This is a genomic window from Rhizobium sp. NLR8a (assembly GCF_019685235.1).
Taxonomy (GTDB): domain Bacteria; phylum Pseudomonadota; class Alphaproteobacteria; order Rhizobiales; family Rhizobiaceae; genus Rhizobium.
The window spans coordinates 1-56416 of the sequence record NZ_JABDWI010000019.1; the positions used below are offsets into that span (position 1 = coordinate 1).

The following is a 56416-nucleotide window of genomic DNA, read 5'->3' on the forward strand; positions in this document are numbered from 1 at the left end:
TCATGGTCTCGACCAGGCTGAAGGTCGTCATCCTTGCTCCCAACGTTGGCGTTGACCAGAACGTCGAGAGGCGAGACTGTCGCATCTCTAACTGGCCCAACTGTCGCATTACTAAATAGCCGCTACACACCAAAATTGCATAAGGTAGATTATGGAACCGAATGATGTATGCGAACAGAACCGCTCCCTCGCATGAGGCGGAACTAAAATGATCTTAAACGGTTGATTGGTAACTCAAACCGTCATTTCGGCGCATTCTTCGCACGGAGCGCATCTTGGCCCAGATTTTCCCGGCGCGCACCTCCTCTACTCGCGACAGACGAGCACCGAAATCTCGCGACGTCGCACTGCCCGGCGATACGGCACATGCAGGCCAAGGTCACGTTCGCATCGCTCCAGGAAGAACATTGAAACGAAGTTCGCGGTGGTCGAATAGAGCGTTGTCTACGGTTCTATTGCTGTCACTCGTCTCCTGTTCGAACGAGGATGAGCAGTCTCGCAGGCAAGTGCAGGAAATCCTCATGTGGAGCGCCAGCGCCGAGATGATCCTCGATGCCCGCCTTGGCGGACGTGTTCCAGAAGGCTTCACCGATCTTGCCGTGCAACGATGCCACAGGGAAATATCGCATCTTTCATCGCAACTGCCGCAAACCCCGAGATATGACCAAGCGAGAGCGGCTGTCGTCAGGCTCAATGGATTGATCGCCGCGGCGCACGACGAGATCGGACATGGGCGTTTCGAGCAGGCCCATCAAAATCTTGTTGAGCTTCATCGCTACGAGGTCGACCAGCGTAAACTCCCTGGTGCCGGCGGATGAAAAAGCTGCTTCAGATTTCGCTGGGGATAGTCACCAGCGTCGGGGGATTTATCGAAACAGGCCAGATCGCAACATCGAGCCAGGCGGGAGCGGCCTATGGGTTCAGCCTGCTTTGGCCCATTGTCGTCGGCACTGTCTGTCTGATTTTCCTGATTGAAATGTCGGGTCGATTTGCCATTGCAAGCCATCACACCGTTGCCGATGGTATGAGGGAACGTTTTGGAGCGAATTACTTCCTGGTCACTTTGTTGATAATCTCGATCGTCAATCTGCTCGTCCTCGCCTCAGAACTTGGTGGGATTGCGCTGGCACTGCAGTTTGTTAGCGGTGCCGGCTTTCAGTGGTGGGCATTGCCGGTCGCCCTGACCGTATGGCTTCTGCTCTGGAAGGGCACATTCGGCATGATCGAAGATGGTGTTGCCGTCATGGGCTTGGTGGCAGTATGCTTCGTGGTGGGTGTGTTTGTCATGGATCCGCCCTGGCTGGAGGTGGCAAAAGGGCTGGTGCCGACGCTGCCCGAAAAAGAGCCGCTGCACTATGGTTTCATTGCTGTCAGCATTCTCGGAGCCGTGATAGCCCCGTTTCTGTTCTTGTTTTACTCGTCAGGCGCGATCGAGGAAAAGTGGGATAAGAGCTTCCTTGGCGTTAATCGGGTGATCGCGACGGTTGGGATGAGCTTTGGCGCCGTCATTGCAGCGTCAATCCTGATCGTGGCGGCACTCGTCTTTCCGCCGCGCGGCATCACCGACATCCAAGGATATGACCAGATTGCGCCGATATTGACCCCAGCGTTGGGAAAATGGGGTTTTTACCTTTTCGCCGCATCGCTCGGAATCAGCTGCTTTGGCGCCGCGCTCGAAGCAAGCCTTGGCCAGGCGTACCTGGTTGCCCAGGGTTTTGGTTGGAATTGGTCGGAAGATGCCAAGCCCCGCACCGATCCGGCATTCGCGCTTGTCTATACAGGCTTCATCGGCATCGCAGTCCTGCCGATCGCGGTTGGCGTCGATCCCCTGCAACTGACGATTTTTTCAATGGCGATCACTGCGTTGGCATTGCCCTTCGGCGTGATTCCGTTTCTGTTTTTGATGAACGATCGCAATTTTGTTGGAAAGCACCGTAATGGATGGATCAGCAATACCGCCGTGTTGGTCATTATCGGCTTGTCGTTCATCGTCGCCCTGATAACCCTTCCCCTGCAGATCTTAGGAGGATAATATGCTTTTGATCCGCGACGTCCTTGACAAGCAAATGGTCGACAAGGAACAAAATCGTATCGGTAAGGCAGACGGCGTCGTCCTCAGCCTTTCTGACGGCGACGCTCCCAAAGTCGCGTTCATCGAAATGGGCGGTGTGACGCTGTCGCGACGGATGGGCCGCCGGCCGCATCGCTTCCTACTTTGGCTTTACCGAGCGGCTGGCAAAGATGATAACATCACGGCTTTCCGCGTGCCCTGGGCAAAAGTGAGAGACGTTGGGATCGACATCGAAGTGAATGTGGATCGTCGCGAGACGCCATTGGAGCAGTGTCAGGATTGGCTGAAGCGCCACATTATTATGTGGATCCCGGGAGGGCAATCATGAACGAGGTTCGACTCGAACTGCTGCTGGGAAAACAGGTCTACGACGTTGACGGCAAGGCCGTTGGCCGTGTGGAAGAGGTCAAGGCTGAAGCGCGCGGCGCGGACCTCTATGTCGTCGAATATCACCTCGGCGCCTACAGTTTCTTTGAGCGGCTGTCGGCGCTTGCCATCGGTCGCGCGGTACTGACCGCGATAGGGGCGGAAAAATCCGGCAGCAAAAAAGCGGTTCCATGGGACAAGCTCGATATGCGAGATCTCGGGCACTTGCGAGTGACGTGCAGGGAGACCACCCTGCAGACGCTCAACTGAAGCCACCTATCCAGCTGCCGCACCCCTCACCCCGTTACGGCTCCTCGGACTAACACCACCGTGCCTCCACCGGAATCGCTTCGTCGCTGGGAGATGCCGACGGATTCCCTCGATCAGGTCCGCCGCCGCGACGGCGGCGTCGAACATGATCTTGAGAAGGCGCCTCGGGCCAAGGTCGGGAGCCGACATCTGGCGAAGATGTGGCGATGTAATTTCGCGTTACTCGACACCGTACATCCCCAGGAGATGCCGCCGACAGCGCCCAGCCGGACGGCTGCGCTGCAATGCGTCGGCGGGTTTTCAGAACGTCGCGGGCGATGGTCAGCTCGTGGGTCGGGGTGCGAGTATCTTTGGTGGCGCCGTGCAACCCGCTCGTCGAGACGGGCCAGCGCGATGCCGGCGTCCGAGATTGGTCGCAGAAGGTTCTGGATGGCAGTTCGTCACTACCTATGATGCTCCAGGTTGCTCCTGGCTTTCCGATAAGCAGTACTTATCGGAAGTGACTGATTTCAGCGCGCAAATCAGCGAAAACGAGCGAGTGGACGGCCAAGACAGCCGTTTCGCCAACCCGCTTTCGCCTTCAGGAGGCACTTTTGGACATCCTTGCCCGAAAACGCTGCCTCAGATGCTATCGCCCGCCGCGCCGAAACGCTCGACACCATTGCCGCTTGAGGACGTAGCTGAATGTAGACGTGACTGTCAGCATCCGATTGTCAGCGTCCAAGTTGCTCCGGTGCCAATTGGGATCGCCAGGGGCAGACCTTCTCGACATATTCAATCAGCAATATAGCGCCGTCGGTCAAGGGGATGGAGCCCAATTGCGGGTTGTCACTCCTCAATCGGCAAGACGGGTTTTGGTGGTCTCTGCAGCTCCGACGCGGCAGCGGATGACGCTGCATCGGCCGTTCCGCCGGAGACATGTACCGTCGGTGTTGCAAACTGGATGCCCTTTTCGGCGAAGGTCTTCTTCAGCATGGCAAGCGCCTTTCGGCGGACGCCAAACTGCTCGCCCGGTTTTGCCATGAATTTCAGCCTTATCTGCACGCCATAGTCCGCCATCTGCTCGATGCCCTGCATTTTCAAGGGCTCGATGATGTGGGGCCCGAGCTCAGCATCGTCCAGAAGCTCGACGCCAATGCGCTTGATGGTCTTGCGAACCTCCTCGAGGTCGCTGTCGTAGTTCAGTGTAAGCGTGATGATGTCGATGACCCAGTCGCGGCTCAGATTTTGCACCGCGCCGAGTTCGCCGAATGGAACGATGGTGACAGGACCGCGGTGGTGTCGCAAGCGGATCGATCGCAACGAAAATCCTTCGACAGTACCTTTGTATTTTGCCGCCTGGATATATTCTCCAATCCGAAAGGCATCGTCGAACAGATAAAAGACACCGGAGATAATGTCCTTGACGAGCGTTTGCGCACCGAAGCCGACGGCTATGCCGACGACACCGGCGCCCGCAAGCAGCGGCCCGATCTGAATGCCGACAGCATCCAGGATCATCAGAAAGCCGACAGCGCCGATCGCGAGGAACAGCACGTTGCGAAGAATGGGAAGAAGCGTATTCAACCGCTGACGACGGCGCGCCTCTGGCCCCTCCTGGTGGCCTGCATTCACGCTTCTCGACGCCACTTCCATCTGCGTGTCGATCAGAGTGCTGACGAGCTTCCAGATGACGTCGGTCACCAGCAAGACGATCACGATTCGGATTCCCGCGCGGATCAGACGTGTGGTCATCGTTTCGGCTGCGGCAAGATCACCGAGATTGACATCCCACGAGCGGGCGATGAGCAGCGCGGCAACCACGATAAGGCCGTTGCGCAACGTCTGCATGATAACGACCGACCATCCCAAGATGGCCGGATCCTCCACCGCACGCTCATCCTGCGAATTCATAATGATGCGCCGAGTGATATCGCGCGTTACCGATACCGTCAGCGGCAGAAGCGCAATGACGATCACCGTCCAGAATGCAGCACGCAGTCCCGACACCCATAACAGCCACGAGAGAATGATGCCTGCGCTGAAGCCGACGCTGATCAGCCGGTTCACCGGCGGCCCGTCGGAACGAAACTGCCGCAGCCAGATCATCGCGATCAGCGCGATCGAGACGACCGCGAGCCATGCCGCGGTAAAAAGATCGACCAATATGGCTGAAGCCCCGATCGTCTGAATCACTTCGATGGTGGCCCAGCCGGTTGCTAACAGCGCGGCCGTTGCAAGGAGCCAGTAGTACCAGAACCACGCAAGCGACGTCACAAGGGTCACAAGCCGCATATGCGGCAGGCGGGCGCCCGGCGCGATCACAATGCGGCCCGCCAGCACGCCGAGGCGCACCATGAGCGCAGCTGACAGCAGAATAAGCGCAACATCGCGAAACACAGCGGGCCATGGAAAAAGAATAAAGGCGCCGAGGCTTCCGATGAGGTAGCCGATCAATGCGAGAAGCCCCATTGACAGCCGCCCGGCGTGCAGTTTGATCCGCTGCCGGACCGTGTCGGCAGGTGCGGTCAGTATAAAATGAAGAAGCCCTCGCCCCGACCACCAGGCGATGCGCTGCGCGAGAAATCCGCCAGCAACGAAGACTGTGACCGCCAGGATCAGACCGACAGGGTCGATACGATTGTCTGTCTGGAAGAGCCGGATCGCCGCCTGGATCTGTCCCGGAAGGGTTGGAACTGCGTTGACGAGCGAGAGCAAGCGCTGGCGCAAATCCTGCAGTGAGGTCGCGATCGACGGCGGTGCTGGCGCCGGTGAGACGGCGACTGGCCGCGTGGGCTCCTGATTGCCGGGAACGATCCGATCGACCAGAGCGCGACCGGAATCGTCATTTGGCAATTCGATGATGACGCGGATCGGCGCTGAGGATCCGGATGACTCGGCCGAGGAAGCAGGATTAATACCGATTGGCAGCAGCGTGGAAAACCCGACCGTCAGGACTGTGAATATCTTCCGCAAGCGGTGGCGGTCGTCGTTGCTGCGCATGTGATCGTGTTCCCCGGGACGGTGCCGCTTGTGCTGTAGAGGCTTGGCACTTTGTGAAGTGTCACGCCATCAACGTCAATCGACGAACCAGTCTGGCCGAGGCAGGCTGATCGTTGCCCAGCTACGATCATTGCCGATCCTTGTCTCGGTGACGTATCATCGGGGCGCCCTCCCCGGCCTGCAGACTCCCTGCGGCACAGTGCCGGCGACGGTTGGTAATGTCAGAAATGAATCTGGGGCAACAGCTGCGAAGTGCGGCCCGCAGTCGGATCGCGGGCCGCAAATCGCTCTCTCCGAGTTGTCGGATGACCGAGCGTATCGGATGGTCAGCCATTCACCACCGTCTCGTCTCGGAGAGCTGGCCGGCAAATCCGGCCAGCAAAACGCCGAACGGAAGGCTGCGAACGATTCTGGCGGCGATGAACGCCGCGCCCGTGGCCAAGGCGAGCTTTGCCCAGGGATAGCTGCCGAGCTGGACATGGGCGCTTGCGTCTATCAGGTTTGCCTGGGCTTTCAGCGCCGATTCCGCATCTTCGCGCAAAATGCCGAGCCGGGCGCGCAACAGCCTCACTTCGTGCTGCAGGAGGTCGAGATCGTGCTCGGCCTTCTCACGCGCGGTTGCGCTGGCGGCATCGGCAAAGGGCGGCTCGCCTTCCGCGACCAGCTCATCGGGATCCGGCGGAAAGAAACCGTCGCGATTGATGGAGGATTGCATGGACGTCTCCTTCGAATATGAGCTAGAGCGAACGTCGCCGGCTCTCATGCCTGGAACTGGACATCAGTGATCGCGTCGGAATCCCTGACTCTGGTTCGATCCGCCTTGCGTCTGCGTTTGCCGATCGGCATCGGTCGATGGCGAGCCGACCCCGGGAGAGGTATAGGCGCGGACCTTGGCGCTTCCATGCGTGGTGTCGCGCATCGCGACCGGTCGCGTTTCATCTTCGAACGCGCTTTCGGACACGGCCAGGTCGTCCGCGGCTCTGCCGCCACGGGCTGTGCCGGCAAAACCGGTATTGGATCCGCCTTCGCGGCCGCTTTCCGATAACCAGAGATCTGCCCGCTCATCAATGTCGATGCTGCCCTCATCGTCGAGAATATCGTGAACGGTCTCATAGAGCGCGTCGTCGATATCGTTGACTTGAACCAGGAAGCCGCCTCGCCGCAGCCCTTCTGCATACATCGCGCGATCTTCATCCGGGAAGAAGAAGTCGGCCAGCGCGTCGAAGAAGCCGCTGCGGTCGTCGCTTATGGCGCCGGCATTCCTTCCATCCGCTTCATAGCCCGGCATCAATCTGATCCTCGCGACCGGCACACCTGCGTCCTCGAGACGGGAGATCGCAGATTCGGCTTCGTTCCGGCTGTCGAAAAATGCGGTAAGACTGCCGCCGCCCATCGGGCCTGAAGAACCCGGGTTCGTATCGTGGTGAATGTTGCTCACGGAACGCTCCTCTCGATGTCTTGTTCCAGCCGTCGGACCCGACGCCTGGTTTCTGACTTGAAGAACCGGCAGCCGAGATGAATGTTCCACGGCAGTGGGACGGATCGGCGGCATTCCATGGCAGTTCCATAACGTTGCCGCCGGTCCTTTTTCAGATACACCAGGCGGTGAATCGCACCGTCTGTTGCAGCCTTCGGCGGTTGACGTCAAACCATCGAGACGCTAGCACGGCTTTCGACGCATTGGGGACATTTCATATGGACATCTTCACGGCAGCCGGTCTGACGGCTTTGCTGCAGGTCATTGCTATCGACCTTGTTCTCGCCGGCGACAACGCTGTGGTCATCGGTCTTGCCGCTGCCGGCCTCGAGGCCACGCAACGGCGCAAGGCGATCATCGTCGGCATTCTTGCCGCAACGGTCCTGCGTATTCTCTTTGCCAGTGTCGCCGTCTATCTGCTGGCGATCGTCGGCCTGCTGCTGGCCGGCGGTCTGCTGCTGCTTTGGGTCTGCTGGAAGATGTGGCGCGAGCTTCGCGACGGCCATAACGAGGATCGCGTAGCGGAAAGCGGCGAAGGCGCGCCGAAAAAGACCTTCTTCCAGGCGGCAACCCAGATCGTCATTGCCGACGTTTCGATGTCGCTCGACAACGTGCTCGCCGTTGCCGGTGCTGCGCGCGAACATCCGAGCGTCCTGGTCATCGGCCTCGCCCTGTCAATCGCACTGATGGGTATTGCCGCAAACCTGATCGCCCGGCTGCTCGGCCGCCATCGCTGGATCGCTTATATTGGTCTGCTGATCATCCTCTACGTCTCGCTCGACATGATCTACCGCGGCGCCGTCGAGGTCCTTCCCTATATGCAGTGACCTGTGCCAGGGTCGGGGCTCAGTCCCCGATCCTGCCGCGCGCGTGTAAGCACGCTGCAGCGCTGGGTTAAGCGAAAAACTCCGTCTCGAAGCTCATCTGATCAAACGCCGGCACCACGTGGTCCGGCGTCTGCGCCATCACCGCGGCATAATCCAGCGGCGTATGCATATGGGTGAGAATCGCCCGTTTCGGCTTCAGCCGGCCGATCCAGTCGAGCGACTGTTCCAGCGACAGATGGCTTGGATGATAGGTGTACTGCAGGGCGTCGATGATCAGCACATCGAGATTTTGCAGTTTCTCGACGGTCTGGGGCGGGAAATCGCTGATATCGCTACAATAGGCTACATCGCCGATGCGGAAGCCGAGCGAATTGATATCGCCATGCTGCTGGATATGCGGAAAAAAATCGATCTTGCCGCCGGGGCCGCGGATTTCGACGGGTTCGTTGAGATTTTCGATGACGACAGGCAGCACGATCGGCGGATAGTTGCTGCCCGGCGGCGTCTCCAGGCAATAACCGAAGGCTTCACGCAGCCTGTCCATCGTAAATTGGTCGGCGTAGATCGGCACTCGCCGGCGCGTATTGTGAAAATAGCCGCGCAGATCATCTATGCCATGGATATGATCGGCATGCGGATGGCTGTAGAGCACGGCATCGACATGGTCGGCTCCCGCCCTGATCATCTGCTCGCGAAAATCCGGCCCGGTGTCGATGACGACGGTCGTCACACCGCCATCAGGAGCGAATTGCTGCACCATGAACGAGGCGCGTGTGCGCCGATTCCTAGGGTTGTCGGGATTGCAGGCGCCCCAGTCGCCAGTGATACGCGGCACGCCCGGTGACGACGAACAGCCGAGAATGGTGAAGCGCCGCCGATAGAGCACCTGCTAAATCCTTGGCATTTTCGAGAACAGGCGCAAAGCGTTCTCCGTCGTGATCCGTGCGGTGTCCGCATAGGAAAGGCCGATCGTCTCGGCGAGCACTTCGGCCGTGTTGACGACATAGGACGGCTCATTGCGCTTGCCGCGCCAGCGCTTCGGCGCGAGATAGGGCGCGTCCGTTTCCACCAGCAGCCGCTCATGCGGGATCGTCTTGGCGATCTCACGCAGCTCTTCCGACTTCGGGAAGGTCAGAATGCCGGAGAAAGAGATGTAGCCGCCGAGTTCGACACCAGTGCGCGCCAGATCCGGTCCTGCCGAGAAGCAATGCAGGATGAAGGGAAAGCCCCCCTTCCCCGTTTCCTCGGTCAGGATGTCAGCCATGTCGGCATCGGCGCTGCGGCTGTGGATGACCAGCGGAAGCTGGGTTTCCCGAGCGGCGGCAATATGGCGGCGAAAGCCGGTCTGCTGGTCTTCAGGTGTCTGCGTGTCGTAGAAATAATCGAGGCCCGCCTCGCCGATCGCCACCACTTTCTCATGCGCCTTCGCCAGGCGCACCAGGTCTTCGGTCTGGATGTCCAGCTCGTCGCCGGCATTGTTCGGATGCGTGCCGACGGAGCAGAATACCGACGGATATTTCTCGGTGATGGCGAGCAGCCCGTCGAGCTTGCGCACGCGCGTCGAAATAGTCACCATCTGCTTGACGCCGGCTTGGTGGGCGCGCGTGACAATTTCGTCCCGCTCCGCTTCGAAGTCGGCAAAATCGAGATGGCAATGGGTATCGATCAGCACGGCCTCAGGCCTCCGGAGCCACATAGCGCGGGAAGACCGGCGTCGGCGCTTCGAGCGCCGTCCCGGCAACAAGACGGCCAGCCTCGCCAAGCGCGGCGAAATCGCGCTTGTCGCCAGGCGCGGCGACGAGATTGAGCAGCTTGCCCGACGATTCCGGCATGAAGGGCTGCAGCAGGATGGCGATCTGGCGCACCACCTCGGCCGTGACGTACAGCACCGTGCCCATCCGCGCCGGATCCGTCTTCTTCAACGCCCAGGGCGCCTGGCCGGCGAAATAGCGGTCGGCCTCCGAAACGACTGCAATGATCGAGGCGAGCGCGCGATGGATGAGCTGCTTGCTCATGTCCTCGCGCGTCGATGCATGCAGCGCGTCGGCCTGGGCCAGCATCGCCTTGTCCTCGTCGGTCAGCGCCCCGCATTCCGGGATCTTGCCGTCGCAATTCTTGACGATCATCGACAGCGACCGGCTGGCGAGGTTGCCGATGCCGTTGGCGAGATCGGAATTGATGCGCGTGCCGATCGCCTCTTCGCTATAGCTGCCGTCCTGACCGAAGGAGACTTCGCGCAGGAAGAAGTAGCGCACCTGATCGAGCCCGAAATGGTTCACCAGATTGACCGGATCGACGACGTTGCCGAGCGACTTCGACATCTTCTCGCCCTTGTTGAGCAGAAAGCCGTGGGCGAAAACGCGTTTCGGCAGCGGCAGCTTCGCCGACATCAGGAAGGCCGGCCAATAGACCGCGTGGAAGCGGATGATGTCCTTGCCGATGATGTGCACATCGGCCGGCCAGTACTTCGCCCTCGGACCATTCTTGTCCTCGATATAGCCCGTCGCCGTGATGTAGTTGGTCAGCGCGTCCACCCAGACATACATGACATGCGCAGGGTCGTTCGGCACCTTGATGCCCCAATCGAAGGTCGTGCGCGAGACCGACAGGTCCTTGAGGCCCGACTTGACGAAGGAGATCACCTCGTTGCGGCGTTCGGCCGGACCGATGAAATCGGGATTGGCCTCGTAGTGGGCAAGCAGCCTGTCTTGGTATTCGGAGAGCTTGAAGAAATAGCTTGCCTCTTCCACCCATTCGACGGGCGTGCCTTGCGGGCCGTAACGCACGCCGTCGGCGCGCAGATCCGTCTCGCTTTCCTGGTAATAGGCCTCGTCGCGCACCGAATACCAGCCGGCATAGCTGTCCTTGTAGATGTCGCCATTGTCGGCCATCAGCTTCCAGATATTCCGCGACGTCTCGTGATGACGCTCCTGCGTGGTGCGGATGAAGTCATCGTTGGAGGCGTTGAGCAGCTTCGCCATTGCCTCGAATTCGCCGGAGTTGCGGTCGGCGAGCGCCTGCGCGGAGATTCCCTCGGCGCGCGCCGTCTGCTGCATCTTCTGGCCGTGTTCGTCGGTGCCCGTCAGAAAGAAGACATCCCTGCCGTCCAGGCGCTGGTAGCGCGCCATTGCATCGGTCGCGATCAGTTCATAGGCGTGGCCGATATGCGGCTTGCCGTTCGGATAGGAAATCGCGGTGGTGATGTAGAAGGGTTTTTTGTCTGTCATGGCGGCCAAGGTCCGGCTTATTCTATCAATGGTCAGCCGCTCTTAGCGCATGTCACCGTCAAGCGAAACATCAAGTTTCGCTGCCGTCCATGATTTCCAGGACACGTGGTCGTGAGCTTGACTCCGTCCCGCACGCAATTTACCGGTCGTCACAAAGAGAGGCGGGACCGAACGAAGTGCCAGTTTTCACCTACCACAATCCCCGTGGCCAGGCGCCGTCGGAGGCGCTTGCTTGACATTCGAGCCTCTCTATTCAATTTCGGGACTGTTTGTAGGCGCCCTCGTCGGCATTACCGGCGTTGGCGGCGGCTCGTTGATGACACCCCTGCTGGTGCTGCTCTTCGGCGTCCATCCGGCAACTGCCGTCGGCACCGATCTTCTCTATGCGGCGATCACCAAGACGGCGGGCACCGCCGTTCACGGCATGCATGGGCGCGTCAACTGGAAGATCGTCGGCAGTCTCGCCGCCGGCAGCGTCCCGGCCGCCTTGCTGATGCTCTGGCTGCTGGCAGGTGTCGATCGCAAGAGCATCGGCGTGACCAACACCATTACATCAGCCCTCGGTTGGCTTCTCGTCATGACTGCGATCATGCTGATCTTTCGCGGCCCGATCCTTCAATTGGCGCGCCGCGCCATCGGCGGACGCAACCCGCCGCGGCCGACGACCATTCTTGCCCTCACCGTCATTCTCGGATTCTGTCTCGGCGTGCTTGTCACCTTGACTTCGGTTGGCGCCGGTGCGCTCGGTGTGACGATCCTGCTCGTGCTCTATCCGAGGCTTGATGTGCGCGAGATCGTTGGCTCCGATATCGTCCACGCCGTACCCCTGACCCTGATCGGCGGCACCGGCTATTGGCTGATTGGTGAGATCGACTGGGCGATGCTCCTTGCCCTGCTCGTCGGCTCGATTCCCGGCATCATTCTGGGAAGCCTTCTGGCGCCGAGGCTGCACGAACGCATCATTCGCATTGTCCTAGCCGTCACCCTTGCGCTCGTCGCGTGGAAGCTGCTGGCCGGCTGATCCGCTAGAATCTTGGCTGCTTGATATCGGCGAGGATACCGATGATCGTCTGCTTGCGGTCGAGATTATAGGCATCGGAGACGGTAAGTCGCTCGGTAACCTCCGAGTAGAGCCGTGCCAGCCGTTCGGCCGTGGCGATCTGTCCCTCGCCTGCCGCCGCGCGAGCGCGGCTCATGATGTCGTCGCCGACGTGGCTGACGAAGAAATCGAAAATCGTATCGCTTTCCTTGCCCGAGAGCGCCTCGGCCAGCCGGTGCATCGCCTTGCGGGCGGCTGGCCCCTCGGCGGAAAGCACCTCGTCATAACCGGCGATGATTTCGCTGCCGCCATAGTTCAAGAGCTTCAAGGCTTCGCCGACGCTGCCCTTGGCCGCCGAAAGCACACTGCCCTCGCCTGCTATGCCGAGATGGGCAAGGGCGGCAACGAGTCCTTCGTCGGCAAGCGGCGCTAGTTTCAGCGGCAGGCAGCGCGAGCGGATCGTCGGCAACAACCGCCCGGGTGCGTGCGAAAGCACCAGAAACAGCGCCCGCTTCGGCGGCTCCTCGAGGATCTTCAGAATGGCATTGGCCGCATTGCGGTTCATGTCGTCAGCCGGGTCGATGATGACGATTCGCCAGTTGCCGGTGCCTGAGGTCTGCGAAAAGAACTTGCCGGCGCGGCGCACCTCGTCGACGGTGATCGCCGATTTCACCCTGCCCGTCTTTTCGTCCACCGGCCGGGCGAGATGCAGGAGGTTGTGCGAGGCGCCGGAGGCGATCTGCCGGCTGACCGCCGAGGCGGGATCCGGATCGGCGATCTTCTCCGGCGCCGCGTCGGGATCGGGATGCGAGAGCACGTGGTTGGCGAAGCGGAAGGCGAGCGTCGCCTTACCGATGCCCTCCGGCCCTTCGATCAGGATGGCGTGATGGCCCTTGCCGGATCGGTAGGACTGGGCAAGGAAGGATTCCGCCTCCTCATGGCCAAACAGCCTGGTATTTTCGGCGGGCCAGATGGCGCCGTCCAGCAGTCCCGGCCGATCTTCACTCATAATGGGCTGCTTCCGGCATCCGAGCGCGGTCTGAGGGCGACATCAGCCGCTTGACGATCGCCAGGATTTCGGCGGCGATCGCCTCTTCCGTCTGCATGGCGTCGACCACGTGGCAGCGCTCCGGCTCGTGGGCGGCGATATCGAGAAAGGCTTCGCGTCGTTTTTCGTGCGTTTCGAGCCGCTCCTTTTCGAAGCGATCGGGACCTTCCGAAGCGCTGCGTTTCTGCGCCCGCTCCAGGCCGATCTTCGCGGGAATATCCAGTATCAAGGTGCAATCCGGCATGACGCCGTTGATGGCGATCCGCTGCAGCGTCTCGATGAAATCGGGCTCGAGATTGCCGGTGATGCCCTGGTAGACACGCGAGGAATCCATGAAGCGGTCGCAGAGCACGATCTTGCCTGACGTCAGGGCCGGCCGGATCACCTCTTCGACGTGATCGTTGCGGGCTGCCGCAAAGAGGATGGCCTCCATCCGGGTGCCGAAGGCCTCGGCAGCGCCCGACAGAAGCACGTGGCGGACGGCCTCCGCGCCCGGCGATCCGCCCGGTTCCCGTGTCACCAGCACTTCATGCCCTTCGCCTTTCAACGCCTCGGCGAGGCGGCGGATCTGCGTCGATTTCCCCGCGCCTTCCCCGCCCTCAAACGTAACGAACAGTCCCGTACCGGATGACAATGACAACTTCCCGCATTCCGGACGCCGCACGCACGGGCGCCCCGCCTCTTCTATCTATCCGAAGACATCGGGAAGGAAAACCTTTCGCGTCGGCGACACAATCACCTTCCCCGGCAAATTGTATCAGAAGGTCAGGCATTCAAGTCTGGAACATGACTGTGCGGCATCGGTATGCGGGAAAGGAAGCGCTATCCGCCAGAGCCTGATCTTGGGCTCGCGATGGGCATAACACGTTCAGCCGCCAGCGGACTTGTCCCAGAGCCAGGAGAAGAACAGCGATTCGCCGAGTTCCAGCACGGCGTCGACCGCCCGGCTGCTGAGCGAGCCCTCCCCGACCGCCTGCGCGGTATAGAGCGGCACCTCCCTGAGCAGCCGGCTACCGGCGAAAATCCTGAGCGTGCCGGCCTGATAATCCGGCTTTACGGGCGCCGTCAGCGGCCAGCGATAGACGACGCGCGCCGAAAGCCGGTCGGGGTTGCTGATCGGAATATAGACACTGACCGGCACTTTGGCGACGAGATCGACGGTGGGCGCCGAGCCGCCATAGACGCTGGCCGCGCCAATCACTTCATGCTCGGTGAAGATCTGACGGCTCTCGAAGGCCGTCAGCCCCCATTCGAGCACGCGTTTGGCCTCCTCCGTCCGTTCCTTGTCGGAAGCGATGCCGGCAAGCGCCAGAAATAGCCGCCGGCCGTCGCGCTGGACCGATGCGACGATCGAATAACCTTCTCCCTCGGCAAAGCCGGTCGCAAGCCCGTCGGCGCCGAGATCGAGCCCGAGCAGCGGATTGCGGTTGCGCTGGAAGATCTTGTTCCATTCGAAATCCAGCTGCGCAAAGTAAGGATAGAGATTGGGATAGGACTGCTGGAGAGCGGCGGCAAGCGTCACCATCTCACGCGCCGTCACTTTGCTCTTGCCGTCCGGAAGGCCGGTGGAATTGCCGAACACCGCTTTCTCCATGCCGAGCTCGCGGGCGCGGCGGATCATCGACTGCGCGAATTGCTGCTCGCTTCCGGCCATCCCCTCGGCGAGGATGATGCAGCTGTCATTGGCGCCCTGGATCGCGACACCCTTGATCAGATCCTCGACGCGCACGCGTGATTTGAGAGCGGCAAACATCGTTGCTGTCCGCGACGGCGCACCGCCGGTGCGCCAGGCATATTCGGAAACGGGATATTCGGTATCGAGCGTGATCTGGCCCTTGGTCACGGCATCGAAGACCAGATCCATCGTCATCAGCTTGGCGAGCGAAGCCGGCGAAAAGCTCTGATCCTCATTCTTGGCGAGAAGCACCGTGCCGGTGGAGGCCTCGATCATATAGGCCTGCGCTGCCTTGGTGGCGAAACCGGCAGCGCCCCCGTCGGCGGCGTGTGCGCCGGCGGCGAGCGGCATCAGGCATGCAAGCAGGCGAAGCACGGGCCTCAGCATCGCAACTCCCATCGGTCAATGGCGTTTTGAGAAGGTTAGAGCGCGGCGAAATTCGACGCAATCGCCATGCTCAATGCGCTGCCGATTTTGCCTGCTGGCGCTTGGCCGAGGCAAGGATCGAGGCCTGCGTCAGCCCGTCATTGCGCACCATCACCGCGTCGAAGGCGAGATCGACCGTCACCGTCTTTACCGCCTCGTTCTGGTAGCCGAGCGCTAGGGAGTCTTGCGAACCGCCATAGGGCCGCTCATAGGGCATCGGACCGATCTCCGGCAGCACGACCATCCGATCGACGCCTGGCGTGGCATTGGAGGAAGCAGCTGAAGGCGCCACCAGAACATGGGCTGCCGGCGCAAGGCCGGGCGCCGCATTGTAGCGTGCGCTCGGCGTCGAACCCGCATAGGAGGTCGCCGACAACGGCACCGGCACATTCGCCGGCGTCTCGTAGTCTTCCGCGTTCTGCAGCTGATCGCGGGTGATCTTGCGGCTGTTGGAGGCGACCATCACGCCGGATGCGATCTGCCCTTCCGGATTGACGCCGGGGATGCGGCTGCCCTTCGGCACGTAGGAGGCCATCAGATAGGGCATGTCATGGCCGTCCATGCGGGCGCGGCCGACATATTGCACGCGCACCTTGCCGGTGCCGCTGTGCTGCAGATCCAGCATGTCGGCCGTCTTGTTGGAAAGGTCGATGATGCGGCCCTCGTGATAGGGGCCGCGATCGTTGACGCGGACGACGATGGAGGAGCCGTTCTCGAGATTGGTGACGCGGGCGTAGCTCGGCAGCGGGAACGTCGGATGCGCGGCAGAAAGATGCATCTGGTCGTAGACTTCACCATTCGCCGTCAGGCGTCCGTGAAAGGCTGAGCCGTACCAGGAGGCGACGCCGACCTTGTTATAGGCAAAGTCTTCCTTCGGATAGTACCACTTGCCCTTCACCTCATAGGGGTTGCCGACCATGTAGCGGCCGCCGCCCTTCGGGATATTGTTGCCGGTGGCGACGCGGGGGCTGGCTTTCACGCCATATTCGGATTCAGAGAAATATTCCTTGCCGTGGGCTCTTTTCTTCGGCACGGCCTGTGTCGTGCCGCACGCCGCAACCGTCGCACACATCGCCGATATCGCCAGCCACCGTGCTGTCGTTGCGAAAGACGCCCCGTATTCCAGTTTCATGTGCCCCACGCCGCTCAAAGATCGTTATGGTTAAGGAACTCTGCCCCATCCTGGGTCAACAACGCCTTATCCCCGCCCACCTAACGAGACTTTAATCTTGGTGAGTTCATGGCAAATATACGAACGATTTCGCAGCGATAGCGACAATTCCAATGATTATGGTTAATGAATTGCCAACACGAGGCCTGCTGCCCTGCCCTCTCGCTATTGCAATGAGAGCCGAAATCGGCGTGCCGATGCGGGGCACATGGTAAATGTTGGAGGGATTCTAGAGGTCGGGAAGTACCGGATCGAGACACCGACGACAGCAGCAGCTGTTCTCCGGACGCCGGCTGCAACTGCAGCCTTCATCCCAAGGTAGTAGATTGGCTTTTGCTCTCTTGTTTAGGTGTCCTTCACAGCAACGGCATCGGCCATCACTCCCTTAGGGCGTGTAGTTTGTTGCTTGACTCAAAGGGGAGTAGAAAGTTTATTTGCAGCGTTCGGGTCGCAGCCTGACGTCCTTTCCACGCTCATCTTTAGGAGACGAGCCATGGCAAATCACAAACCAATAGTGCCTGACGTGTCGGTCCACGACTACGCACCAGCGGAGGCCATCGAAGGAAACCTTCTCGACAACGCCTCGGATTCCGACGGCGATCTGCTTCAGGTTCAGTTCGTCAACGGAATGAGAATTCCTAATAAGGCGGGCGAGCCGGGATATCTTACCATCGCGGGTGAGCACGGAACGCTGACGATCTGGAGCAACGGCAGCTATAGTTACACGGTCAATGATCCGAGCGCGCTTGAGCCCGGCGGGATCTTCGGCGAGAATTTTTCATTCAAGATCTCCGATGGAAAAGGCGGCACGGATGTCGGCAGCCTCAACATCGGAGTCCACACTCCTCCGCAAGGACAGTATTCCATCGATTTCGAGAATGCTCCCACGGAATATCCCGGGCTGCCTGACGTCGCCTCCGGTTATGCAGGATTCAAATTTGGCGACAAACTCGATGGCAACCTTTGGACGGTCGCCGAATCCGGCAGCAACGAGTACGTCGTCACCAATCCCTACAATCCGTTTTTCGAACGCGTTGACGGCAAGCTCTTCACGATAGAGGGCGTCGACGTCGCAACCAATTTCGACCCCGCCTATGAAGGTGTCGATGCCCTCGTAACCTTCGAGGGTTATGTCGGTGGCAACAAGGTGAGTGAGATGTCGCTGATGGTCTATGGTGACACTATCGCCGATGGCCAGCATATCTCTCTGGCAGCCTTGGGAGCGGTCGATTTTGTCCGATTCAATATTCAACCCGACGTCGAGCCGACGGGCTTTCCGCAACTCGCATTTGACAACTTCACCGTCCTAGTCTGACGACGGCAGAGAGAAGCGGCTGTCAAAGCCGCTTCTCTGCAGAACAAGTTGACGCTGCCATCAAAGCTGCTAAAAAGCCGGCCTGTGAGTGAATGGGCAGCAAATCGGCAGAAACCACCGATCCACCGGAAAGACCGAAACTGGCTTTCTTCAGGCTTCCCAAATACTTGGAAGAGTGTCCGAGTGGTTTAAGGAACCGGTCTTGAAAACCGGCGTGCGGGAAACCGTACCGTGGGTTCGAATCCCACCTCTTCCGCCACCTGCAATTTTCTCCATCAGACCAGCCGGCCGGATCAGACGCAGCCACTATTCAAGCATGACGACGGCTTCGACTTCGAACAGCATTGGATCGATTGCAAGTTTGGGAACGGGGACAAGGGTCTGCGCCGGGAGTGTGTCGCCGAACATGTCTTTGACGTTCCTCGTCAGCACTTCGAGCTTGGACATATCGTGATCGACCACGAAGATCGTCAGTTTGGCGACCTGATCCGGCCTTGCCCCGAGCCCATCAAGCGCACTGCGCAAATTTGCGTAGGCCTGCTTAACCTGTACGGCGAAGCCCGCCGACAAGGCTCCCGTGCTGTCCTGGCCACCCTGTCCGGAGATGTAGGCCAACCGGGCGCCGCGGGGGACGATCACCGCCGTGCTATAGCCATTCGGCGTCGGATCGTGGAGGTTTTTTGGATTGACGATGGTCAGCTTGAGGTCACCCTCATTCGCCGTCGTCGCGTTGGGAATTCCTGTGGTCATGATGATCAGCCCTCCGATAAGCAGATGTTTGATTGCATGTGACATGATGTCCTTTCCGGCGTGAGGACTGCGAGGAACGACCCTCGCCGCCTGCTGGATTGCGCCTTTAACTCTTCGGCAACCGAGCGACTCGTACAGCGTACGATTCCATCGCATCGTACATTGTACGAGTCAACTGGAGAGGATCGACATCCGTCGCTGCGCCGGCTTAAATCGATGACCCGATCTTTTTAGGAAAGACACATGGCAGCCAAACGCGACGGCACTCAGGATAAACGGCCTCACCGGAAAGCTGCCCCGGTCCCCTCCGCACAGGAACCGCCTCTTTCGCTCGACCGGATCGTAGCGAGCGCGGTTGAACTGCTGGACGCCGAAGGTGTCGACGGATTGAAAATGCGTCGGCTGGCCGATCGCCTCGGCTCGGGCGCGATGAGCCTTTATTGGCACGTCGCCAACAAAGAGGAGGTTTTTGATCTCGCGCTCGACTCGGTGCTCGAATATCGTGGACCATCGCAAACGATCGAATCGCCGGACTGGCGTCAGGCGGTCTTTCACATGCTTGAAGACTGGCGCGCCAGCATGCTGCGCCATCCCTGGTCGGCGTCGCTGTTGCCGCGCCGGGCGCTCGGCCCGAACATCCTCGGTCGCCTGGAACTGCTGGGCAGGGTCTTATCCGGAGCCGGTGTCGAGGAGGCGGATTTGAACGGTGCGATATGGTCGCTCTGGAATTATGTTATGGGCGCGACCATCACTCGTGCGAACTTCGACCTTTCGGACGAAGACATGCTCGCCGGGCAGCAGCGTCTTGCTCATTTCAGCGAAGAATATCCGACGATCGAGCGTGCTCGTCTGCTGTTGGACAATGACTGGGACGGCGTTTTCAGGAAAGGCCTGGACTTCCTGCTTGACGGGCTTGTTCCGAGCCGATGAACCAGGGCTCAGCTCCCGAATTGATCGGCAAGCTCGGTCAGAAAACATTCGCTCACGACAACATCGAATATATCAGCGCGCCGATGGAACCCCAGAAAATAACCGGCGTCAGTATCAACCCCACAACGAAGATTTTGGTCACCGCTAAACTCCGCAGATTCGTCCCGCCACGAAAACCTATTGCAGCGATCGAGGGTTTGGTATCGGCATGAAGTCCGGGTCGGATCGGACCTTGGTCTCAGTCTCGACGGCGCTCTGCGTCAGCCGCCGCGGCGGCAAGTCACGGTGGCGATGGCGAGTGCTGCGGCGATCGCCATGGCTGCGACGGCAAAGGTGATCTGCATCCCTGAGTGAATGGCCTCGGGGCCTGCCACGGCGACATCCGATGTTCCCGATGCTCGCGCGAATACCGCACCCATGACGGAAGCGCCGGTAATCAGCCCGAGATTGCGCGACAGGCTGAGCGCGCCCGAGATGACGCCGCGCTGGTCAGGGCCGACATCCGCCATGACGGCGGTGTTGTTGGCCGCTTGGAACAGCTGATAGCCGGGCGTCAGGATGGCGATGGCGGCGATATAGCCGATCATTCCGGGAAGCATGGCGAGTGCGATGGCGCCAGCGGCCATCGCGATGAGGCCTGCCGCGATCACGAACGGCGCGTCCAGACGATCGACCAGGCGACCGGCCGGGACTCCAGCAAGGATGGAGATGACGGGGCCAATCGACATGACGGCGCCAACGGCGGCCTCGCTGAGCCCGAGCGCACGGGAGAGATAAAACGGGCCGACCACCAGCGTCGCCATCATCACCGTCGAGATGAGCGCGTTCATGACCAGGCTTGCGCTCAGCGCTGCATTGCGAAACACCGCCGGCCGGATCAGTGGTGATGAGGCTTTCCTCTCGGCGAAGACGAAGAGACCGGCCCCGAAAAAAGCCGCCGCCAGCAGGGAGAGATTCAGCATTCCAAAGCTGCCCCGCCCGGTCGTCATCGCCAGCGCATAGGCGAAGAGCGCCAGGGCAAGCAGCAAGGTGCCTGCCATGTCGAAACCGGCGCGCTTCATCTTCCCCATGTTGACGTCGGCAGGCAGAAAACAATAGGCGAGGGTGAAGGCAACGATGCCGAGCGGCACGTTGACGAGAAAGATCGCGGGCCAGCCGAACCCGGCAATCAGAGCGCCGCCCAGCGACGGGCCGAGAGCAGTGCCGATCGCCGACATGGTTGCGAGCAGCCCCATGGCGCTGCCGGTCCTCGCCTTCGGCACCGTTTCGCCGACAAAAGCCATGGTGAGGGCCATCATGATCGCTGCGCCGAGACCCTGCAGCGCCCGCCCGGCGATCATCAGCCAGAGCGCCGGCGCAACCCCGCAGATGACGGAGGCCAGCGTAAAGAGCAGGATGCCGATGAGCAGAAGCCGTCTGCGGCCGGTCATGTCGCCAAGCCGCCCGACGCTGACGATGAGGGTGGTGATGGCAAGAAGATAGGCCAGCACGATCCACTGCACCTCCTGGAAGGAGCCGCCGAAAGCCTGCGCCAGGGCCGGCAGACCAATATTGGCGATGCTGGTGCCGAGCGATGGCAGCAGCATCGAAAGGCAAAGGCTGGCGAGTCCCCAGCGGACGGAATAGGGGCGTTCGGCGACTGCCTCCCCCTGTTCTGCAATGATCGGTTTCAACAGGACCTCCATGTTCAAGCTCCTTGAAAGGGAGCCATCGAACCCTAGTCCCGCAACTGGCATGGCGGAATGCGCAGCATTTGCACTTCATTCATGCGGCTGGCGCCATATCACTCTGAAATCATGTTATACCGCATGCATGTTGACTCCTGACCTCAACCTGCTTGTCACCCTTGATGTCTTGCTCGCCGAAGGCAGCGTCGCCCGTGCGGCCGCGAGGCTGCGGCTCAGCCCATCGGCCATGAGCCGGGCGCTGGCGCGATTGCGCGAGGCCACGGGCGATCCGCTGCTGGTGCGTGCCGGCCGCGGCCTGGTTCCGACACCCCGGGCGCTCGAGCTGCGCGAGCGGGTCGGCCGCATCGTCGAGGATGCTCGGGCGGTTCTGCGTCCTGCCGAAGCGCTTGATCTCGGTCGGCTCGTCCGGACATTCACGCTGCGCGCCAGCGAAGGTTTTGCCGAAAGCTTCGGCCCCGATCTCATCGCTCGCCTCGGCAAGCAAGCCCCTGGCGTGCGGCTGCGCTTCATGCAGAAACCGGACAAGGACAGCGCGCCGTTGCGTGACGGAAGCGTCGATCTGGAAACCGGTGTCGTCGGCGAGACGATGGGACCGGAGGTGCGGGCGCAGGCCTTGTTCCGCGACCGCTTCATCGGCGTCGTGCGCACCGGCCACCCGCTTTGCCGCGATGAGATCACGCCCTCCCGTTACGCGGCCGGCGGCCATATTGCGGTCTCGCGGCGCGGGTTCGACAAAGGAGCGATCGACGACGCTCTGAATGCGCTCGGGCTGGAACGGCAGGTCGCCACCGTCGTCGGCGGCTTTTCCACGGCACTGGCGCTCGCCCGCGCCTCGGACCTGGTCGCCAGCGTTCCTGAACGCCACACGGCGGCCTTGCGGGCGGGAATGCACAGTTTCCCCCTTCCCGTTCCGACGCCGGAGCTCACGGTTTCGTTGCTTTGGCACCCGAGGATGGATGCCGATCCCGCGCATCGCTGGCTGCGCAGCTGTGTTCGTGAGGTCTGTTCAGCCGCGGAGGCAGGAGAACGAGATCGGACGGGACGGGACTGGTGATTGACTCTCCCCTGTCGTCGTGATTTCCCCTCCCGCATCACCAAGCGAGGATATCATGGCCGAAGACATTATTGTAAAGGACAGCAACGGAACCCAGCTTCACGACGGCGATTCCGTGACGTTGATCAAAGACCTCAAGGTCAAGGGCACCTCGGAGACGCTGAAGCGTGGGACCTTGGTCAAAGGCATTCGCCTGACCGACAATCCCGGCGAGATCGAGTGCAACACCAAGCAGGTCAAAGGCCTCGTGCTGAAAACGGAGTTCCTGAAGAAGGCGTAGGATCTACCTGCGGTAGCCTATGGCTCCGTGGCCGCAACTTACGGCACTTCCTCGGTGATCACCTCGAAGCGGGAAAGCGTCGCCGGGCCGAAAGCCGTCGACATCGCGACGTCGGTGGCATCTCGGCCTGTCGCCATCAGAATTCTGCCGATACGCGGGGTGTTGTGGCGGGCATCGACCGTATGCCAGTGCCCGCCGAGAAAGACCTCGAACCAGGCGCTGAAATCCATTGGATTTGGATCGGCGGGAACGCCGATATCACCGAGATAACCGGTGCAATATCTGGCAGGAATATTCATGCATCGACAGAGTGCAATGGCGAGATGGGCGAAGTCGCGGCAGACGCCGCTCTTGTCGGTAAAGCCGCCATGCGCGGTTCTGAGAACGTCGGCCTTCTGATAATCGAAGGTGATGTGGTCATGCACGAAATCGCAGATCGCCTGCACGCGCGCCCAGCCGAGCGGCGTTGATGAGAAGGTCGCCCAGGCGAAATCCGAAAGCCTGTCTGTGTCGCAGTAACGGCTGCCGAGCAGGAAGACGAGCACTTCGTCGGGCAGATCCTTGATCGCGTGCTGCACCGCCTGGACGGGAACGATGTCGGCCTGCCCGGTGTCATAGATCTCGAACTCGGTGGAAATCGTCGTCAGTCCCGGCGGAGCGACGATCCGGCTGCAGGCATTGCCGAAGCCATCGGTATATTCCCACGCTTCGATCGGCCGGTCGAATGTCAGGACCTGCTCGCTCAGAAGATCGGCGCGACGGGAGGGATGAATGTTGAGGACCAGCAGCATCGGCGTCGGCTGTATGCATTCATAGCCCAGATGAAACCCGGCGCGTATCTTCATTGTGGCTTCCTCGTCCCTCCCGGCATGGGCGGAGGTGAGAATGGAACGTCGATCGCACCAACCCGGTTCCCGCGATGCAATTCCCCGGGGCAATGCATCATTACCCCTCGGTAATCCATGACTGCCGCGTGGTCACGTTGACCTGCACCGTCATGCCCTCGAAATCCGTCCCCTCCCCGTCATAGCTGCCGCTCAAAGGAATTGCCTGGCGCGGGTCGCGGGCAACGGCCACACGAATGAGATCGCGGTTGCCGACGATGCCGTTGGTCGGATCGAACTCAGCCCAACCGGCCCCGGGAAGATAGACCTGGCACCAGGCATGCGTGGAGCCGCCGCCGAGCACGGTCGAGCCGTCCCGGTCGGGAACGTAGACGTAACCGGTGACGAACCGCGCCGCCAGGCCGAGCGAGCGTGCCGCCTCCATCATCAGAAGCGCGAAATCCCGGCAGGTGCCGGAGCGAAGCCGCAAGGTCTGCAGCGGCGTTTGCGTTCCATGTTCCTGGCGACGTGCATAGACAAAGCTTTCGCGAATGGCATAACAGAGCGTCATCAGCAGGTGCCCGGTCTCTGTCGGGTGCCCCATGCGCACGAACTGGCGCGCCCAGCGGCCGACCTCATCGCCCGAATCCGGATAATGGCGCTGCATCGCCGGCGCAAGATCGGCGATTTCGTCCTTGTCGTAGGAGAAAGGATAGGTCAGCGCCGCCTCGTCGATCCGAATGTCCGGGCCGAACTGCGGCGTATGATCGAGTGTGATCCAGGTTTCGAAACGAAGCTCCACCGACGGCCGCGAAAAATCGACGAGCGCCACGCAATTGCCGAAAACATCGTGGATCCAGCGCACATGGCTTTGCTCCGGATAGGTGGTCAGCGACGCCTCGATCAGCCGCTGGTCGAAACTGTCGCGCGGCCGGAACATCAGGCGATGCTCGCCGAAATCGACCTCCCGGCGGTAACGATAGGACGTGATGTGGCGAACGGAGAAAATCGTCATGGACTGGCGCCGGCTGATTTGTTCACGTTGCTGCTCCTGCAGCGCCGCGCGTCTTATCAGACGCCGCAAGCGCCCTGCTCCTTTGCCTGCTCATCCCGATTTCTTGTCATATAAGCAGTTTCGAAAGATTGCTATTGTACCTTCACCGATCGACGGCAGAGCCGTCCAACCTGAGAGGATAACATGCATATCATCTGGGACGTTCTGACGCTTCTGCTGACCATCGGTTCGCTCTATGGCGGTCGCGAATACCGGATTATTCGCGCCCGTGCCCGCGCTCAGAATTGGGGCAACTTCTGACCCGATTCTGACGCCGCTGCCGGAACCTTTCGGTCGCGGTTACGTCGAATGACGTACAGCGGCGCCTTTAAGGAAATGCTGTATCAGTCGGGACGGTTTTCGTCCGTCCATTCTCTCTGTTGTGCTAAGCCCGCCTCACCCCAGGCGGGCTTTTTTCATGCAAGATTTGCCGCGTGTCGCCGGCAGCCGCCATTACCTATTGGCGCCGGCCGAAAGCACCCGATGGGTCGCATTATCCATTGCGTGGCTCGCCTCCTGTCCATCCTTCTTCAGCCCGTATGCGGTATTGCCGCAGCCGGAGAGCGTAAGCAGGCAGAGGCAGCAGGCGATGGCGATTGCAGCTTTTGGCATCGAGATTTTCCCTGATTGAACGAACCCCCGGAAAAATGACGCACTCCGAGCCAAAATCAATCCGCCGGCGGCCGGACATAACGCAGCACCTGCGCCGAATTGGTGCATCCGGCCGCTCCCTGTTCCGTCAAGAAACGGATTACTCGAGTTAAAGCTCTCCGAAATGTAGAATTGTTGGAAGGAAAGTGATTTGGATGCCAGTCGTCCGTGTATTTCCTCCTCATACCTCCGGGATTTCGCGACCGTTCCCTGAAATCTATCATTTTACTTAAATATCGCACTTAACCAATTGTTAGTAATAACCTTGCGTAACACGCACTTCGGCTTATGCTTTATTTAAAATAGGAGAGGAGAGAATGTTTAGCAAAAGCCTGATCATGCCTTTCGGCTTCGCAATTCTTGCGCTAAGCGGGCTAATGTTCCAACTCGTCGCTTACCTGCTGGAAACACCCGTCACCGTGCTGCATCCTTGAGTGCTTAAGTTCCTCCAGGAGTGGAACTTTCTTTCGTTTCGTGCATTCTTGCGAGTCGTTTCACCAGGAGGGATCACTATGGAAAACGCAGGCGTGGGTTGGATTGCGGCCATCATCATCGGCGGCATCGCCGGATGGCTGGCAGAAAAGGTCATGAGCAGCAATATGGGCGTGCTCATGAACATATTGCTCGGCATCGTCGGCGCGATCGTCGCCAACTGGATCCTGGGTCTGCTGCACATCCAGCCGTTGGCGGGATGGCTTGGTTACCTGATCACCGGCTTCATCGGCGCCTGCATTCTGATCTTCATCGGCCGTGCCATCCGCCGCTGATTGTCGAGGCGCAACTGGCGGACATGACTAAAAGCCGGGCGCGCCTTGCGTCCGGCTTTTCTGTCCCGAATTCCATGTTCAGCGGCGGCTCAGCAGGCCGAAAAGATAGGCTACGCCTGCCGTTATCGCGAGCGCCATGATCGGTTCTTCGCGAACCTTGTCGCGCAGCCGTTCCGTCATCAGCGAAGCTTCGTCCGTAACCACCGACTTTGCCCCCTGCCCCAGCGCCCGCACACTGTCCGTCAATCTGGATAGATCTTCACGGAGTGCCGTGACCTGCGCCGACAGATCGTCTGCTGCGATATCCGCCTTGACGCGCGCAGCGGTGGATTCGGCGGAAGCGGTTTTCATTTCTGCCATGGTCTGCTCCTGTTTCATGGGATGCCGCTTCAACGAAATGGCGGCCCGAAAGGTTCCGCCGGGAGCCGATCTTTTGTTCGCCATCAACGCCTTGCGTCGCCCTCGCGGCCATCCGCAGCTTTTCGCGTGACAACCCTTCATTTCCTGTCGGCTTTGTTTTAAGGAACGTCGAATGTCTGCCCGTGCGCGGGTCAATAAATGCTGCGAGGTTTGCGTTTCCATGTTCCATCTTCTGAGAAGAGCTGCTCAGACCTGGGTTGCCAAGTTGCTCCTGCTTCTCCTGGTGGCCTCTTTCGGCATCTGGGGCATATCGCGCGAGCTGATATCAGGCGGCAGCAGCACCACGGTCGTGACTGTCGGCGATCAGAAGGTGGGGGTCACCGAATTCCAGCTTGCCTATCAGCGTCAGGTGGCAAACATCGGCCAGCAGTTCGGCATGCGCCTTACGCCCGAGCAGGCCCGCGCCTTCGGAATCGAGCAGCAGGTGCTGTCACAGCTCGTTGCCGGCGCCTCACTCGACCAGCTCGCCGAAGATATGAACCTCGGATTGTCCGAGGATCGTCTCGCCCAGCTGATTGGCGACGATCCGGCCTTCAAGGCCGTCAACGGCCAGTTCGATCGCGAGCTGTTCGTTTCGCGCCTGCGCAATGCGAACATCCGGCAGGACGATTACATCAAGGAGCGCAGCAAGGTCGCCGTCCGCAGCCAGATCGTCGATGCCGTTTCCAACGGCTTTGCCGCGCCGAAGACGCTGATCGACGCACTGAAGCTCTATGGCGACGAAAGCCGCAGCGTTGACTATCTGCTGCTGACCAACGCAAATATCGAGCCGATCAAGGCCCCCGCCGATGACGTGCTGGCGAGCTGGTTCGAAGGCGTCAAGCAGCGCTACCGCGCGCCGGAATATCGCAAGATCACCTATCTCAAGCTGCAGCCGGCCGATATCGCCGATGCCGCGACCGTTACCGACGACCAGATCCGCGAAGCTTTCGAGAAGGGCAAGGATAGTTATCGCACGCCGGAAAGCCGGACGATCGAACAGCTGACCTTCACCAGCAAGGATCTCGCCACCGCCGCCGAAACGGCGCTGAGGAGCGGCACCAGCTTCGACCAGCTGGTCACCGACCAGGGCAAGACGGCAAGCGACGTGCTGCTCGGCGAGTTCACCAAGGACAAGGTTCCCGACCAGGCCGTCGCCGATGCCGCCTTTGCGGTGTCGAAGGATGGCGGCACGACGCCGGTCGTCGACGGCTCGTTCGGCCCGGTCATCCTGCGCATCACCAACATCAAGCCGGAAACTGTCAAGAATTTCGACGAGGTGAAGGAAGACATCCGCAAGCAGCTGGCGCTCTCCAACGCTTCTCAGGAAGTGATCAATGTTCATGACCGTATCGAGGATATGCGCGCCGGCGGCTCCACGCTCGAAGATATCGCCGGTCAGCTGAAGCTCAAGGCGGTGACCATCGACGCCGTCGATGCGACCGGCGCCGACAAGGACGGCAAAGAGGTCAAGGATCTTCCCGCCAAGCAGCAGCTGCTCGGCGAAGCCTTCAAGACCGAGGTCGGCGTCGATGCCTCTCCGCTTCCGATCGGCAATGACGGCTATGTCTGGTTCAACGTCCGCGAAATCACACCGGACCGGGACCGCCCGATCGCGGAGGTGCGCGAGAAAGCCGTCGAAGACTGGACGGCGGAGCAGCAGAAGGCCGAACTCGCCAAGAAGGCCGACGAATTGAAGGCCGAGGCGCAAAAGGGCGTAGCCCTTGCCGATATCGCGGCGCCGCTCGGCATTGCCGTCGAAAGCAAGAGCGGCATCACCCGCTCCACCGATGATCCGGTTCTCGGACGAGCCGCAGTCAAGGCCGCCTTCTCCGGCCCGGTCGATACGGTTGCGAGCGCGGTCGGCGCCGATCCCTCGACGCAGATCCTGATGAAGGTCACCGAGGTCAACAGCCAGCCGACCAGCGACGTGCTGAACAACCGCGATGCCCAGCTCACCGCCATGGCTAATGCCGCCGGCGATGATATTCTCGATCAGATGGTCAACCTCCTGCAGACGCAGTATGGGGCTTCGATCAACCAGACGCTCGCCGAACAGGCGACGGTCCGCTAGGAGGTTTTATGACCGATCTGAAGCCGTTCCTGGCCAAGGCCGCGAGCCGCGAGCCGCTGACGCGTGACGAGGCCCGTGCCGCCTTCGACATCCTGATGTCGGGCCAGGCAACGCCCTCGCAGATCGGTGGCTTCCTGATGGCGCTGCGCGTGCGCGGCGAAACCGTCGACGAGATCGTCGGCGCCGTCACCACGATGCGGTCGAAAATGCTGACCGTCGAGGCGCCGGCCGATGCGATCGACATCGTCGGCACCGGCGGCGACGCCAGCGGCACCTATAATATTTCGACGCTGGCGGCGCTGATCGTGGCCGGCGCCGATGTGCCCGTCGCCAAACACGGCAATCGGGCGCTGAGCTCGAAATCCGGCGCGGCGGACAATCTGGCCGCACTCGGCGTCAATATCGATGTCGGTCCCGAGATCATCACGCGCTGCATTGCGGAAGCCGGCGTCGGCTTCATGTTCGCCCAGCTGCATCATTCCGCCATGCGCCATGTCGGCCCCTCCCGCGTTGAACTCGGCACGCGCACCATCTTCAACCTGCTTGGGCCGCTCTCCAATCCGGCCGGCGTCCGTCGCCAGTTGCTCGGCGTCTTCTCGCCGCAGTGGCTGGTGCCGCTCGCCGAAGTCATGCGCGATCTTGGCTCGGAATGCGTCTGGGTAGTCCATGGCGATGGCCTCGATGAAATCACCACGACCGGCATCACCAAGGTCGCAGCGCTCGAAGACGGCAAGATCCGCAGCTTCGAGCTGTCGCCCCCCGATTTCGGCGTCAGCCCCTGCGTGCTCGCCGATATCAAGGGCGGCGACGGTGTCGCCAATGCCGCAGCGCTCCGGCAGGTTCTGAGCGGCGCCCGGAATGCGTATCGCGATGTCTCGCTTGCCAACGCCGCCGCCTCGCTGGTCATCGCGGGCAAGGCCGAGACGATCCGCGACGGCATGGCGCTTGCTGCGCATTCGCTGGATAGCGGCGCCACGGCGCTCGCCCTCGACAAACTCATCGCCGTTTCCAACGATATCGATTAGGATTGGCCGATGACCGATGTCCTGAAGAAGATCGAACTCTATAAGCGCGAGGAAATCGCCGCCGCCAAGGCTGCGGTGTCGCTTGCCGATTTAAAGGCGATGCAGGCCGATCAGTCAGCGCCCCGCGGTTTCCATAAGGCGCTTGTTGCCAAGCGTGAGGCCGGCCAGTTCGGTCTCATCGCGGAGATCAAAAAGGCAAGCCCATCCAAGGGGCTCATCCGCCCGGACTTCGATCCGCCGGCGCTGGCAAAGGCCTATGAAGCCGGCGACGCGGCCTGCCTGTCCGTGCTCACCGACACGCCGAGCTTTCAGGGTGCACCGGAATTCCTGACGGCGGCCCGTGCTGCCTGCGCCCTGCCGGCGCTGCGCAAGGATTTCATGTTCGAGACCTATCAGGTCCACGAGGCGCGCGCCTGGGGTGCCGACTGCATTCTGCTGATCATGGCGTCGCTGAGCGATGACGATGCGGAGCGTCTGCAGGACGAAGCTTTCTCGCTCGGCATGGATGTGCTGGTCGAGGTTCACGACGCGCCGGAAATGGAACGGGCGCTGAAGCTATCCTCGTCGCTTATCGGCATCAACAACCGCAATCTGCGCACTTTCGACGTCAGCCTGACGGTCAGCGAGACGCTTGCCTCTATGGTGCCGGCCGACCGGCTGCTCGTCGGCGAAAGCGGCATCTTCACCCATGCCGATTGCCAGCGCCTGCAGGCCGTCGACATCAATACCTTCCTTGTCGGCGAAAGCCTGATGCGCAAGGACGACGTGGCGGCCGCCACCCGTGCGCTGCTCTTTGGCGAAGCCGCCATCGCGGCCGAATGATATGAGCGGCGCAAAGCCCGGCCTGACCCATATCGATGCCTCCGGCGAGGCGCATATGGTCGATGTCTCCGATAAGGCCGAGACGGTGCGCATCGCCACCGCCGAGGGCCATGTGAAGATGGCGCCGGAAACCCTCGCGCTCATCCGCCAGGGCAATGCCAAGAAAGGCGATGTGATCGGCACCGCGCGCCTTGCCGGCATCATGGCGGCAAAACGCACCGCCGATCTCATCCCGCTCTGCCATCCGCTGATGCTGACCAAGGTCACGGTCGAAATCGAGGAAGATTCCGCCCTGCCCGGCCTGCGCGTCATCGCCACCGCCAAACTGACTGGCAAGACCGGTGTCGAGATGGAGGCGCTGACCGCCGTTTCGGTCGCTTGCCTGACGATCTACGACATGGCCAAGGCCGCCGACAAGGCGATGGAGATCGGCGGCGTCAGGCTGCTCGAAAAATCCGGCGGCAAATCAGGCGATTTCCGTCATCCGGAGGCAAGATGAACCTTCTGCCGGTCGCCGACGCCTTGGACCGCCTGCTCTCCCGCGCCAAGCCTGTCGCGGCGTCTGAGACGCTGCCGCTTGCCGAGGCTGAGGGCCGTGTGCTGGCCGCCGATTTGACGGCGCGGCTGACCCAGCCGCCCTTCAATGCCTCGGCCATGGATGGCTACGCGCTGCGCCGGGAGGACGCGCCGGAGCCGGGCGCCGTGTTGAGGGTCATCGGCGTGTCATCCGCCGGCCACGGCTTCGGGGGAAGCGTGGGCCAGGGAGAGGCCGTGCGTATCTTCACCGGCGCGCCTGTTCCGCCAGGCGCCGACAGCGTCCTGCTGCAGGAGGATGCGGAGAAGATCGACGGCGGCATCAGAACCACCTTCCCGGTGCGGCAGGGCCAGCATGTGCGCCCCCGCGGTCAGGATTTCGCCGAAGGTGAAGCGGTGCTGCCTGCCGGCACCGTGCTCGATTTCTCCCGGCTGACGGTCGCGGCCGGCATGAACCGGCCCGATGTCGAGGTTCTCAAGCGCCCGCTGATTGCCATCCTCGCAACCGGCGACGAACTGCTGCCGCCCGGAAGCAAGCCCGGACCTTCGCAGATCATCGCCTCCAATACCTTCGGTATCGCAGCCCTTGCCCGCAAAGCCGGCGCCGATGTGCTCGATCTCGGCATCGTGCCGGACGATAAGGCAGAAATTACCGCGGCGGTCGACAGGGCCCGGGATGCCAAGGCCGATGTCATCGTTACGCTCGGCGGCGCGTCGGTCGGCGATCATGATCTGGTGCAGGTCACGCTGATCGACGCCGGCATGCAGCTCGACTTCTGGCGCATCGCCATGCGCCCCGGCAAGCCGCTGATGGTCGGAAGCTTCGGCGAAACCCATGTGCTCGGCCTGCCCGGCAATCCGGTCTCAAGCCTCGTCTGTTCGCTGCTGTTCCTCGAGCCGCTGATCCGCAAGCTCGCCTCCCTGCCGCCGGTGCGACGTGAGACGACGTTGGAGGCCGCCGTCACCCTGCGCGCCAACGATCACCGGCAGGACTATATCAGGGCGAGGCTTGCGAAATCCACGACCGGAAACTGGCTGGCCGAACCGTTCGGCAAGCAGGATTCCTCGATGATGAAGGTGTTTGCGCAAGCCGACTGCCTCATTATCCGCCCGCCGCATGCGCCGGAACTGCCGGCCGGAGCAGCCTGCCCGGTCTTGCTATTGCGGCCGGATCTTCTCGTATAGTCTCGCCTCTTCCCGATCAGGAGAGCGAAAAAACGCCCGCTTGCACCGCGCTACCGCTCGCGGCCGCGCCGAAGTCCGCGACCGCCTGTGTCGAGATTCGCCGGAGTTCTCGATCCGGCAAATAGGCCCGCTCAGGATCGCCGACCAGCACCTCGATGCCGCTTGCCCGGCAAAGCCGCAAGAAAGCCATCACCCGCAGGGCAAGCGAGGGATCATAGAAAAGATCGCCCACCACAATGAGATCAGCCGCTTCCGGCGGCGGCGCATCGAGGATATCGGCGGCGACTGCCGAGATGGTCACGTCATTGATTGCCGCGTTGAGACCGATCGCGGCAATCGCATTGGCATCGACATCGACCGCCGTCACCATTGCTGCTCCAGCCTTCGCTGCAGCGATCGCGACTAGCCCGGAGCCGGCGCCGAGATCGAGGACGCGTCGGCCGGCAACGATTTCCGGCCGGTCGAGCAGATAACGGGCAAGCACGGCGCCGCCGGCCCAGGGATAGGCCCAGTAAGGCGGCGGATTGGCTTCTCCGCGAACGGCAATCCGCCAGAGGCCGCTCGCAGGCCCAGCAGTGTGGAGCAGGATCTCGGGGATAGAGGGGACTGCTGAGATCGGCAGATTGGCCTTGACGAAGGCGGCCGGATCGACGCGACATATGCCGGAGCGTTTCATCGTCGTCTGATCCTGCCGGTCAAGAAATCACGTGGCGATCACAATCAGCCGGGCTTCTTCTTCGAGAATTTGCCTTTCGGCCCAGCGCCGCCCTTGCCCTCATGCTTGCCGCCGTCGAATTTCGGCTTGTCATATCTTGGCTTGTCGGATTTCGCGCCATCGTAGCCGGGCTTGCCGGCCATTTTGTTCCAGGGCTTGGCGTCGCGCCGTTCCCCGCCGCCATTCTCGGCTGCGGCATAACCGCCGCCCGAACCCTTGCCGAACTTTTTCTTCGGCCGTTCGTCGCGGAACGCCTCGCCCGGCCTTTCGTCACGGGATGCCTTGCCGGCATAGGGTTTCGGTGATGGCGCGCGGCTGAAATCCGGCGTGCCGGCGAGCCTCGTCACGCGGATGCCGCGTTCGAGCGCCTTGTTCGGTCCGATCGCATTCAGGAAGCTCTCGGCGCTCGCTGCCGCGATCTCCACATAGGTTTCCTCGGGCTGCATCTTGATCGCGCCGATCTCGCGCTTCGTGACGTTGCCGTTGCGGCAGAGCATCGGGATCAGCCAGCGCGGCTCGGCATTCTGCTTGCGCCCGACCGAGACGGAGAACCAGACGCTCGGGCCGAAATCTTCGCGCGGGCCCTTTTGCGCCGGCTCGAAGGGGGCGGCATTGTCGCGGCGCTTACGGCTGCGATCGTCCTGAACGGTAACCTCAATCAGATCTTCCGGCGCCGAACGGTTGGTGCGGTAGAGACGCAGGAAAGCGGCAGCGAGCTTGTCGGCGCCGTGGCTCGCGAGAAGCTGCTGCACCAGCTTCTGTTCTTCCTCCTGCGGCGCGTCGTGAAAGACCGGGTCGGCAAGCAGCCGCTCGTCGTCGCGCTCGTTCACCTCTTCGGCCGACGGCGGCCGCGCCCAGGCCGCCGAAATGCCGGCATTCTCCAGCAAACGCTCGGCCTTGCGCCTTGCACTCAGCGGCACGATCATGGCGCTGATGCCCTTGCGCCCGGCCCGGCCGGTACGGCCGCTGCGGTGCAATAGGGTTTCCGGATTGGTCGGCAGGTCGGCATGAATGACGAGATCGAGGCCCGGCAGGTCGATGCCGCGGGCGGCGACGTCGGTTGCGATGCAGACGCGGGCGCGGCCGTCACGCATCGCCTGCAGCGCGTGGCTGCGCTCGTTCTGCGTCAGCTCGCCGGACAGCGCCACGACGGAGAAATTGCGGTTGTTGAAGCGCGCGGTCAGATGATTGACGGCGGCACGCGTCGAACAGAAGACGATGGCGTTGGTCGCTTCGTAATAGCGCAGCACGTTGATGATCGCGTTCTCGCGGTCGCTCGGGGCAACGACAAGGGCGCGATATTCGATATCGACATGCTGCTTTTCCTCGGCCGCGGTGCTGATGCGCACGGCGTTGCGCTGGTAGCTCTTGGCGAGTCTGGCGATTGCCGCCGGCACGGTTGCCGAAAACATCAACGTCCGGCGCTCGTCCGGTGCCGAATCGAGGATGAATTCCAGGTCCTCGCGGAAGCCGAGGTCGAGCATCTCGTCGGCCTCGTCGAGCACGGCGGCCTTCAGCTGCGACATGTCGAGTGCGTGTCGGCGGATGTGGTCGCAGAGTCGGCCGGGCGTGCCGACGACGATATGGGCCCCGCGCTCGAGCGAGCGGCGCTCGCTGCGGATGTCCATGCCGCCGACGCAGCTGGCGATCACCGCGCCGGTCATTTCATAAAGCCATTCAAGTTCGCGCTTCACCTGCAGGGCAAGCTCCCGCGTCGGCGCGATGACCAGCGCAAGCGGGGCGCCGGCAGCACCGAAGCGCTCGCTACCGTCGAGAAGCGTCGGCGCCAGTGCCAATCCGAAGGCGACGGTCTTGCCGGAGCCGGTCTGGGCGGAGACCAGCGCGTCCGAAGCGGCAAGCGCCGGATCGAGCATCGCCTGCTGTACCGGGGTAAGTTCGGCGTAACCGCGCTTCTGCAACGCCTTGGCGATCGCCGGAACGACGCCGTTGAATTCTGTCATGAGTTCGATCTTTCGGAGCTTTCAGGCGCGAAATGCGCCATGGCCGGAGCCAGCCGGCAGGTGTTTGCGCCGTTCCTAGCCGCTCCCGCGGCGATTGTCAAAGCGCGCGGCTGCGCCACAGCCAGGCGTCGATATGGCTCGTCCGGCCGCGCAGTTCCGTTTCCAGCGGCCCTTCGATCCGGCCTGATTTGAGGAGCACGCTGTCCGGGCCTGCGGCGCCGACGATTTCGGCGCTGAGCGCCAACTCCACGCCATGGCGGGCGGCAACCTCCATCAGGCGGCTTCCGACGTTCACCGTATCGCCCGCCGCCGTGATCTGCTGCCTGTCGCCGGAGCCGAGCCGCGAGGCGACGATCGGCCCGCAATGGGCGCCAACCTTGAAACCGATGTTCTTCCCGGCAAAGCCCCCCTGCGTTCGAAGCCAGGCGCGGGTGCGCTCGCAGAGCCTGACCGCGCAGTCGATGGCTCGGGCGGCATCGTCGTCGGCGGCTTCCGGTAGGCCAAACAGGATCATCGCCCCGTCGCCCATGAAGCTGGTGATGGCGCCGCCATGAGCGCGTGCCTCCTCGTCGATGATTTCGAAAAAGCCGCTCAGCACCTCGCTCACCTTGACCGGTCCTACATTTTCGCTGAGACCGGTGAAGCCCGAGAGATCGATGAAGACGACGGCCGCGTTCTGGCGCACCGGCGCGGCAAGGAAATTCGGATGGCGCGCCAGCCATTCGCCGAGGCCCGGCGCCTCGATGCGCTGCAGTAGCGCGCTCTGTTCGGCGAAATGGCGGGCGCGGCCGCGGTCGAGCCAGAGCTCGGCTGCGCCGAAGATCAGCGCCGGCGGCAGCGCTGCGGCAATCGGCAGGGCGGCACTCAGCCAATAGCCATGCGCAAAGGCCGCCAGATTGAGCATCGCCCAGACGATCAGCGCCAGCACGATGATGGCGTAGCCCGCAGCACTGCGCCGCCAGGCGGTCAGCGAAACCAGCATGACCGACAGCCCGACGGCGGTGCCGGCATCGATCAGCCTGGTCCTGTGGTCCCGCACCATGCCGTCGCTGGTGACGAGATGGGTGATCGCGGTCGACATCACTTCGACGCCCGGCATGACGGGATCGAACGGCGTCGGGAAGACGTCGCCGCCGCCGGTGACGGTCGAGCCGATGACGACGATGCGGCCGGTCACCGCATCCGCCGCCAGCTTGCCTTCGAGCGCATCGGCGGCGCTTGACGTGGCGATGCTGCCGCGCCGGCCATAGAAGGTCACCGGCAGGCGCTGGCCCATATCCGTGGGAATGCGCAATACTCCGAGCATGATCGCATCGCGCTCAATCGTTGGGTCGACACCGAGCGCCACCGAGGCGGCTCGCAGCGGAAAAGCCGGATCCAGCCGGTCTGCGGCGCGCGAGATAAGTGGAATGAAACGCGGCGTGCCGGTCTGGTCGGTGGCGACATTGACGACACCGACTGCGGCCGCGCTGGCAAAGCGGGGAAGCGGCAAGAGAAGCTGATCTGCCTCGGGGATGGCGGCAAGCGGATCGTCCGCCAAGTCGGTGACCTGCTGCCGGCTCTGCGCAAAGGTGGCCGCCGCCGCAATCACGCTCGGTCCCTCTCCAAGGGCAGCGGTCAGTGCTGCATCGCCCCCCTCCGGTCCCGGATCGAAGAGCAGGATGTCGAGCGCCAGAGCTTTCGGCTTCATAGCGTTGATTGCATTGACCAGACGCGCCAGCGTCGCCCGGTCCAGGGGATAGCCGTGGGCCGCCGCCGTACGGTCGTCGATCGCGATGATCGAGACGACGGGAGGCGGCGTCTTCGCTCCGACGACGATGCTGCGAATGTCGGCAAGCGAGGCCTCCATCCGATCGAGAAGGCCTATCCCGCCATTGAGATTGAGATAGCCGAGCGCCGCGCCCCAAAGACCGGCGACCAGCAGCGCGATCACAGTCAGCAGGCGATGACTCATGGCATTTATTGGCCGAGCCGGGCGAGAAGGGCGGCGACACGCGGTGCTGGCCAGCGGCGCACAACCAGCGGCTCGGTTCCGCTGCTGACATCGACGCCCTCGCCCGGTGACAGCACCACCGGCTCGCCGGCAGGCCGGCGGACGGCCACGCTGCCTCTGATGACGAGGACCGAGGTCTTGTCGCCTGCGGCGTCGACAGCCCATTGTGTGCCGCGCACGGCAGCGATCGCCTGCGGTGTCACCACCTGGAAACCACCGGCGTGCTGACTGCCGTCGACATCGACGAGGATGGCCTTGCGTCGCAGCGACGCCGAATCGGGACTGCCGTCACGATTGCGGTCGGAGAGCCGGAAAGACGCACCGGCCTCCGCCGTCACCTTGACGCCGCCGGGGCAACTGAGCGTCTGGCGGGCACCACCATCGCGCGAGATCGCGCAGCCCGCAGATTGCGCGAGTGCCGCGTCATGCGGAGTGACGCCGGCAGCGAGCCCAACGGCAAACAGCTTGAGAAATGTCATATTCATGGAAAGCCCCCGTGACCGTGCGGAACTGCTTCAGCGAAAGCGCCCGCCAACCGTCTTCTTCCATGCGAGGCATGATAGCCGAATTCGGATATTTCCATAGGCGAAAAAAAGCGGACCGCGCATCCTCAGATGCTGCTCTTCATATGGGGCGCCGGTCCGGTATAACGCGCCCGTGGCCGGATCAATTCGCCGCTTTCGATCTGCTCCATCGCATGCGCAAGCCAGCCGGTGCAGCGTGCAAGCGAAAAAATGATGATCGGCGCCTCTCTCGGCAGATCGAAGGCGGCCGCCATCGCGGCAAGTGCGAAATCGATATTGACCTTTTCCCCGACGATCTCCTCGCCCCTATCCCTGACCTCGGCGAACTCAGGCGGCAGTGGAAATCGCGAAAGCAGCGCCAGCGCCCTGATATCGCCGTCCGGATAGAGCGGGTGACCGAAGGCGGATAAGCGATTACCCTGGGCAAGGGTACGGCGGATCGCCTGCGCCGGACCGAGGGTGCAAGCCGCCTCGATCAATGCATCGACGCCCTGCCAGGCGGCGCCATGCAGCGGACCCGTCAGCGTCGCCAGGCCGGAAAGCACGGCGGCCGACAGTGCCGCACCCGATGAGGCGGTGACTCGTGCCGCAAAGGCCGAGGCGTTGAGTTCATGATCGGCAAGCAGCACCAGGGCGCGACGCAGGCAATCGCTGGCCTCCGGCCGCTGCCAGCTTGCCGCAAGCCTGAGATGCAGCGGCCGGTCCGAAGCGCCTGGCGCCAGCGCATCTGCGATCGTGGCGAGAATCCCGTGCGCCTCGCGCCGGAGTGCCGCCGGCGAGCGGCCAAGCGACGGCAGGTCCAATGTCACCCGCCCTGCAAGCGCCAGGAACGCGGCCTGAAGCGATGGAGGGCCATGCGCGGCCGCGGTAGCGGAGGCGGGCGTTTCCGCTCCGTTCCAAAGCAATGCCGCCGTCTGCTCCAGCGTCGCCGTCTCGGCGAGATCGGCCACATCCTTTCCGCGATAGAAAAGGCGTCCGCCCGAAACGGTGGAGATTGCCGAGGAAAGCACGGGATCGCCCCAGCGGATCGTCTCGGCCGCGACGGTTTCGGCCTTGCGGCGGCCGGCATGGCGATCTGCAAGCCGCCGCACGTCGGCAGCGTGATAGAGGCTGCGGCGCGGATCGGCGGGATCAGGCTTGGCGCGAATGCGCCCTCGGCTGACATTGGCGTAGAGCGTCTGCGGTTTGGTCTTCAGCGCCTGCAGCGCCTCCTCGGCAGTCAGCCACGACATCACGGCCTCACATTGATCAATTGCGTCAAGATTGACGTCAATGAAACTAGGTCGGATCATTCGAGCCGTAAAGGAGAAACCCATATGAAAAACGGCTTGGAAGATGTCATTGCCGCCGAAACGCAGCTGTCGGATGTCGATGGCGAAGCGGGTCGACTGATCATCCGCGGCGTATCGCTGGATCATCTGGTCGCAGACGGCACCTATGAGCGCGTCGCTGCACTGCTGCTCGACGGGTTGATGGAGCGAAGCTTCGATGAGGCGCTCTTGCGCGACTGGCTGGCACAGGCACGAACGAAGGTTTTCGCCCATATCAAAGCCGCCGACGCCGCCTTGATCGCCCTGCCGCCGGTCGATGCGATGCGCGCGCTGATCGCCAGGCTGGCGGATGGTGAGGATTTCGACACCGCCCTCGCCCTTCTGGCAGCACCGGCAGTCTTCCTGCCGGCGATTCTCAGGCTGCAGCGCGGGCAGAAGCCGATCGCGCCCGACGCCTCGCTGCCGCAAGCGGTCGATATCCTGCGCATGCTGACCGGACGATTGCCGACCAGGGAGCAGACGGCGGCACTCGACGCCTATCTCGTGACGATATCAGATCATGGCCTCAACGCCTCGACCTTCGCATCGCGGGTTGTCGCCTCGACGCAGGCCGGCCTCACCTCTTCGGTTCTGGCGGCGTTGAGCGCACTGAAGGGGCCGCTGCATGGCGGTGCGCCTGGTCCCGTCCTCGATATGCTGGATGCCGTAGGAACGCCTGGTAATGCCGGCACATGGCTTGCGGATGCACTCGATCGCGGCGAGAGGCTGATGGGCTTCGGCCACCGCATCTACCGCGTTCGCGACCCGCGCGCCGACGCGCTGAAAGGCGCTCTGAAGCCTTTGATCTCGTCAGGCCAGATCGACAGCGCCCGCGGCGAACTCGCCGAAGCGGTGGAAGCCGCCGCATTGGCAATCCTGAAAGCGCGCAAGCCCAACCGGCCGCTCGACGTCAATGTCGAATTCTATACCGCGCTGCTGCTCGAGGCGCTCGGCTTCCCGCGTCAGGCCTTCACCGGTGTCTTTGCAATCGGCCGTACGGTCGGATGGCTGGCGCATGCCCGCGAACAGGCGCTCGACGGCCGGCTGATTCGGCCGCGTTCGGTCTATATCGGGCCGTTGCCGGCCGCTGCCTGAAATTGGAATGGCGGATTAGCCAGATCGCGCATAACCGCGCGATCTGGCGCCGCATGCGTCAGACGAGACGGCTCTGTTCGGTCGCCGCTTCGATGAAGCTCGCAAACAGTGGATGCGGGTCGAGCGGCCGGCTCTTCAGTTCCGGGTGATACTGCACGCCGATGAACCACGGATGGTCGGGATATTCGATCGTCTCCGGCAGCACGCCATCGGGCGACATGCCGGAGAAGACGAGGCCGCAGCTCTCGAGCCGGTCCTTGTAGTCGATGTTGACCTCGTAACGGTGGCGATGACGCTCGGAAATATCCGTCGAGCCGTAGATATCCGAGATCTTCGTGCCCTTCTTCAGCGCCGCCTTGTAGGCGCCAAGACGCATGGTGCCACCGAGATCGCCGGCCGCCGTGCGCTTTTGCAATTCATTGCCCTTGACCCATTCCGTCATCAGGCCGACCACAGGCTCCTTCGCCGGGCCGAACTCGGTCGATGACGCATCCGGCACATCGGCAAGATTGCGCGCCGCCTCGATGACGGCCATCTGCATGCCGAAGCAGATGCCGAAATAAGGCACTTTTCGTTCGCGGGCAAAGCGCGCCGCATGGATCTTGCCCTCTGAGCCGCGCTCGCCGAAGCCGCCGGGCACCAGGATGCCATGCACCTTTTCGAGATAGGGTGCGGGATCTTCCTTCTCGAAGACCTCCGACTCGATCCATTCGAGCTTGACCTTGACGCGATTGGCAATGCCGCCGTGATGCAGCGCCTCGATCAGCGACTTATAGGCGTCCTTGAGGCCGGTATATTTGCCGACGATCGCGATCGTCACCTCGCCTTCCGGCGTACGGATGCGATTGCAGACCTCTTCCCACTGGTCGAGACGCGGCTTCGGCGCCGGCTCGATGCCGAAAGCGGCGAGCACTTCGTCGTCGAGTCCTTCCTTGTGGTAGGCCATCGGCACGTCGTAGATGTTGGCCACATCAAGCGCCTGGATGACGGCCGACGGACGCACGTTGCAGAACAGCGAGAGCTTGCGGCGCTCGGCTTCCGGTATTTCGCGGTCGGCGCGCACAAGCAGGATATCGGGGTGAATCCCAAGCGCCTGCAGCTCCTTCACCGAATGCTGGGTCGGCTTGGTCTTGAGCTCGCCGGCCGCCGGAATGTAAGGCATCAGCGTCAGATGGACGTAGACGGCGGTGCCGCGCGGCAGATCGTTGCCGAGCTGGCGGATCGCTTCCATGAAGGGCATTGCCTCGATGTCGCCGACCGTGCCGCCGATCTCGCAGATGACGAAGTCGTAGTCCTGATTGCCCTCGGTGACGAAATCCTTGATCTCGTTGGTGACGTGCGGGATGACCTGCACCGTCGCGCCGAGATAGTCGCCGCGGCGTTCCTTGTCGATGATGTTCTTGTAGATGCGGCCGGTGGTGATGTTGTCGGTCTTGGTCGCCGAACGCCCCGTGAAGCGTTCGTAATGGCCGAGATCGAGATCGGTTTCCGCGCCATCGTCGGTGACGAAGACCTCGCCGTGCTGGGTCGGGCTCATCGTGCCCGGGTCCACGTTCAGATAAGGGTCGAGCTTGCGAAGCCGGACCCGATATCCACGGGCCTGCAGCAACGCTCCGAGAGCCGCGGCCGCAATTCCTTTTCCGAGGGAGGAAACCACGCCGCCAGTGATGAATACGTATCGCGCCATGGGCTTCACCGGATACCTTTTCAAAAACGATTCCGCCAGCCCCAAAAATTCTTTTCCGGAATTTTCGGAGGGTGGCGCGGGAATCTGAACAAAAGAAAACCGGCAGACCCGAGGGCCTGCCGGCGGTTTATGTCGAAGATCGGTTTACTGTCCCGTCGGGACGCCCGAAGGCTGCGCCGGCGCCGGCGCGGCCGGAGTTGCGGGCGCTGCCGGGGCAGTTGTCGCCGGAGCCGTCGCTGCCGGCGCAGTTGTTGAAGGCGCGGTGGCAGCCGGGGCCTGTGCTGCCGGAGCCTGCTGTGCGGGCGCAGCTGCACCGCTGCTCGGAACGCCATTGCCAGCCGGCTGGTTCGCCGGGGCCTGTGCACCGCCGCCGAGCGAATCGAGAATGCCGTTGCCCTGGCCGCTCGTCGCGGGGATGCGGTTGAGAATGTCGCTCGGACGACCCTCGTAACGCGTCAGTATGCCGAGGCCGAGCGAGGTGAGGAAGAACAAGGTCGCAAGGATCGCGGTCGTGCGAGTCAGCGCATTGGCCGTCCCGCGGGCCGACATGAAGCCCGAACCGCCGCCGATGCCGAGGCCGCCGCCTTCCGAGCGCTGGATGAGCACGACGCCGACGAGGGCGAGCACGATCATGAGATGGATGACAATCAATACTGTCTGCATGGGTCCAGTCCTGCCCGTCTGGAGACGGACATAAATAAGAATTCTGGCGGCTCTTTACATGAGGCTCTCGCCTATTCCAAGCCCTTCTGCCGGAATAAACCGAGCTATGAACAACGCGTCAGGCGAGCAGCGCCTCATAGGCCCGGTAGATGGCGAGGAAGTCGGCGGCTTTCAAGCTCGCTCCACCGATCAGCGCGCCGTCAACATTGGCGATGCCAAGAAGTTCCCCGGCATTGGCGGGCTTGACTGAGCCGCCATAGAGAAGCCGCATCTTGCGGCCTTCGTCGCCGAAGCGGGACACGAGCTCCGCACGCATGAAGGCATGCGCCTTCTCAACATCCCCCGATGTCGGCGTGACACCAGTGCCGATCGCCCAGATCGGCTCGTAGGCGATGACTGTATTCTCGGCGGTTGCGGCATCGGGAACCGAGGCGGAAAGCTGGCGCTTGATGACGTCAAGTTCCTGCCCGGCGCGGCGTTCTTCGGCCGTCTCGCCGATGCAGATGATCGCAGTGAGATCGGAGGCGAAAGCCGCCTCCGCCTTGGCGCGGACCAGATGGTCCGTCTCGGCGTGGTCGGTGCGCCGTTCGGAATGGCCGACGATCACATAGGTGCCGAAGCTATCGGCGATCATCTCGGCCGATATGTCGCCGGTATGCGCGCCGGACGGCTTCTGGTGGCAGTCCTGCGCGCCGATCGCAAGCGGGCTGTCGGTGCAGAGCGCGGTTGCCACGTAGAGCAGCGTCGTCGGCGGGCAGATCAGCGCCTCGACCTTTTCGGCGAACGGCGGACGAACACCCTCGGCGATCGCCTTGATCTGATCCAGGGAGGCACGCGTGCCGTTCATTTTCCAATTTCCCGCCACCAGCGGGCGCACGTCAGGTGTCATGCCGGCCTTCCACAAACTTCATATCCCTGGCCGCATTATCAAAAGCTTGCGGCAAAGGAAAGCATCATGCCTCTGACGTAACGGGAATCTCTGCGATCTCGCATATTTTTTGCCGAAATCCTTCGTCAGCGGCCGAGAACCCAGTTCAGAACCCTCCGCCAGTCGATCATCCGGATCGGCGTTCCGTGGTTTCCGGTCTGAAACAACGTGAAATGCGTCGGATATTTCGCCTTTTGCAGGCTCTCGAACAGCGCCTGCTGGTCGGCGGCGGCGTAGACCGGATCGCGGCTGCCATGCGCGAACCAGAGCGGCAGTTTCGCCTTGTAAAACGCGCTCCTGGTGAAATCGGGATCGGTGACACCGCTCATAACAAGCATGCCCTTCAGCCGCTTGACACTGTCGCCGTCACGCGCAACGCCCCAGCAAATCTGACTGCCCATCGAAGCGCAGGAAAGCACGATCGGCCGGCCGGGCGATTGCGCGCTGGCATAACGGATCAGTCCTTCGATCGCGGCAACGCCGTTGCTGTCGAAGCTCCTGACCGTCGGCGAATAATAGACCCCGCCATTGCCGGCGACGAGGTTCTTCAGCCGGTTGAAATTGCCGCCGAAGCTGTAATCATTGGCCCCGAGCCGGCGGTCGCCATCGCGGCCGTGAATGAAAATCACCGTGAAGGCGGCATTCTGAGATGGTCCCACCCTGGTGACATCGAGCCTGATGCCGTCGAGCGAGAGGGTTTCGTCCGCCTGGGTCTTGCGGATGCCGAGCGACACATATTTCTGCTGCGCCCGCTTCTCCGGAATCTGGTCGCGGCCGTTGATATCGCGCATCTCGTCGTAGTCGATCACCTCGGAGGCGCCGCCGTCGCTCGTCTGCAGCACAGTCTGCGTCGAGAACAAATCGTCCTTGAAAGGCGGCAGGACGTCGGCCGCCCGTGCCGGTCCGCCGGCGGAAAGAACGGCTGCTGACAAGAAAAACGCCGCAATTGCGGTGAAAACAGTGCAATGACTTGTGGACATTCGCATGCGGATGGTTTCCTGAAGCCTGCCGCCGCTTGCCATTCCGCGCCCGGCAACGCAAATCATGTCTCAAAGGCCGCCAAAAGAGGCGGTGTCGCGTATAGAGGTGCTTTCTGGCAGAATCTGCCTGATTCGCAAACGTGACGTGAAATGCGGTGATTTTGGGCCGGCGGCGGATGCCAGCTCGAGACAGGATAAAGATCTGAACGGCTCCATGGACGACAGCAACGACCTTTTTTCCGGACTGCCCCTTTCCGAAAAACGCGAGGAGGCGCAGAAGCCCGCCGCGCCGAGCGAACGTCCGCCGGCGGCCGCTCCCTTAACGACCGTGCCCTCGGCGCCGGCGCGCCCGGCGCCTGTCGCCTCAAACGCGGATGACTATGGCGCCTCGTCGATCCGTGTCCTGGAAGGCCTCGAGCCGGTGCGCATGCGCCCGGGCATGTATATCGGCGGCACCGACGAAAAGGCGCTGCATCACCTCTTCGCCGAAGTCATCGACAACGCGATGGACGAAGCGGTCGCGGGACACGCCAATTTCATCGAGGTGCATCTCGACCTGCAGGGCTATCTCACCGTCTCGGACAACGGCCGCGGCATTCCGGTCGAAAACCATCCGCAGGTCCCCGGCAAGTCGACACTCGAAGTCATCATGACCAAGCTGCATGCTGGCGGCAAATTCGACGGCAAGGCCTATGAGACTTCGGGCGGCCTGCATGGCGTCGGCGTGTCGGTGGTCAATGCGCTCTCCGACTTCCTCGAAGTCGAGGTAGCGCGAAACCGCAAGCTTTACCGCCAGCGCTTTTCCCGCGGCCTGCCGCAGGGCGGGCTCGAAGAACTGGGCGACGTCCACAATCGCCGCGGCACCCGCGTGCGCTTCCATCCCGATCCCCAGATCTTCGGGGAGCACATGAAGTTCGAGGCCGCTCGCGTCTTTCGCATGGCGCGCTCCAAGGCCTATCTGTTCGGCGGCGTCGAGATTCGCTGGAGCTGCGAGCCTGGCGTACTGCCTGAGGGGTCGGAGGTGCCCGACAAGGCCACCTTCCACTTCCCCGGCGGCCTGAAAGACTATCTCCAGGCGACGATGGGCAAGGAATTCACCGTCACCCGCGAGATCTTCGCCGGCAAGACCGAGAAGGCCAGCGGCCACGGCTCGATGGAATGGGCGATCACCTGGTATGGCGGCGATCCGCAGGTGCATTCCTATTGCAATACCATCCCGACTCCGGAAGGCGGCACCCATGAGGCCGGCCTGCGCATCGCGCTGACCAAGGGGCTGAAGGCCTATGCCGAGCTGACGCAGAACAAGCGCGCCGCCCAGATCACCACCGACGACGTGATGATCTCCGCCGTCGGCATGCTGTCGGTCTTCATCCGCGAGCCGGAATTCGTCGGCCAGACCAAGGACAAGCTTGCGACCGTCGAGGCCCAGCGCATCGTCGAGAACGCGCTGCGCGATCCCTTCGACCACTATCTCGCCGACAACCCGAACGAGGCGGCCAAGCTGCTCGACTGGGTGATCGAGCGCGCCGAGGAGCGCCTTCGCCGCCGCAAGGAAAAAGAAGTCAATCGCAAGACGGCGGTGCGCAAGCTGCGCCTGCCCGGCAAGCTCGCCGACTGCTCGCAGAATACCGCCGAAGGCGCCGAACTCTTCATCGTCGAGGGCGATTCGGCAGGAGGTTCGGCCAAGCAGGCGCGCAACCGCGCCAACCAGGCGATCCTTCCGCTCCGCGGCAAGATCCTCAACGTCGCCAGCGCCGGCCGCGAGAAGTTCGGTGCAAACCAGCAGCTCGCCGATCTCATCCAGGCGCTTGGCTGCGGTACGCGCTCGAAATACCGGCAGGAAGATCTGCGCTACGAGCGTATCATTGTCATGACCGATGCCGATGTCGACGGCGCCCATATCGCCTCGCTGCTTATCACCTTCTTCTACCAGGAAATGCCGGAACTGGTGCGTGGCGGCCATCTCTTCCTCGCCGTGCCGCCGCTCTACAAGATCACCCAAGGGGCGAAGTCCGCCTATGCGCGCGACGACAATCATCGTGCCGAGCTGATGCAGACGGAATTCAAGGGCAAGGCCAAGGTGGAGATCAGCCGCTTCAAAGGTCTCGGCGAGATGATGCCCGCCCAGCTCAAGGAAACCACCATGGACCCGGCCAAGCGCACCTTGCTCCGGGTGCTGATCGACGAGGTGGATTTCGAGGGCACGCGCAGCGCCGTCGACGATCTGATGGGCACCAAACCCGAGGCCCGCTTCCGCTTCATCCAGGAGCGTGCGGCCTTCGCCGAAAACCTTGATATTTAAACACGTCTCAGGCGCGCCGAACGATCTGACAGATACGCCCGGCGCGCCGCATTTTAGCATCTGCGATTTCACGGAACTGACGAAGAACCGTAACAACTCCGTCAAATAACCGGCGCATGAAGCGGACGGCGCGCGGACCTCCCCCGGGAATGGCGCCTGCGCCGGTTCGAGCCGTTTTCAACCTTTGCCGGATTTTGCCATGACCAAGCATTTTGCTGCGACCGCCGCTTTCGTTCTCCTGTCCAGCACCGTCACCGCCAGCGCCACCGACATCGGCGCCACCTTCGAAAGCGCCTGCCCCTTCGGCGATTGCGCCGCCGGCATTTCGCTCTCCTATCTCGGTGAATTCGTCATATCCACGGGGCACATGGAAAACGGCGTCGACGCCACCGACATATCCGCCATCGCCTCCCTCGCCAACAGCGCCCAGCGTGTGGTCCCCGCCCGCAAGAGCCAGGTTCTCGATCTCAGGGCAATCGGTCTCGTCCCGGACAATATCGAGGCGATGTCGCTCGGAAAGGCCAAGGACGGTACCGACGTCCCCATCCTCGGCTCCGACAATAATTTCTCGACCCATCAGAAGACGCAATTCTACGCCTTCAAGGTTCTCAGCCGCCTGCGGCAGAAAGACGCCGCGTCTGACGGCCGAACAGTGATGCTTTATATCGGCTTTCGCGGCGCGGACCTTGAAACCGCCGGGTTCATGGCCCATAACCAGAGTACAAGAATAAGAAGAGGCGCGCGTGGGTGTGTTCAACCGTCAGAAAACCAATCATGAGCCGCGATGGCTGGGGTCATCGGCGCCGACACGCACACCGCTGATTCCCTCCATTTCGGCGGCGCGCTGGCTGCTGGTGCTGGTCGCCGCCGCCGGCGTGTATTTCTTCTACGGCTTCCTCGTGCCGGTGCTTGCAGCCCTGGTCATCGGCTTCGCCAGCTGGCCGCTCTATCGCAAGCTGCTTGCCCGGGTCGGCGGCAATACCACGGTCGCGGCGACCATCGCCATCATCATGATCGTCACTTTCCTGGTCATCCCGATCGTGCTTGCGATCACCTATACGACAGGCGAAGTGCGCAATTGGGTTGCCTGGGCGATCCACGCCAACCGCGCCGGCGCCCCGACGCCGGACTGGATCGTCGCACTGCCTTGGGCAGGCGCCTATCTCGATGAGATCTGGACAAAATATATCGGCAGTCCCGGCGCCTTGGGTGAGGTCATCCAGGCGGTTAGCGGCGCCAATATCGGCAACATCTATCGCGCCGTGCTGGCAGCCGGCGGCGGCGCTTTCCATCTTCTCCTGACGCTGCTCTTCATGCTGATCGCGCTGTTCTTCGTCTATCGCGACGGCTTCTCCTTCTCCAAGCAGATCGACATGCTGGGCGAGCGCATCCTGCCGAACCGCTGGGAACGCATTTCCCGCGTCGTTCCGGCAACGATCAGCTCCACCGTCATGGGCATGACGCTGATTGCAATCGGCGAAGGCATCGTGCTCGGTGTGGCTTATTGGATCGCCGGCGTGCCGTCTCCGGTAACGCTCGGCGTGCTCACGGGGGTGATGGCCCTGATACCCGGCGGTGCGCCGCTCTCCTTCACGCTGGTTTCCATCTATCTCCTGGCGAGCGGCTCGCATGTCGCCGGCGTCGGCCTGTTCGTCTGGGGCACTGTCGAGCTTTTCATCGTCGACAAGACGCTGCGGCCGAAGCTCGTGGGCGGCCCGATCAAGCTGCCCTTCCTGCCGACCTTTTTCGGCCTTGTCGGCGGCGTCAAGACGATGGGCTTTCTCGGCCTGTTCATCGGCCCGGTGCTAATGGCGCTGATCGTCGCCATCTGGCGCGAATGGATCCACGAGGCCCGCAACGCCGAGAGCAACGAGACGATACCGCCGATCGTCATCGACGAGCAGGCACCGCCGGCGAAGCCGGTCCCGCGCGTCGCCGAAGGCTGACCTGTCTTCAAAGACCGCTATCCCAGCCGCTTTTCCATGAACAGGCTGAGCGGATCCGGTAGATAGGTGCCGAAAGCCTCGATCTCCCGATATCCGTATTTGCGATAGAGGGCGATCGCCTCCGGCTGATAGATGCCGGTCTCGAGCCGGACTGCCGTCAGCCGCTTTTCCCTCGCGATCGCCTCCAGCGCATTCATCAATCCGCTCGCAATCCTCAATCCCCTCGCCTGCGGGTCAACGAACATGCGCTTGATCTCCGCCGTGCCGTCGCCGGCCTCGACCAGCGCGCAGCACCCGACGATCGCCCCCTCATTGCGGGCGACGAAGAAGCTTACCGAAGGTTTCTCCAGCAAGGAGAGGTCGACCAGGTGGTTGCTCTCCGCGGGATAGAGCGACGCTGCATATGCGTCGGAGAGATCGAGAAGGCGGATGACGCCGTCCTGGCGCGGCGGCTCCTGGGCGATGGTGACGGACATGCTAGTTTCCAATGTTTGCGGGAGGCGCAAATTTTTGCTGACCTGACGAAGAGTTAATGCCTTCGCCTTCTTTCGGTTGGAATTGGGCCGTCTAAGGCGATCTCAGGGTTCAATAGCCAAGGAGGCAGAATATGCAAGCGGTGCTCATCGCAATGACCATTCTCGGTTGCGACGATTCCGTCAGCCAATGCAGCTATGTCGCGACGGTCGACAAGCGCTGGGAGACCGTTACCGCTTGCGATGCCGAAGCCGAACGCCGGCTCAAGGCCTATGCCAATGCCAGCTATCCCTCGGTGATCGCCGTGTGCGAGGCGCCGAAAGCGCTTGCCGCCGCCGCACCCCCGAAACCGGCGCCCTTGCCTGCCGCCGCGGGCGACGCCGCTCCTGCGGCACCTGAAGAACCAACAGGACTCGCCAGCTTTGCTGAAAACATCGCCGGCCAGGTCCGTTCACATCTGCCATCCGGCCGTGACGTCAAGGAGACGCTGTCCAAACCCGTGCATTTCGTATCCGCCAGCTATTCCTGGGTAGTGACCCGGCTGAACGACTAGGCCGCCGCAAGCGCCGCATAGACACGGGCCGATTGTCGCTGTTCGGCGACGTGAAGCTTTTCCACCATGTCGAGCAGTTCTCCGGCCGCGCCGTGTGCGCCATGGTGATGGCGGAATTTTTCGAGAAGACGGCCGCCGACGGTGCCCAGCACGCTGCCCGGGGCTTTTCGAGCGGCCTCGCGCCACAGAAGCGTCGCCTCGACGAAGATCACGCTGATATCCCTCGGCAGGCCGACGGATTCGTAGAGGGCGCGCACGGCATGCATGCGCCCGGTTGCCAGGATCGAGCGCACCCTTCGCTCGCTGCACGCCGTCAGATCGACGATCGCAGCAGCGAAAAAGTCCAGCTTACCAGCGCAGAGCGCATGCATTAGCAAGGACGGCGTCAGCCGGCCGTTGAGGCGCAGATGCTCGACGAGATCCGGTATCTCCCGCGGCGCAATATCCCCGGCGATCGAAACGATGGCTGCCTCGGTCGCCTCGCGGCTGATGCGCTGGAGCCGCTGCAGGCCGATCGCCGCCTGCGCCAGCGGCAGGCCGACCAGCGCATTGCTGACATGCTGGGTGAGCAGCTGGCGGGCATCGGCCGGAAGATCGCTGCGGTCGAGCAGCAGGTTGCGGATATCACAACAATCGCCAAGCCGCTCGGCGATGCGCTTCAACGACTGGCCGGAGATGGCCGCGCCGTCGTTTTCGAGCAGGCAGAGCAATTCGTCTTCATCGCCGACCTCCGCGAGTGCAGCCGAGACCGGGCGCGTGACATAGGCCCTGGCCGCAATCAGCATGCGGGTGGCGCCGCTGCCGCGTGCGGCGAGGTCGACGAGATCGGCGTCGCTGAGAAGCGGCGAACAGGTGACGGCGTGGCAGGCAACCTCGGGCTGGTCCGCGGCAAGCGAAAGGATCAGGCTGCGCGGCGCGTCGGGCGACCAGGCGATCGCCTCGGCCAGCGCAAGCCGCACACGCGGCGACGGGTCATCGAGAAGAAAGGTCATCGCCATCTCGGCTGCCGCCCGCTCCTCGCCGCTAATCTCGGATTGCAGATAGGCTCGACCGAGCGCATTCGCGGCCCTGGCCCGGTCGCCGGTCTTGGCAGTTTCTATCCAACGAAGGAAAGCTTCTACGATCACGCGATGCCTCAGCACTTGAACGCGATTCGTTACGCGTTCCATTCAATGCTGTGACCGTAGCGACAAAAGGTTTAAGATTGGTTCACCATATTTCTTAAGCCTTTGTATGCTTTGCGCTCAGACCTTTGGCATCTGCGGCCGGAACATCTCGAAAACATCGCTGCCTTCGCTGTAGTCCATGTAGCCCATGCGCGCGACGGGCCGGGCGATCGACATGTCGAGGCGGCCGTCCCTGACGATCGCCTCGTCGATATGGATGCCGACCACCTCGCCGAAGACGAGAATGTTTTCGGACGGCGCACCCGATAATGTCTTCGGCTCGATGATCTCGGTGACCCTGCATTCGAGCACGGCATATGCCTCACCGACATAGGGCGCGTCGATCAGTTCGGACTGTCTCGGCGTCAGCCCGGCGAAATCGAATTCGCTGTTGCCGTAAGGCAGCGCCGCCGATCAGCGATTCATCTTTTCGGCGAGATCGCGGCTGACGAAATTGCAGGTGAAGGCGCCGGTCTCCGCCGCATTGCGCTGGCTGTCCTTGCGACCGGCGGAGGAAAACATCACCAGTTTCGGCCGGTCGGCAACGGCGTTGAAAAAGGAATAGGGAGCAAGATTGACCGAGCCGTCCCTGCCCTTGCTGCCGATCCAGCCGATCGGCCGCGGCGATACGATCGCCTTGAAGGGATCATGTGCGAGCCCGTGTCGATTGCTGTCGGTGGTGTAGAACATCAGTCCGCTCCGCCGACCCAGGTCACGGTATCGGCAAGCTCCGGCCGCGGCCGTTCGATCGCCGGAAATGTCGTTGAGCCGATATGGATGAAGCCAGCCACCTTTTCGCCGGACTCGAGGCCGAGCAGCGGATAGGCGCGCTGGTCATAGGCGAACCATTCCGTCAGCCAGTTGGCGACGTAGCCGCTGGCATTGGCGGCGAGAATGACATTGAGGCAGAGTGCGCCCGCCGACATCAGCTGCTCCCATTCCGGGATCTTGATATGCGGCCCCGCCTTGCTGACGACGGCGACGACGACCGGCGCTCGGGTGAAGCGGGTGCGCTCGACCTGGATCATCTCTTCGGAAAGCTCCGGCTTGGTCTCGAGCGCCAGTTTGAGAAGCTCCTCGCCGAGGCGCGCACGCTCATCTCCGCGATAGACGATGAAGCGCCAAGGGGCGATCTTGCCGTGGTCGGGAACACGCGAAGCAAGCCGCAGGATCTCTTCGATCTCGGCTTTTTCGGGGCCGGGTTCGCACATCTGGAAAGCGGGGATCGAACGACGCACGGCTAGGTAATCGATCAGCTTGATATCGGATTTCATGCGGGAGAAACTTTCATTTTTATGCTGCTGCAAAGCGTGGGTCTTGAATTTGCCATCGCGTTGGTCTTGAAGTGGCCTTTGCGATTTCAGAAGTCAATCGGTTCACGAAACAGATGTTTGGCATTTCGCCTCTTGCACGCATCGGCCTCGCCATCGCGCTGATGGTATTGATGCCCGTCGGCGCCGGTGCGCAGGATGCCTTCAAGGACTTCAAACAGCTCGATTCGACATCGAAGATGCCGAAGCTCAACGCCTTCATTGCGCCCGGCACCGCGCCCGAAGGAGCCAAGCTGCGCGACATCGAAATGGAAGCCAAGCTGACGGCCGACGGTACGCCTGTCGAGGATGGGCTTTCCTGGTATGTCTTCAGCCCGATCGCTGGCACCGACGGCAAGCTGCCGCTGATCGCCAGCGCCAAGGGCGGACCCGCTGCCTTCCAACTCGCGCCGGGCGATTATTTCGTCAATGTCTCCTTCGGCCGCGCCGGCGTCACAAAGAAGTTGACCGTGCCCGCTGACGGCGAGGTCGACAAGCAGGTGATGGTCCTCGATGCCGGCGGCTTGCTGCTCAACGCCGTCTCCGGCACCGATGCCCGCATCCGCCCCGACCAGTTGAGTTTCTCGATCTATTCCTCGGAAGTGCGCGACGACGGTGAGCGCGGCCTCGTCGTGGCCGATGTCTCGCCGAACACTGTCGTGCGCCTCAATGCCGGCACCTATCACATCGTTTCCGAATATGGCAGCGTCAACGCCGTCATCCGCGCGGACATCCAGGTCGAGGCCGGCAAGCTCACAGAGGCAACGATCCAGCACCGCGCCGCCCAGATGACCTTCAAGCTGGTCTCCGAAGCCGGCGGCGAGGCGATCGCCGACACCGCCTGGTCGATCCTGACGGCAGCCGGCGACAGTGTCGGCGAAAGCGTCAGCGCCTTCCCGACCATGGTCCTTGCCGAAGGCGAATACTCGGCCGTCGCCCGCAACAAGGACAAGATCTATCAGCGCGATTTTACAGTGGTTGCCGGCCGGAATACCGATGTCGAAGTTCTGATGAAGGACCAGCAGCCGCAACAGCCCGAGAGCCCGGCGGCCCGCACGGTGCAGCAGGCGCCGGCCGGCACGCCGCCGCCCCCGGGTGTCCAGCCGGCTCCGGAGGAGCCTCTGCCCTCCTACGAACAGCTCGTGCCGCAGGGCGGCGGCGACGGCGCCAGCCTGGATTGATTCTGCCGGGCACGCTTCTGCGGCGTACCAGCGATCAAGCCGATCGGCCGGCGTTCTGCAGCGCCGCGCGTCTGATCAGACGCGCAACGACGCTACCATTTTGGATCTACGCATTGGCCGATACCGCTAGACTAAGCGCGCATTTCATTCATTGGCAGGAAGATTTGGAAGTGGAGACGGGAGGCGCACGAGTGGCTGCCCCTCGCGAAAGACATTTCCGACAGCGCCGAAATCGGCGCTGTCGTATTCCCCCTATTTTCAGGCCGCCTTGACTTTCTTTGCCTCGGCCTTGCGACGGACGTCGGGCGGCGTCGCCTCGAGCATGAGGCTCTCGACGGCGGCGTCAAGCTCCATCGAAACCTGGTCCTGGCTGCCGAGGCGGCGGATGTTGACCGTGCGCTCCTCGGCCTCCTTCCTGCCGCAGACGATGATGACAGGAACCTTGGTGACCGAGTGCTCGCGGATCTTGTAGTTGATCTTCTCGTTGCGGAAGTCGGTCTCGACGTTGAGGCCGGCATCGCGCAGCGCCTCGGCGACTTCAAGCCCATAGGCGTCAGCTTCGGAAGTGATCGTTGCGACCACCACCTGCAGCGGCGATACCCAGAGCGGCATGTGACCGGCGAAGTTCTCGATGAGGATGCCGAGGAACCGCTCCATCGAGCCGCAGATGGCGCGGTGGATCATCACTGGCTGCGTCTTTTCGGAGTTGCTGTCGATGTAGAAGGCGCCGAAGCGTTCCGGCAGGTTGAAGTCGACCTGCGTCGTGCCGCACTGCCATTCGCGGCCGATCGCGTCCTTCAGCGTATATTCGAACTTCGGCCCGTAGAAGGCGCCCTCCCCCGGCAGGATGCCGGTCTTGATGCGGCCCTCGGACTGCGCCTCGATCGTCTTCAGGACATCGGTCATGACGGCTTCGGCGCGATCCCAGAGAGCATCGGAGCCGACGCGCTTTTCCGGCCGGGTGGAAAGCTTGACGACGATTTCCTTGAAGCCGAAGTCTTCGTAGACCGACAGGATGAGATCGTTGATCTTCAGGCATTCGGCCGCCATCTGCTCGTCCGTGCAGAAGATGTGCGCGTCGTCCTGCGTGAAGCCGCGCACCCGCATCAGGCCATGCAGTGCGCCCGAAGGCTCGTAGCGATGCACGAGACCGAATTCCGCCAGACGGATCGGCAGTTCGCGATAGGACTTCAGGCCATGCTTGAAGATCTGCACATGACCGGGGCAGTTCATCGGCTTCAGCGCAAAGACGCGGTTATCAGCCTCCTTGTCTTCCGGATGCGTCATCGCATGCGCCGATTTCACGGCGAACATGTTCTCCTGATACCAGCCCCAGTGACCCGACGTTTCCCAAAGCGAGGTGTCGAGCACCTGCGGCGCGTTGACTTCTTCATAATCAACAGCGAGTCGGCGGCGCATATAGGCGACGAGCGTCTGGAAGATGCGCCAGCCCTTGCCATGCCAGAAGACGACGCCCGGGCCTTCCTCCTGGAAGTGGAAGAGGTCCATCTCGCGGCCGAGCTTGCGATGGTCGCGCTTCTCGGCTTCGGCCAGCATATGCAGGTAGTTGTCGAGATCGGCCTGGTCTGCCCATGCCGTGCCGTAGATGCGAGACAGCATGGCGTTGTTGCTGTCGCCGCGCCAGTAGGCGCCGGCGACCTTCATCAGCTTGAAGGCGGTGCCGACCTGGCCGGTGGAGGCCATATGCGGGCCGCGGCAAAGGTCGAACCATTCGCCCTGGTTGTAGATCTTCAGATCCTGCCCTTCCGGGATCGCATCGACGAGCTCGACCTTGTACTGTTCGCCCTTGGCGGCGAAGACTTCCTTGGCCTTTTCACGCGACCAGATCTGCTTGGTGAACGGCGCGTTGCGGGCGATGATTTCCTTCATCTTCTTTTCGATCTTCGGCAGATCGTCGGGCGTGAAGGGTTCGTTCTTGGCAAAGTCGTAATAGAAGCCGTTCTCGATGACGGGACCGATCGTTACCTGCGTGCCGGGCCAAAGCTCCTGCACGGCTTCGGCCATCACGTGCGCGGCGTCATGGCGGATGAGTTCCAGCGCGCGCGGGTCCTTGCGGGTAATGATCTCGATCTTGCCGTCGGTAACGGCATCGGAAAGGTCGCGCACGCCGCCGTCGATCGCAATGGCGACGGCGCTCTTGGCGAGCGACTTGGAAATGGATTCGGCGACATCCCGGCCGGTGGCGCCAGCCGGGAAGCTGCGCATGGAACCATCAGGGAATGTTAGGGAAATGACTTCAGACATCGAAATTCTCCTTGTCCAGTCCCGCCAACGAATGCGGGTGGTTGCAACGACAGCGCTTCTCTTTGTTCGATGCGCTGCCGCCTGATACTCAGATTTCGCCCGGGAGTAAAGAAGCAGCCGGCTCACATGATCATCTGCGCAAGACCGCAAACGGTGTTCCAGTTGCGCATGGTTCCGACGCCGAGGCGCTTGGTCGTCAGCGCCGAAAGCAGTTTCGATTGGCTCGGTTTGCCGGCGAAATCGATCCAGAGATCGCCGCCGACGACGGCGAGGCGTTGCCCTTCCGCCATCAGCGGTTTCAGCGCCTCCACCTTCTCAGGATCGATCGGCAGGCGCATCACCCGGACGATCACCTGGTCTCCGCTGCCGTCCCGGAAGGGATTGGTGCCGCAGAGCGCCATCCAGGTGCAGTCGCTGCGCACGATGATATCGACATGTTTGCCGAACTTCTCTTCGAAACCCTCTTCCAGCGCGACCTCGAGTTCATGCGGACGTATTTGGTCGGCCTCGAAAACCAGATTGCCCGTTGAAACCAGCGTGCGCGGCTCGCGATAGCCGAGTTCTCTGGCAAGCGCGCGCAAGTCTTCCATGATCACCCGGCGGTCGGGCGAGAGCACGATGCTGTGCAGGAGGGCGACAAACATGCTCATGGCCACTCGCTCTCCTCCTCGCAGTCGTAGTCACCGAACAGTGACCGCGCCTCTCGCATCATCGCTGCCCTGACCTCCGAAACACAATGATGTTCGCTGAGCATCGTCACTGCGTTCACCCATTCTTGCGTCCAAGGGCGAGATAGCGCCATGGGGTCCACCAGCGAAAATCGTTGCCGAGTGTCTCAGGCACCGGGTCGAGGCCGCTGGTGCCGCCCGGACCGCAGCGGCCGACGCGAAACAGCGTCATCCAGCCGCCAGCCCATAATCCGTGACGGGCGATCGACTCGTAACCATATTCCGAACAGGTCGGGATATGGCGGCAGGAGTTGCCGACAAAGCCGGAAAGCGTCAGCTGATAGAGACGGATAAGCCCCATGCCGAGCAGGCGGTCCGGGGTCTTGCGGAACGGCCCGCTATAATTGCGGGAGCAGCGTGCGGATTTTTCGATCGGCCGTCTCGATCCGGCCGCGCCGCCATCGTCCTCATCGTCAGCCTGCCGGACGCAGAACTCGCACATCTCGGTTACGCCTCGACAACTTCCGCCTGTTTCGCCTCGATCTGCCCGATCGCGTCGACGACCGCGTCGAAGGTCAGCATCGTCGAAGCATGGCGGGCCTTGTAGTCCCGCACGGGCAGGAGATAACGCATGTCTTCGAACCGTCCGCCGGGCCCTGCCCCATCCGCCTTCAGCATGGCGAGCATGTCCAGACGCGCCTGCCGCAATTCGCCCGATGTCGCGCCGACAACATGGCGGGCCATGATCGAGGACGAGGCCTGGC

53 protein-coding genes, 1 tRNA gene and 2 pseudogenes (1 of these 56 cut by a window edge) are annotated in these 56416 nt (G+C 62.2%); 23 read left to right on the forward strand and 33 right to left on the reverse strand.

The features are described 5' to 3' along the window. Positions 1-275: 275 nt before the first annotated feature. From HJC04_RS29330 to HJC04_RS29345, 4 genes are read left to right on the forward strand one after another with little or no spacing between them, the layout of a single operon-like run. Complete coding sequence (locus HJC04_RS29330; protein WP_221147693.1) at positions 276-818, forward strand: hypothetical protein; 543 nt, start codon at positions 276-278, stop codon at positions 816-818. Then, entirely contained in the window at positions 815-2032 is a 1218-nt protein-coding gene (locus HJC04_RS29335) for an Nramp family divalent metal transporter (protein ID WP_210631327.1), read from the forward strand. The genes HJC04_RS29330 and HJC04_RS29335 overlap by 4 nt, the downstream gene beginning before the upstream one ends. A gap of 1 nt (position 2033) precedes the next feature. After that, positions 2034-2399: a hypothetical protein gene (locus tag HJC04_RS29340; RefSeq protein WP_210631326.1), complete on the forward strand. Its 366-nt coding sequence runs from the start codon at positions 2034-2036 to the stop codon at positions 2397-2399. Then, positions 2396-2707 carry a PRC-barrel domain-containing protein gene (locus HJC04_RS29345; RefSeq protein WP_221147694.1) on the forward strand — a complete coding sequence of 104 codons (312 nt, stop codon included), beginning with the start codon at positions 2396-2398 and terminating at the stop codon, positions 2705-2707. The genes HJC04_RS29340 and HJC04_RS29345 overlap by 4 nt, the downstream gene beginning before the upstream one ends. An 828-nt stretch (positions 2708-3535) precedes the next feature. Here HJC04_RS29345 and HJC04_RS29350 read toward each other — a convergent pair. From HJC04_RS29350 to HJC04_RS29360, 3 genes are all read right to left on the reverse strand, one after another. Beyond that, positions 3536-5689: a mechanosensitive ion channel family protein gene (locus tag HJC04_RS29350; protein WP_221147695.1), complete on the reverse strand. Its 2154-nt coding sequence runs from the start codon at positions 5687-5689 to the stop codon at positions 3536-3538. Between the two features lie 334 nt (positions 5690-6023). After that, the gene (locus HJC04_RS29355) at positions 6024-6404 is read right to left on the reverse strand and encodes a hypothetical protein (RefSeq protein ID WP_221147696.1); all 381 of its coding nucleotides are present in this window, start codon (positions 6402-6404) and stop codon (positions 6024-6026) included. 63 nt (positions 6405-6467) lie between these two features. After that, complete coding sequence (locus HJC04_RS29360; RefSeq protein WP_210631322.1) at positions 6468-7127, reverse strand: hypothetical protein; 660 nt, start codon at positions 7125-7127, stop codon at positions 6468-6470. 257 nt (positions 7128-7384) lie between these two features. Here HJC04_RS29360 and HJC04_RS29365 point away from each other — a divergent pair, with 257 nt between their 5' ends. Then, entirely contained in the window at positions 7385-7993 is a 609-nt protein-coding gene (locus HJC04_RS29365) for a TerC family protein (protein WP_064802665.1), read from the forward strand. 67 nt (positions 7994-8060) lie between these two features. On the opposite strand, the gene HJC04_RS29370 is transcribed toward HJC04_RS29365, so the two are convergent. The 3 genes from HJC04_RS29370 to metG are packed head-to-tail and all read right to left on the reverse strand — an operon-like array spanning position 8061 to position 11220. Then, positions 8061-8879 (reverse strand): MBL fold metallo-hydrolase, encoded by an 819-nt coding sequence (locus HJC04_RS29370; protein WP_221147697.1) that lies wholly within the window; start codon positions 8877-8879, stop codon positions 8061-8063. 3 nt (positions 8880-8882) lie between these two features. Then, entirely contained in the window at positions 8883-9665 is a 783-nt protein-coding gene (locus HJC04_RS29375) for a TatD family hydrolase (RefSeq protein ID WP_210631320.1), read from the reverse strand. A gap of 4 nt (positions 9666-9669) precedes the next feature. Further along, positions 9670-11220, reverse strand: coding sequence for a methionine--tRNA ligase (gene metG / locus HJC04_RS29380; protein ID WP_210631319.1), 1551 nt, complete (start codon positions 11218-11220; stop codon positions 9670-9672). Positions 11221-11452: 232 nt separating this feature from the next. Between metG and HJC04_RS29385 the strand changes: the two genes are divergently transcribed. Beyond that, the gene (locus HJC04_RS29385; protein WP_210631318.1) at positions 11453-12241 is read left to right on the forward strand and encodes a sulfite exporter TauE/SafE family protein; all 789 of its coding nucleotides are present in this window, start codon (positions 11453-11455) and stop codon (positions 12239-12241) included. Positions 12242-12245: 4 nt separating this feature from the next. On the opposite strand, the gene HJC04_RS29390 is transcribed toward HJC04_RS29385, so the two are convergent. The 4 genes from HJC04_RS29390 to HJC04_RS29405 all read right to left on the reverse strand — a co-directional run bounded on the left by HJC04_RS29390 (position 12246) and on the right by HJC04_RS29405 (position 16540). Beyond that, a complete protein-coding gene (locus HJC04_RS29390) occupies positions 12246-13268 on the reverse strand; it encodes a DNA polymerase III subunit delta' (RefSeq protein WP_221147698.1) in 1023 nt (340 codons plus the stop codon). Then, complete coding sequence (tmk, locus tag HJC04_RS29395) at positions 13261-13941, reverse strand: dTMP kinase (protein WP_221147699.1); 681 nt, start codon at positions 13939-13941, stop codon at positions 13261-13263. Before tmk ends, HJC04_RS29390 begins: the two co-directional genes overlap by 8 nt. Before the next feature lie 234 nt (positions 13942-14175). After that, a complete protein-coding gene (locus HJC04_RS29400; protein ID WP_221147700.1) occupies positions 14176-15369 on the reverse strand; it encodes a D-alanyl-D-alanine carboxypeptidase family protein in 1194 nt (397 codons plus the stop codon). Between the two features lie 70 nt (positions 15370-15439). Continuing rightward, positions 15440-16540 (reverse strand): septal ring lytic transglycosylase RlpA family protein, encoded by a 1101-nt coding sequence (locus HJC04_RS29405; RefSeq protein ID WP_210631314.1) that lies wholly within the window; start codon positions 16538-16540, stop codon positions 15440-15442. Positions 16541-17072: 532 nt separating this feature from the next. Here HJC04_RS29405 and HJC04_RS29410 point away from each other — a divergent pair. Beyond that, on the forward strand, positions 17073-17894 hold the full coding sequence (locus HJC04_RS29410) for an Ig-like domain-containing protein (protein WP_221147701.1): 822 nt from the start codon (positions 17073-17075) through the stop codon (positions 17892-17894). A 169-nt stretch (positions 17895-18063) separates the two neighbouring features. Then, positions 18064-18153 (forward strand) — tRNA-Ser (locus tag HJC04_RS29415). Between the two features lie 47 nt (positions 18154-18200). Here the strand turns inward: HJC04_RS29415 and HJC04_RS29420 are convergent. Further along, positions 18201-18689 carry a RidA family protein gene (locus HJC04_RS29420; protein WP_221147702.1) on the reverse strand — a complete coding sequence of 163 codons (489 nt, stop codon included), beginning with the start codon at positions 18687-18689 and terminating at the stop codon, positions 18201-18203. A gap of 198 nt (positions 18690-18887) precedes the next feature. Between HJC04_RS29420 and HJC04_RS29425 the strand changes: the two genes are divergently transcribed. Further along, positions 18888-19574, forward strand: a complete 687-nt coding sequence (locus HJC04_RS29425) for a TetR/AcrR family transcriptional regulator (RefSeq protein ID WP_210631269.1) — start codon at positions 18888-18890, stop codon at positions 19572-19574. A gap of 260 nt (positions 19575-19834) precedes the next feature. Here HJC04_RS29425 and HJC04_RS29430 read toward each other — a convergent pair whose 3' ends face one another. Next, a complete protein-coding gene (locus HJC04_RS29430; RefSeq protein WP_221147727.1) occupies positions 19835-21247 on the reverse strand; it encodes an MFS transporter in 1413 nt (470 codons plus the stop codon). A 139-nt stretch (positions 21248-21386) separates the two neighbouring features. Here HJC04_RS29430 and HJC04_RS29435 point away from each other — a divergent pair, with 139 nt between their 5' ends. Beyond that, on the forward strand, positions 21387-22316 hold the full coding sequence (locus HJC04_RS29435) for a LysR family transcriptional regulator (protein WP_210631267.1): 930 nt from the start codon (positions 21387-21389) through the stop codon (positions 22314-22316). A gap of 55 nt (positions 22317-22371) precedes the next feature. Beyond that, a complete protein-coding gene (locus HJC04_RS29440) occupies positions 22372-22596 on the forward strand; it encodes an alkylphosphonate utilization protein (RefSeq protein WP_184459645.1) in 225 nt (74 codons plus the stop codon). Between the two features lie 38 nt (positions 22597-22634). Here HJC04_RS29440 and HJC04_RS29445 read toward each other — a convergent pair whose 3' ends face one another. The 3 genes from HJC04_RS29445 to HJC04_RS29455 form a co-directional block, all read right to left on the reverse strand. Further along, positions 22635-23441 carry a transglutaminase family protein gene (locus tag HJC04_RS29445; protein ID WP_210631266.1) on the reverse strand — a complete coding sequence of 269 codons (807 nt, stop codon included), beginning with the start codon at positions 23439-23441 and terminating at the stop codon, positions 22635-22637. 100 nt (positions 23442-23541) lie between these two features. Further along, complete coding sequence (locus HJC04_RS29450; protein ID WP_210631265.1) at positions 23542-24435, reverse strand: transglutaminase family protein; 894 nt, start codon at positions 24433-24435, stop codon at positions 23542-23544. A gap of 492 nt (positions 24436-24927) precedes the next feature. Next, on the reverse strand, positions 24928-25086 hold the full coding sequence (locus HJC04_RS29455; protein WP_221147703.1) for an entericidin: 159 nt from the start codon (positions 25084-25086) through the stop codon (positions 24928-24930). Between the two features lie 551 nt (positions 25087-25637). On the opposite strand from HJC04_RS29455, the gene HJC04_RS29460 reads away from it, so the two are divergent. Continuing rightward, complete coding sequence (locus tag HJC04_RS29460; RefSeq protein ID WP_064802691.1) at positions 25638-25892, forward strand: GlsB/YeaQ/YmgE family stress response membrane protein; 255 nt, start codon at positions 25638-25640, stop codon at positions 25890-25892. A gap of 78 nt (positions 25893-25970) precedes the next feature. Here HJC04_RS29460 and HJC04_RS29465 read toward each other — a convergent pair whose 3' ends face one another. Then, a complete protein-coding gene (locus HJC04_RS29465) occupies positions 25971-26252 on the reverse strand; it encodes a hypothetical protein (RefSeq protein WP_184459666.1) in 282 nt (93 codons plus the stop codon). A gap of 220 nt (positions 26253-26472) precedes the next feature. Here HJC04_RS29465 and HJC04_RS29470 point away from each other — a divergent pair, with 220 nt between their 5' ends. Genes HJC04_RS29470 through glp form a run of 5 tightly spaced genes read left to right on the forward strand, consistent with a single transcriptional unit; the run spans position 26473 to position 31931 of the window. Then, positions 26473-28365 (forward strand): peptidylprolyl isomerase, encoded by a 1893-nt coding sequence (locus HJC04_RS29470; protein ID WP_221147704.1) that lies wholly within the window; start codon positions 26473-26475, stop codon positions 28363-28365. 8 nt (positions 28366-28373) lie between these two features. Beyond that, positions 28374-29390, forward strand: coding sequence for an anthranilate phosphoribosyltransferase (gene trpD, locus HJC04_RS29475; protein WP_221147705.1), 1017 nt, complete (start codon positions 28374-28376; stop codon positions 29388-29390). A gap of 9 nt (positions 29391-29399) precedes the next feature. Next, the gene (trpC, locus tag HJC04_RS29480; RefSeq protein WP_221147706.1) at positions 29400-30212 is read left to right on the forward strand and encodes an indole-3-glycerol phosphate synthase TrpC; all 813 of its coding nucleotides are present in this window, start codon (positions 29400-29402) and stop codon (positions 30210-30212) included. A 1-nt stretch (position 30213) separates the two neighbouring features. Continuing rightward, on the forward strand, positions 30214-30711 hold the full coding sequence (moaC, locus tag HJC04_RS29485) for a cyclic pyranopterin monophosphate synthase MoaC (RefSeq protein ID WP_221147707.1): 498 nt from the start codon (positions 30214-30216) through the stop codon (positions 30709-30711). Further along, the gene (glp, locus tag HJC04_RS29490) at positions 30708-31931 is read left to right on the forward strand and encodes a gephyrin-like molybdotransferase Glp (protein ID WP_210631260.1); all 1224 of its coding nucleotides are present in this window, start codon (positions 30708-30710) and stop codon (positions 31929-31931) included. Before moaC ends, glp begins: the two co-directional genes overlap by 4 nt. A gap of 16 nt (positions 31932-31947) precedes the next feature. On the opposite strand, the gene HJC04_RS29495 is transcribed toward glp, so the two are convergent. From HJC04_RS29495 to HJC04_RS29515, 5 genes are all read right to left on the reverse strand, one after another. Beyond that, positions 31948-32607: a methyltransferase gene (locus HJC04_RS29495; protein ID WP_210631259.1), complete on the reverse strand. Its 660-nt coding sequence runs from the start codon at positions 32605-32607 to the stop codon at positions 31948-31950. 44 nt (positions 32608-32651) lie between these two features. Continuing rightward, positions 32652-34607 (reverse strand): DEAD/DEAH box helicase, encoded by a 1956-nt coding sequence (locus HJC04_RS29500; RefSeq protein ID WP_221147708.1) that lies wholly within the window; start codon positions 34605-34607, stop codon positions 32652-32654. 97 nt (positions 34608-34704) lie between these two features. Further along, positions 34705-36561 (reverse strand): CHASE2 domain-containing protein, encoded by a 1857-nt coding sequence (locus tag HJC04_RS29505; RefSeq protein ID WP_221147709.1) that lies wholly within the window; start codon positions 36559-36561, stop codon positions 34705-34707. Between the two features lie 5 nt (positions 36562-36566). Then, a complete protein-coding gene (locus tag HJC04_RS29510) occupies positions 36567-37085 on the reverse strand; it encodes a FecR domain-containing protein (RefSeq protein ID WP_210631256.1) in 519 nt (172 codons plus the stop codon). A 125-nt stretch (positions 37086-37210) separates the two neighbouring features. Then, positions 37211-38356, reverse strand: a complete 1146-nt coding sequence (locus HJC04_RS29515) for a citrate synthase (protein WP_210631255.1) — start codon at positions 38354-38356, stop codon at positions 37211-37213. Between the two features lie 84 nt (positions 38357-38440). Here HJC04_RS29515 and HJC04_RS29520 point away from each other — a divergent pair, with 84 nt between their 5' ends. Next, positions 38441-39529: a citrate synthase/methylcitrate synthase gene (locus HJC04_RS29520; protein WP_221147710.1), complete on the forward strand. Its 1089-nt coding sequence runs from the start codon at positions 38441-38443 to the stop codon at positions 39527-39529. Between the two features lie 58 nt (positions 39530-39587). Here the strand turns inward: HJC04_RS29520 and HJC04_RS29525 are convergent, their stop codons facing one another. The 4 genes from HJC04_RS29525 to HJC04_RS29540 all read right to left on the reverse strand — a co-directional run bounded on the left by HJC04_RS29525 (position 39588) and on the right by HJC04_RS29540 (position 43793). Further along, the gene (locus tag HJC04_RS29525; RefSeq protein WP_064806148.1) at positions 39588-41216 is read right to left on the reverse strand and encodes a CTP synthase; all 1629 of its coding nucleotides are present in this window, start codon (positions 41214-41216) and stop codon (positions 39588-39590) included. A gap of 144 nt (positions 41217-41360) precedes the next feature. Further along, positions 41361-41879 carry a preprotein translocase subunit SecG gene (gene secG, locus HJC04_RS29530; RefSeq protein ID WP_221147711.1) on the reverse strand — a complete coding sequence of 173 codons (519 nt, stop codon included), beginning with the start codon at positions 41877-41879 and terminating at the stop codon, positions 41361-41363. 118 nt (positions 41880-41997) lie between these two features. Next, positions 41998-42768, reverse strand: coding sequence for a triose-phosphate isomerase (gene tpiA / locus HJC04_RS29535; RefSeq protein WP_221147712.1), 771 nt, complete (start codon positions 42766-42768; stop codon positions 41998-42000). Between the two features lie 125 nt (positions 42769-42893). Further along, complete coding sequence (locus tag HJC04_RS29540) at positions 42894-43793, reverse strand: alpha/beta hydrolase (RefSeq protein ID WP_210631251.1); 900 nt, start codon at positions 43791-43793, stop codon at positions 42894-42896. A gap of 208 nt (positions 43794-44001) precedes the next feature. On the opposite strand from HJC04_RS29540, the gene parE reads away from it, so the two are divergent. From parE to HJC04_RS29555, 3 genes and pseudogenes are all read left to right on the forward strand, one after another. Next, positions 44002-46089 carry a DNA topoisomerase IV subunit B gene (gene parE / locus HJC04_RS29545; RefSeq protein WP_221147713.1) on the forward strand — a complete coding sequence of 696 codons (2088 nt, stop codon included), beginning with the start codon at positions 44002-44004 and terminating at the stop codon, positions 46087-46089. Between the two features lie 199 nt (positions 46090-46288). Next, a pseudogene (locus HJC04_RS29550) lies at positions 46289-46714 on the forward strand (esterase-like activity of phytase family protein); the annotation flags it as partial. 118 nt (positions 46715-46832) lie between these two features. Further along, positions 46833-48035 carry an AI-2E family transporter gene (locus HJC04_RS29555; protein WP_210631248.1) on the forward strand — a complete coding sequence of 401 codons (1203 nt, stop codon included), beginning with the start codon at positions 46833-46835 and terminating at the stop codon, positions 48033-48035. A gap of 17 nt (positions 48036-48052) precedes the next feature. Here HJC04_RS29555 and HJC04_RS29560 read toward each other — a convergent pair whose 3' ends face one another. Further along, complete coding sequence (locus HJC04_RS29560) at positions 48053-48511, reverse strand: GNAT family N-acetyltransferase (RefSeq protein ID WP_221147715.1); 459 nt, start codon at positions 48509-48511, stop codon at positions 48053-48055. Between the two features lie 131 nt (positions 48512-48642). Here HJC04_RS29560 and HJC04_RS29565 point away from each other — a divergent pair, with 131 nt between their 5' ends. Further along, a complete protein-coding gene (locus HJC04_RS29565; protein ID WP_221147716.1) occupies positions 48643-49062 on the forward strand; it encodes a hypothetical protein in 420 nt (139 codons plus the stop codon). On the opposite strand, the gene HJC04_RS29570 is transcribed toward HJC04_RS29565, so the two are convergent. From HJC04_RS29570 to HJC04_RS29580, 3 genes and pseudogenes are all read right to left on the reverse strand, one after another. Then, on the reverse strand, positions 49059-50204 hold the full coding sequence (locus HJC04_RS29570; protein WP_221147717.1) for a DUF2336 domain-containing protein: 1146 nt from the start codon (positions 50202-50204) through the stop codon (positions 49059-49061). The genes HJC04_RS29565 and HJC04_RS29570 overlap by 4 nt on opposite strands. A 102-nt stretch (positions 50205-50306) precedes the next feature. Then, a pseudogene (locus HJC04_RS29575) lies at positions 50307-50918 on the reverse strand (flavin reductase family protein). Next, entirely contained in the window at positions 50918-51502 is a 585-nt protein-coding gene (locus HJC04_RS29580; RefSeq protein ID WP_210631243.1) for a nitroreductase, read from the reverse strand. The pseudogene HJC04_RS29575 and the gene HJC04_RS29580 overlap by 1 nt, the downstream one beginning before the upstream one ends. Positions 51503-51615: 113 nt before the next feature. Here HJC04_RS29580 and HJC04_RS29585 point away from each other — a divergent pair, with 113 nt between their 5' ends. Continuing rightward, positions 51616-52719 (forward strand): hypothetical protein, encoded by a 1104-nt coding sequence (locus HJC04_RS29585; protein ID WP_210631242.1) that lies wholly within the window; start codon positions 51616-51618, stop codon positions 52717-52719. 258 nt (positions 52720-52977) lie between these two features. On the opposite strand, the gene thrS is transcribed toward HJC04_RS29585, so the two are convergent. From thrS to HJC04_RS29605, 4 genes are all read right to left on the reverse strand, one after another. Further along, positions 52978-54984: a threonine--tRNA ligase gene (gene thrS / locus HJC04_RS29590; RefSeq protein ID WP_221147718.1), complete on the reverse strand. Its 2007-nt coding sequence runs from the start codon at positions 54982-54984 to the stop codon at positions 52978-52980. A 122-nt stretch (positions 54985-55106) separates the two neighbouring features. After that, the gene (locus tag HJC04_RS29595) at positions 55107-55634 is read right to left on the reverse strand and encodes a DUF1697 domain-containing protein (protein WP_210631240.1); all 528 of its coding nucleotides are present in this window, start codon (positions 55632-55634) and stop codon (positions 55107-55109) included. Between the two features lie 115 nt (positions 55635-55749). Beyond that, entirely contained in the window at positions 55750-56154 is a 405-nt protein-coding gene (gene yidD, locus HJC04_RS29600; protein ID WP_221147719.1) for a membrane protein insertion efficiency factor YidD, read from the reverse strand. 5 nt (positions 56155-56159) lie between these two features. After that, positions 56160-56416, reverse strand: partial view of an iron-sulfur cluster assembly scaffold protein gene (locus tag HJC04_RS29605; RefSeq protein WP_210631238.1) — the 3' portion only. The gene runs 190 nt beyond the window's last position; 257 of the gene's 447 nt are visible here — the last part of the coding sequence; the start codon falls outside the window, past its right edge — the gene reads right to left on this strand; its stop codon occupies positions 56160-56162.

Bases quoted from the DNA above. Each gene is read 5' to 3' on its own strand.
- HJC04_RS29450 (WP_210631265.1), bottom strand. From the start codon at position 24,435: ATGACGATTTTCTCCGTTCGCCACATCACGTCCTATCGTTACCGCCGG.
- yidD (WP_221147719.1), bottom strand. From the start codon at position 56,154: ATGTGCGAGTTCTGCGTCCGGCAGGCTGACGATGAGGACGATGGCGGC.
- HJC04_RS29355 (WP_221147696.1), bottom strand. From the start codon at position 6,404: ATGCAATCCTCCATCAATCGCGACGGTTTCTTTCCGCCGGATCCCGAT.
- tpiA (WP_221147712.1), bottom strand. From the start codon at position 42,768: ATGACACCTGACGTGCGCCCGCTGGTGGCGGGAAATTGGAAAATGAAC.
- HJC04_RS29500 (WP_221147708.1), bottom strand. From the start codon at position 34,607: ATGACAGAATTCAACGGCGTCGTTCCGGCGATCGCCAAGGCGTTGCAG.
- HJC04_RS29460 (WP_064802691.1), top strand. From the start codon at position 25,638: ATGGAAAACGCAGGCGTGGGTTGGATTGCGGCCATCATCATCGGCGGC.
- HJC04_RS29365 (WP_064802665.1), top strand. From the start codon at position 7,385: ATGGACATCTTCACGGCAGCCGGTCTGACGGCTTTGCTGCAGGTCATT.
- HJC04_RS29425 (WP_210631269.1), top strand. From the start codon at position 18,888: ATGGCAGCCAAACGCGACGGCACTCAGGATAAACGGCCTCACCGGAAA.
- HJC04_RS29540 (WP_210631251.1), bottom strand. From the start codon at position 43,793: ATGCGAATGTCCACAAGTCATTGCACTGTTTTCACCGCAATTGCGGCG.
- trpC (WP_221147706.1), top strand. From the start codon at position 29,400: ATGACCGATGTCCTGAAGAAGATCGAACTCTATAAGCGCGAGGAAATC.
- HJC04_RS29505 (WP_221147709.1), bottom strand. From the start codon at position 36,561: ATGAGTCATCGCCTGCTGACTGTGATCGCGCTGCTGGTCGCCGGTCTT.
- HJC04_RS29340 (WP_210631326.1), top strand. From the start codon at position 2,034: ATGCTTTTGATCCGCGACGTCCTTGACAAGCAAATGGTCGACAAGGAA.
- HJC04_RS29565 (WP_221147716.1), top strand. From the start codon at position 48,643: ATGCAAGCGGTGCTCATCGCAATGACCATTCTCGGTTGCGACGATTCC.
- HJC04_RS29390 (WP_221147698.1), bottom strand. From the start codon at position 13,268: ATGAGTGAAGATCGGCCGGGACTGCTGGACGGCGCCATCTGGCCCGCC.
- HJC04_RS29470 (WP_221147704.1), top strand. From the start codon at position 26,473: ATGTTCCATCTTCTGAGAAGAGCTGCTCAGACCTGGGTTGCCAAGTTG.
- HJC04_RS29350 (WP_221147695.1), bottom strand. From the start codon at position 5,689: ATGCGCAGCAACGACGACCGCCACCGCTTGCGGAAGATATTCACAGTC.
- HJC04_RS29455 (WP_221147703.1), bottom strand. From the start codon at position 25,086: ATGCCAAAAGCTGCAATCGCCATCGCCTGCTGCCTCTGCCTGCTTACG.
- glp (WP_210631260.1), top strand. From the start codon at position 30,708: ATGAACCTTCTGCCGGTCGCCGACGCCTTGGACCGCCTGCTCTCCCGC.
- trpD (WP_221147705.1), top strand. From the start codon at position 28,374: ATGACCGATCTGAAGCCGTTCCTGGCCAAGGCCGCGAGCCGCGAGCCG.
- HJC04_RS29585 (WP_210631242.1), top strand. From the start codon at position 51,616: ATGTTTGGCATTTCGCCTCTTGCACGCATCGGCCTCGCCATCGCGCTG.
- HJC04_RS29515 (WP_210631255.1), bottom strand. From the start codon at position 38,356: ATGTCGTGGCTGACTGCCGAGGAGGCGCTGCAGGCGCTGAAGACCAAA.
- metG (WP_210631319.1), bottom strand. From the start codon at position 11,220: ATGACAGACAAAAAACCCTTCTACATCACCACCGCGATTTCCTATCCG.
- HJC04_RS29495 (WP_210631259.1), bottom strand. From the start codon at position 32,607: ATGAAACGCTCCGGCATATGTCGCGTCGATCCGGCCGCCTTCGTCAAG.
- HJC04_RS29445 (WP_210631266.1), bottom strand. From the start codon at position 23,441: ATGAAGATACGCGCCGGGTTTCATCTGGGCTATGAATGCATACAGCCG.
- HJC04_RS29440 (WP_184459645.1), top strand. From the start codon at position 22,372: ATGGCCGAAGACATTATTGTAAAGGACAGCAACGGAACCCAGCTTCAC.
- parE (WP_221147713.1), top strand. From the start codon at position 44,002: ATGGACGACAGCAACGACCTTTTTTCCGGACTGCCCCTTTCCGAAAAA.
- HJC04_RS29435 (WP_210631267.1), top strand. From the start codon at position 21,387: ATGTTGACTCCTGACCTCAACCTGCTTGTCACCCTTGATGTCTTGCTC.
- HJC04_RS29595 (WP_210631240.1), bottom strand. From the start codon at position 55,634: ATGAGCATGTTTGTCGCCCTCCTGCACAGCATCGTGCTCTCGCCCGAC.
- secG (WP_221147711.1), bottom strand. From the start codon at position 41,879: ATGCAGACAGTATTGATTGTCATCCATCTCATGATCGTGCTCGCCCTC.
- HJC04_RS29520 (WP_221147710.1), top strand. From the start codon at position 38,441: ATGAAAAACGGCTTGGAAGATGTCATTGCCGCCGAAACGCAGCTGTCG.
- HJC04_RS29400 (WP_221147700.1), bottom strand. From the start codon at position 15,369: ATGCTGAGGCCCGTGCTTCGCCTGCTTGCATGCCTGATGCCGCTCGCC.
- thrS (WP_221147718.1), bottom strand. From the start codon at position 54,984: ATGTCTGAAGTCATTTCCCTAACATTCCCTGATGGTTCCATGCGCAGC.
- HJC04_RS29405 (WP_210631314.1), bottom strand. From the start codon at position 16,540: ATGAAACTGGAATACGGGGCGTCTTTCGCAACGACAGCACGGTGGCTG.
- HJC04_RS29465 (WP_184459666.1), bottom strand. From the start codon at position 26,252: ATGGCAGAAATGAAAACCGCTTCCGCCGAATCCACCGCTGCGCGCGTC.
- HJC04_RS29580 (WP_210631243.1), bottom strand. From the start codon at position 51,502: ATGAAATCCGATATCAAGCTGATCGATTACCTAGCCGTGCGTCGTTCG.
- HJC04_RS29335 (WP_210631327.1), top strand. From the start codon at position 815: ATGAAAAAGCTGCTTCAGATTTCGCTGGGGATAGTCACCAGCGTCGGG.
- HJC04_RS29560 (WP_221147715.1), bottom strand. From the start codon at position 48,511: ATGTCCGTCACCATCGCCCAGGAGCCGCCGCGCCAGGACGGCGTCATC.
- HJC04_RS29410 (WP_221147701.1), top strand. From the start codon at position 17,073: ATGGCAAATCACAAACCAATAGTGCCTGACGTGTCGGTCCACGACTAC.
- HJC04_RS29420 (WP_221147702.1), bottom strand. From the start codon at position 18,689: ATGTCACATGCAATCAAACATCTGCTTATCGGAGGGCTGATCATCATG.
- HJC04_RS29525 (WP_064806148.1), bottom strand. From the start codon at position 41,216: ATGGCGCGATACGTATTCATCACTGGCGGCGTGGTTTCCTCCCTCGGA.
- moaC (WP_221147707.1), top strand. From the start codon at position 30,214: ATGAGCGGCGCAAAGCCCGGCCTGACCCATATCGATGCCTCCGGCGAG.
- HJC04_RS29345 (WP_221147694.1), top strand. From the start codon at position 2,396: ATGAACGAGGTTCGACTCGAACTGCTGCTGGGAAAACAGGTCTACGAC.
- HJC04_RS29510 (WP_210631256.1), bottom strand. From the start codon at position 37,085: ATGAATATGACATTTCTCAAGCTGTTTGCCGTTGGGCTCGCTGCCGGC.